Annotated in this window: 52 protein-coding genes (2 of these 52 only partly in view); 24 read left to right on the top strand and 28 right to left on the bottom strand. The window is 67.7% G+C overall.

The features are described from left to right. On the top strand, positions 1-188 hold the final stretch of the coding sequence (locus tag ACXJKJ_RS02115; protein WP_162247721.1) for an ATP-binding protein. It extends 2,773 nt beyond the left edge of the window; 188 of the gene's 2,961 nt are visible here — the last part of the coding sequence; the start codon falls outside the window, past its left edge; it ends in the stop codon at positions 186-188. 281 nt (positions 189-469) lie between these two features. Beyond that, positions 470-1,900 carry a pectate lyase family protein gene (locus tag ACXJKJ_RS02110; protein ID WP_457388875.1) on the top strand — a complete coding sequence of 477 codons (1,431 nt, stop codon included), beginning with the start codon at positions 470-472 and terminating at the stop codon, positions 1,898-1,900. 53 nt (positions 1,901-1,953) lie between these two features. Here the strand turns inward: ACXJKJ_RS02110 and ACXJKJ_RS02105 are convergent, their stop codons facing one another. Both ACXJKJ_RS02105 and ACXJKJ_RS02100 read right to left on the bottom strand, forming a co-directional pair. Then, the gene (locus tag ACXJKJ_RS02105) at positions 1,954-2,298 is read right to left on the bottom strand and encodes a hypothetical protein (protein WP_457388873.1); all 345 of its coding nucleotides are present in this window, start codon (positions 2,296-2,298) and stop codon (positions 1,954-1,956) included. Then, complete coding sequence (locus ACXJKJ_RS02100; RefSeq protein ID WP_457388872.1) at positions 2,273-5,833, bottom strand: hypothetical protein; 3,561 nt, start codon at positions 5,831-5,833, stop codon at positions 2,273-2,275. The genes ACXJKJ_RS02105 and ACXJKJ_RS02100 overlap by 26 nt, the downstream gene beginning before the upstream one ends. Positions 5,834-6,039: 206 nt before the next feature. Here ACXJKJ_RS02100 and ACXJKJ_RS02095 point away from each other — a divergent pair, with 206 nt between their 5' ends. Then, positions 6,040-6,321, top strand: coding sequence for a hypothetical protein (locus tag ACXJKJ_RS02095; RefSeq protein WP_457324899.1), 282 nt, complete (start codon positions 6,040-6,042; stop codon positions 6,319-6,321). Between the two features lie 136 nt (positions 6,322-6,457). Here the strand turns inward: ACXJKJ_RS02095 and recQ are convergent, their stop codons facing one another. Further along, a complete protein-coding gene (gene recQ, locus ACXJKJ_RS02090) occupies positions 6,458-8,347 on the bottom strand; it encodes a DNA helicase RecQ (protein ID WP_457388870.1) in 1,890 nt (629 codons plus the stop codon). Between the two features lie 29 nt (positions 8,348-8,376). Here recQ and ACXJKJ_RS02085 point away from each other — a divergent pair, with 29 nt between their 5' ends. Then, complete coding sequence (locus tag ACXJKJ_RS02085; protein WP_457324901.1) at positions 8,377-8,871, top strand: cupin domain-containing protein; 495 nt, start codon at positions 8,377-8,379, stop codon at positions 8,869-8,871. 253 nt (positions 8,872-9,124) lie between these two features. Here ACXJKJ_RS02085 and ACXJKJ_RS02080 read toward each other — a convergent pair whose 3' ends face one another. Continuing rightward, the gene (locus tag ACXJKJ_RS02080) at positions 9,125-9,343 is read right to left on the bottom strand and encodes a SlyX family protein (RefSeq protein ID WP_457326125.1); all 219 of its coding nucleotides are present in this window, start codon (positions 9,341-9,343) and stop codon (positions 9,125-9,127) included. A 313-nt stretch (positions 9,344-9,656) separates the two neighbouring features. On the opposite strand from ACXJKJ_RS02080, the gene ACXJKJ_RS02075 reads away from it, so the two are divergent. Beyond that, positions 9,657-11,138, top strand: coding sequence for a 3-keto-disaccharide hydrolase (locus ACXJKJ_RS02075; protein ID WP_457388868.1), 1,482 nt, complete (start codon positions 9,657-9,659; stop codon positions 11,136-11,138). 319 nt (positions 11,139-11,457) lie between these two features. Here ACXJKJ_RS02075 and pbpC read toward each other — a convergent pair whose 3' ends face one another. Further along, positions 11,458-13,785 (bottom strand): penicillin-binding protein 1C, encoded by a 2,328-nt coding sequence (gene pbpC, locus ACXJKJ_RS02070; protein WP_457389017.1) that lies wholly within the window; start codon positions 13,783-13,785, stop codon positions 11,458-11,460. Between the two features lie 143 nt (positions 13,786-13,928). Between pbpC and ACXJKJ_RS02065 the strand changes: the two genes are divergently transcribed. From ACXJKJ_RS02065 to ACXJKJ_RS02050, 4 genes are all read left to right on the top strand, one after another. Beyond that, positions 13,929-15,485, top strand: a complete 1,557-nt coding sequence (locus tag ACXJKJ_RS02065; protein WP_457388866.1) for a DUF4331 domain-containing protein — start codon at positions 13,929-13,931, stop codon at positions 15,483-15,485. Positions 15,486-15,505: 20 nt separating this feature from the next. Beyond that, complete coding sequence (locus tag ACXJKJ_RS02060) at positions 15,506-16,045, top strand: PEP-CTERM sorting domain-containing protein (protein ID WP_457388864.1); 540 nt, start codon at positions 15,506-15,508, stop codon at positions 16,043-16,045. Between the two features lie 119 nt (positions 16,046-16,164). Next, positions 16,165-16,452 carry a type II toxin-antitoxin system Phd/YefM family antitoxin gene (locus tag ACXJKJ_RS02055; RefSeq protein WP_056192548.1) on the top strand — a complete coding sequence of 96 codons (288 nt, stop codon included), beginning with the start codon at positions 16,165-16,167 and terminating at the stop codon, positions 16,450-16,452. Next, on the top strand, positions 16,449-16,868 hold the full coding sequence (locus ACXJKJ_RS02050) for a type II toxin-antitoxin system VapC family toxin (protein WP_056191384.1): 420 nt from the start codon (positions 16,449-16,451) through the stop codon (positions 16,866-16,868). Before ACXJKJ_RS02055 ends, ACXJKJ_RS02050 begins: the two co-directional genes overlap by 4 nt. Before the next feature lie 28 nt (positions 16,869-16,896). Here the strand turns inward: ACXJKJ_RS02050 and ACXJKJ_RS02045 are convergent, their stop codons facing one another. Further along, on the bottom strand, positions 16,897-17,277 hold the full coding sequence (locus tag ACXJKJ_RS02045; RefSeq protein WP_056191382.1) for a YfeK family protein: 381 nt from the start codon (positions 17,275-17,277) through the stop codon (positions 16,897-16,899). Positions 17,278-17,341: 64 nt separating this feature from the next. Here ACXJKJ_RS02045 and ACXJKJ_RS02040 point away from each other — a divergent pair, with 64 nt between their 5' ends. After that, on the top strand, positions 17,342-18,454 hold the full coding sequence (locus tag ACXJKJ_RS02040) for an aromatic ring-hydroxylating oxygenase subunit alpha (RefSeq protein ID WP_457388862.1): 1,113 nt from the start codon (positions 17,342-17,344) through the stop codon (positions 18,452-18,454). 43 nt (positions 18,455-18,497) lie between these two features. On the opposite strand, the gene ACXJKJ_RS02035 is transcribed toward ACXJKJ_RS02040, so the two are convergent. The 4 genes from ACXJKJ_RS02035 to ACXJKJ_RS02020 all read right to left on the bottom strand — a co-directional run bounded on the left by ACXJKJ_RS02035 (position 18,498) and on the right by ACXJKJ_RS02020 (position 24,742). Next, complete coding sequence (locus tag ACXJKJ_RS02035) at positions 18,498-18,884, bottom strand: type II toxin-antitoxin system VapC family toxin (RefSeq protein ID WP_457354894.1); 387 nt, start codon at positions 18,882-18,884, stop codon at positions 18,498-18,500. Then, on the bottom strand, positions 18,881-19,126 hold the full coding sequence (locus tag ACXJKJ_RS02030) for a type II toxin-antitoxin system Phd/YefM family antitoxin (protein ID WP_457354896.1): 246 nt from the start codon (positions 19,124-19,126) through the stop codon (positions 18,881-18,883). Before ACXJKJ_RS02030 ends, ACXJKJ_RS02035 begins: the two co-directional genes overlap by 4 nt. A gap of 217 nt (positions 19,127-19,343) precedes the next feature. Then, complete coding sequence (locus ACXJKJ_RS02025) at positions 19,344-19,673, bottom strand: hypothetical protein (RefSeq protein WP_457354898.1); 330 nt, start codon at positions 19,671-19,673, stop codon at positions 19,344-19,346. Continuing rightward, a complete protein-coding gene (locus tag ACXJKJ_RS02020) occupies positions 19,670-24,742 on the bottom strand; it encodes an alpha-2-macroglobulin family protein (RefSeq protein WP_457388860.1) in 5,073 nt (1,690 codons plus the stop codon). The genes ACXJKJ_RS02025 and ACXJKJ_RS02020 overlap by 4 nt, the downstream gene beginning before the upstream one ends. Before the next feature lie 227 nt (positions 24,743-24,969). Between ACXJKJ_RS02020 and ACXJKJ_RS02015 the strand changes: the two genes are divergently transcribed. The 3 genes from ACXJKJ_RS02015 (at position 24,970) to ACXJKJ_RS02005 (ending at position 27,733) form a co-directional block, all read left to right on the top strand. Beyond that, the gene (locus ACXJKJ_RS02015; protein ID WP_457321818.1) at positions 24,970-25,869 is read left to right on the top strand and encodes a PEP-CTERM sorting domain-containing protein; all 900 of its coding nucleotides are present in this window, start codon (positions 24,970-24,972) and stop codon (positions 25,867-25,869) included. 212 nt (positions 25,870-26,081) lie between these two features. Beyond that, a complete protein-coding gene (locus ACXJKJ_RS02010) occupies positions 26,082-26,423 on the top strand; it encodes a helix-turn-helix domain-containing protein (protein WP_056191376.1) in 342 nt (113 codons plus the stop codon). Beyond that, entirely contained in the window at positions 26,423-27,733 is a 1,311-nt protein-coding gene (locus ACXJKJ_RS02005; protein WP_457388858.1) for a type II toxin-antitoxin system HipA family toxin, read from the top strand. Before ACXJKJ_RS02010 ends, ACXJKJ_RS02005 begins: the two co-directional genes overlap by 1 nt. A 55-nt stretch (positions 27,734-27,788) precedes the next feature. Here ACXJKJ_RS02005 and ACXJKJ_RS02000 read toward each other — a convergent pair whose 3' ends face one another. The 3 genes from ACXJKJ_RS02000 to ACXJKJ_RS01990 form a co-directional block, all read right to left on the bottom strand. After that, on the bottom strand, positions 27,789-28,430 hold the full coding sequence (locus ACXJKJ_RS02000) for a head GIN domain-containing protein (protein ID WP_457388856.1): 642 nt from the start codon (positions 28,428-28,430) through the stop codon (positions 27,789-27,791). A 248-nt stretch (positions 28,431-28,678) separates the two neighbouring features. Next, positions 28,679-29,422, bottom strand: coding sequence for a LytR/AlgR family response regulator transcription factor (locus tag ACXJKJ_RS01995; protein WP_057297707.1), 744 nt, complete (start codon positions 29,420-29,422; stop codon positions 28,679-28,681). Beyond that, a complete protein-coding gene (locus ACXJKJ_RS01990) occupies positions 29,419-30,522 on the bottom strand; it encodes a sensor histidine kinase (protein WP_457388853.1) in 1,104 nt (367 codons plus the stop codon). Before ACXJKJ_RS01990 ends, ACXJKJ_RS01995 begins: the two co-directional genes overlap by 4 nt. A 156-nt stretch (positions 30,523-30,678) precedes the next feature. On the opposite strand from ACXJKJ_RS01990, the gene ssb reads away from it, so the two are divergent. Continuing rightward, on the top strand, positions 30,679-31,245 hold the full coding sequence (gene ssb / locus ACXJKJ_RS01985; protein WP_457388852.1) for a single-stranded DNA-binding protein: 567 nt from the start codon (positions 30,679-30,681) through the stop codon (positions 31,243-31,245). A gap of 126 nt (positions 31,246-31,371) precedes the next feature. Next, positions 31,372-32,118 (top strand): hypothetical protein, encoded by a 747-nt coding sequence (locus tag ACXJKJ_RS01980; RefSeq protein ID WP_457388850.1) that lies wholly within the window; start codon positions 31,372-31,374, stop codon positions 32,116-32,118. A 49-nt stretch (positions 32,119-32,167) separates the two neighbouring features. Here ACXJKJ_RS01980 and ACXJKJ_RS01975 read toward each other — a convergent pair whose 3' ends face one another. Beyond that, positions 32,168-32,680: a YcxB family protein gene (locus tag ACXJKJ_RS01975; RefSeq protein WP_457388848.1), complete on the bottom strand. Its 513-nt coding sequence runs from the start codon at positions 32,678-32,680 to the stop codon at positions 32,168-32,170. Between the two features lie 156 nt (positions 32,681-32,836). Between ACXJKJ_RS01975 and ACXJKJ_RS01970 the strand changes: the two genes are divergently transcribed. Further along, positions 32,837-34,723: a putative Ig domain-containing protein gene (locus ACXJKJ_RS01970; protein ID WP_457388846.1), complete on the top strand. Its 1,887-nt coding sequence runs from the start codon at positions 32,837-32,839 to the stop codon at positions 34,721-34,723. Positions 34,724-35,011: 288 nt separating this feature from the next. Here ACXJKJ_RS01970 and ACXJKJ_RS01965 read toward each other — a convergent pair whose 3' ends face one another. After that, complete coding sequence (locus ACXJKJ_RS01965; RefSeq protein WP_457388844.1) at positions 35,012-35,524, bottom strand: YcxB family protein; 513 nt, start codon at positions 35,522-35,524, stop codon at positions 35,012-35,014. A 7-nt stretch (positions 35,525-35,531) separates the two neighbouring features. After that, the gene (locus tag ACXJKJ_RS01960; protein ID WP_457388842.1) at positions 35,532-36,782 is read right to left on the bottom strand and encodes a cation:proton antiporter; all 1,251 of its coding nucleotides are present in this window, start codon (positions 36,780-36,782) and stop codon (positions 35,532-35,534) included. 191 nt (positions 36,783-36,973) lie between these two features. Between ACXJKJ_RS01960 and ACXJKJ_RS01955 the strand changes: the two genes are divergently transcribed. Then, positions 36,974-37,744, top strand: a complete 771-nt coding sequence (locus ACXJKJ_RS01955; RefSeq protein ID WP_457388841.1) for a PEP-CTERM sorting domain-containing protein — start codon at positions 36,974-36,976, stop codon at positions 37,742-37,744. A gap of 35 nt (positions 37,745-37,779) precedes the next feature. On the opposite strand, the gene ACXJKJ_RS01950 is transcribed toward ACXJKJ_RS01955, so the two are convergent. Beyond that, positions 37,780-38,097, bottom strand: a complete 318-nt coding sequence (locus ACXJKJ_RS01950) for a helix-turn-helix domain-containing protein (RefSeq protein WP_457388839.1) — start codon at positions 38,095-38,097, stop codon at positions 37,780-37,782. Between the two features lie 156 nt (positions 38,098-38,253). On the opposite strand from ACXJKJ_RS01950, the gene sodC reads away from it, so the two are divergent. After that, positions 38,254-38,790, top strand: coding sequence for a superoxide dismutase family protein (gene sodC, locus ACXJKJ_RS01945; RefSeq protein ID WP_056191350.1), 537 nt, complete (start codon positions 38,254-38,256; stop codon positions 38,788-38,790). A 21-nt stretch (positions 38,791-38,811) separates the two neighbouring features. Here the strand turns inward: sodC and ACXJKJ_RS01940 are convergent, their stop codons facing one another. Then, positions 38,812-39,780, bottom strand: coding sequence for an AraC family transcriptional regulator (locus ACXJKJ_RS01940; protein ID WP_457388837.1), 969 nt, complete (start codon positions 39,778-39,780; stop codon positions 38,812-38,814). A gap of 76 nt (positions 39,781-39,856) precedes the next feature. On the opposite strand from ACXJKJ_RS01940, the gene ACXJKJ_RS01935 reads away from it, so the two are divergent. After that, positions 39,857-41,092, top strand: a complete 1,236-nt coding sequence (locus ACXJKJ_RS01935) for an MFS transporter (RefSeq protein ID WP_457388835.1) — start codon at positions 39,857-39,859, stop codon at positions 41,090-41,092. Continuing rightward, a complete protein-coding gene (locus ACXJKJ_RS01930) occupies positions 41,089-42,099 on the top strand; it encodes an NADP-dependent oxidoreductase (protein ID WP_457388833.1) in 1,011 nt (336 codons plus the stop codon). Before ACXJKJ_RS01935 ends, ACXJKJ_RS01930 begins: the two co-directional genes overlap by 4 nt. Before the next feature lie 21 nt (positions 42,100-42,120). Here the strand turns inward: ACXJKJ_RS01930 and ACXJKJ_RS01925 are convergent, their stop codons facing one another. The 3 genes from ACXJKJ_RS01925 to ACXJKJ_RS01915 all read right to left on the bottom strand — a co-directional run bounded on the left by ACXJKJ_RS01925 (position 42,121) and on the right by ACXJKJ_RS01915 (position 46,303). After that, a complete protein-coding gene (locus tag ACXJKJ_RS01925; RefSeq protein ID WP_457388831.1) occupies positions 42,121-44,712 on the bottom strand; it encodes a cbb3-type cytochrome c oxidase subunit I in 2,592 nt (863 codons plus the stop codon). Next, positions 44,709-45,674 carry a cytochrome c oxidase subunit II gene (gene coxB / locus ACXJKJ_RS01920; RefSeq protein WP_056191341.1) on the bottom strand — a complete coding sequence of 322 codons (966 nt, stop codon included), beginning with the start codon at positions 45,672-45,674 and terminating at the stop codon, positions 44,709-44,711. The genes ACXJKJ_RS01925 and coxB overlap by 4 nt, the downstream gene beginning before the upstream one ends. A gap of 254 nt (positions 45,675-45,928) precedes the next feature. Further along, positions 45,929-46,303 (bottom strand): c-type cytochrome, encoded by a 375-nt coding sequence (locus ACXJKJ_RS01915; RefSeq protein ID WP_056191339.1) that lies wholly within the window; start codon positions 46,301-46,303, stop codon positions 45,929-45,931. Here ACXJKJ_RS01915 and ACXJKJ_RS01910 point away from each other — a divergent pair. Further along, positions 46,302-46,943 carry a c-type cytochrome gene (locus ACXJKJ_RS01910; RefSeq protein ID WP_056191336.1) on the top strand — a complete coding sequence of 214 codons (642 nt, stop codon included), beginning with the start codon at positions 46,302-46,304 and terminating at the stop codon, positions 46,941-46,943. The genes ACXJKJ_RS01915 and ACXJKJ_RS01910 overlap by 2 nt on opposite strands. Here ACXJKJ_RS01910 and ACXJKJ_RS01905 read toward each other — a convergent pair. The 4 genes from ACXJKJ_RS01905 to ACXJKJ_RS01890 all read right to left on the bottom strand — a co-directional run bounded on the left by ACXJKJ_RS01905 (position 46,867) and on the right by ACXJKJ_RS01890 (position 50,819). Then, positions 46,867-47,529 (bottom strand): cytochrome b, encoded by a 663-nt coding sequence (locus ACXJKJ_RS01905; protein ID WP_457388828.1) that lies wholly within the window; start codon positions 47,527-47,529, stop codon positions 46,867-46,869. The genes ACXJKJ_RS01910 and ACXJKJ_RS01905 overlap by 77 nt on opposite strands. Beyond that, positions 47,526-48,284: a cytochrome c oxidase assembly protein gene (locus ACXJKJ_RS01900; protein WP_457388826.1), complete on the bottom strand. Its 759-nt coding sequence runs from the start codon at positions 48,282-48,284 to the stop codon at positions 47,526-47,528. The genes ACXJKJ_RS01905 and ACXJKJ_RS01900 overlap by 4 nt, the downstream gene beginning before the upstream one ends. A 174-nt stretch (positions 48,285-48,458) precedes the next feature. Next, positions 48,459-49,835, bottom strand: coding sequence for a M28 family peptidase (locus ACXJKJ_RS01895; RefSeq protein ID WP_457388825.1), 1,377 nt, complete (start codon positions 49,833-49,835; stop codon positions 48,459-48,461). 3 nt (positions 49,836-49,838) lie between these two features. Further along, complete coding sequence (locus ACXJKJ_RS01890) at positions 49,839-50,819, bottom strand: MBL fold metallo-hydrolase (protein WP_457321470.1); 981 nt, start codon at positions 50,817-50,819, stop codon at positions 49,839-49,841. 88 nt (positions 50,820-50,907) lie between these two features. On the opposite strand from ACXJKJ_RS01890, the gene ACXJKJ_RS01885 reads away from it, so the two are divergent. Next, entirely contained in the window at positions 50,908-51,840 is a 933-nt protein-coding gene (locus tag ACXJKJ_RS01885; protein ID WP_457353555.1) for a LysR family transcriptional regulator, read from the top strand. A 100-nt stretch (positions 51,841-51,940) separates the two neighbouring features. Here the strand turns inward: ACXJKJ_RS01885 and ku are convergent, their stop codons facing one another. Beyond that, positions 51,941-52,870, bottom strand: coding sequence for a non-homologous end joining protein Ku (ku, locus tag ACXJKJ_RS01880; RefSeq protein ID WP_457388823.1), 930 nt, complete (start codon positions 52,868-52,870; stop codon positions 51,941-51,943). Between the two features lie 645 nt (positions 52,871-53,515). Here ku and ACXJKJ_RS01875 point away from each other — a divergent pair. Beyond that, positions 53,516-54,379, top strand: coding sequence for a TolB family protein (locus tag ACXJKJ_RS01875; RefSeq protein ID WP_457388821.1), 864 nt, complete (start codon positions 53,516-53,518; stop codon positions 54,377-54,379). Then, positions 54,376-54,828: a RidA family protein gene (locus ACXJKJ_RS01870; protein ID WP_457388819.1), complete on the top strand. Its 453-nt coding sequence runs from the start codon at positions 54,376-54,378 to the stop codon at positions 54,826-54,828. The genes ACXJKJ_RS01875 and ACXJKJ_RS01870 overlap by 4 nt, the downstream gene beginning before the upstream one ends. Positions 54,829-54,962: 134 nt before the next feature. Here the strand turns inward: ACXJKJ_RS01870 and ACXJKJ_RS01865 are convergent, their stop codons facing one another. Continuing rightward, positions 54,963-55,523 (bottom strand): DUF6036 family nucleotidyltransferase, encoded by a 561-nt coding sequence (locus ACXJKJ_RS01865; protein WP_457388817.1) that lies wholly within the window; start codon positions 55,521-55,523, stop codon positions 54,963-54,965. Then, positions 55,520-55,532 carry the final stretch of a helix-turn-helix transcriptional regulator gene (locus ACXJKJ_RS01860; RefSeq protein ID WP_457388816.1) on the bottom strand. The gene runs 644 nt beyond the window's last position, so the window shows 13 of its 657 coding nt (coding positions 645-657); its start codon lies beyond the right edge, outside the window; the stop codon is at positions 55,520-55,522. The genes ACXJKJ_RS01865 and ACXJKJ_RS01860 overlap by 4 nt, the downstream gene beginning before the upstream one ends.

The following is a 55,532-nucleotide window of genomic DNA, read 5'->3' as shown; positions in this document are numbered from 1 at the left end:
AACGCTATCTCGGCCTGGCCCGCGGCGCTGGCGAGCAGCGCAACTCGGCGCATGAAGCCGCCGTCACGGCGCTGCTGGAAGCCGAGCTGCGGCTGGACGACCGCTGGCAGACCGCACGGGACCGCGCCGGGCGGGAGTTCGAGCGCCTGGGCATGAGCGGCTTCCTGGAGCGGGCCCTCCAGCTCTGAGCGCCGCAAAGTCGCACTCATCGGCTACGTGAAACCACGTATCCATAAAAACAGAACGCTGTTTCATAGTTGCCTCGCGATGCGCGGCGATGCCGCACCGACCTGACGTCGCCGCGCCCCAGCGCGCGGATCGACCGGTAGTGACCTGACGTCGGCACCGGTTTTCTTCTCCCTTGCCCCGACAGCCTTCGTGGCGGCCGCTCCTCGGCCCCGACGACGGCCCGCTGCGCGCATCCGGACGGAAACCGCGCGCCCACACAACGACCGGAGACAAACAACCCATGATCACGAAGAAGCTCACACCCCCGCCCCTGCCCGTCATCCGCACCGCCGGCACGGCCATGTCGCTGCTGCTGGCCGCCACGGCCGCCCACGCGGTGGACTGGCCCTCGGGCTATTCCAAATGCGCCGACGAAGGCGAGACCTGCAAGGTCGGCACCAGCACGCGCGCCGTGTCCTACGGCATCAAGGACAAATGGGTCATCAAGAACCTCAAGGGCGACATCGCCTGCACGACGGCGACCTTCGGCTCCGACCCCAACCCCGGCATCACGAAGAAATGCGCTCTCGGCCCGGTGGCGTCACCGGCCCCGACGCCGGCCCCCACGCCCGCACCGACTCCGGCGCCCACACCGGCTCCCACCCCTGCCCCGACCCCAGCACCTTCCCCCGCTCCGACACCCGCACCCGCCCCGGCCAGCGCCAGCGGCGGCTATGCCGGCACGGTCACCGGCGGCGGCAGCAAGGCGGCCGTGACCGTCAGCACCGCCGCCGCCATGCAGGCGGCCCTCAATGCCTATGACGGCAGCTCCGGCCTGGTGCTGCGCTACACCGGCACGTTCGACTTCGGCACCATCCCCGACGCCTGCACGCAGTGGCAAAAGCCCGCCGGCGCCATCGTCGAGATCAAGAACAAGAACAACGTGACCATCGAAGGCGCCAACGGCTCGGCCGCCAACTTCGGCCTGGCCATCAAGGCCGCGGCGCAGAACATCATCATCCGCAACATGACCATCGGCCTGCTGCCGGGCTCCATCGACGCCATCGGCATCGAAGGCCAGAGCGGCGGCATCCCGGGCTACATCTGGATCGACCACAACACCCTGTTCAGCAGCCTGAAGGAATGCAGCGGCGCCGGCGACCTGGAGTTCGACGGCCTCGTCGACAACAAGGCCGGCGCCCACCACATCACCTACTCGTACAACCACATCCATGACCACCACAAGGTCGGCCTGATCGGCTCCAGCGACAGCGACGCGAGCGACCGCTTCATCACCTTCCATCACAACTACTACAAGGATGTGGGCTCGCGTCTGCCGCTGCAGCGCGCCGGCTATACCCATCTGTACAACAACCTGTACAGCGGCCTGCTGACCTCGGGCGCCAACATCCGCATGGGCGGCTACTCGCTGATCGAGGGCAACTGGTTCGAGAACTCGCAGAACCCGGTGACCTCGCGCGACAGCCCGTCCATCGGCTACTGGCAGCTGCGCGGCAACAACATCACCAGCCCGGCCGACTTCGCAACCTATGGCATCACCTGGGTGGCCAGCGGCTCGTCACCGTCGCGCGATGCGACGGACTGGGCCAGCACCGCGACCTTCCCGCTCGGCATTCCCTACGGCTACACGCTGCAGGCGCCGTCGTGCGTGAAGCAGAAGCTGCCGGCGGCGGCGGGGGCGGGGACGGGGTTGGCGAAGGTCAGCTGCTGATGGCGTGGCCGGTCGGCGCCCCACAAAGCGAGCCGACCGGCCACCCGCTACCGTCATCCCCAGGTCATGCTCCACTCGACTCGGACATGGGGCCTGAGCTGCAGCTCGCAGAACTTGACGCGCTCATCGTTGAACGCCACGCGCAGAACTTCCCTGCCTCCAGCCGATTCGATGTGCCAGGTATGGGCCATCACCGAACTGAACCGCAGCCGCAGCAAATCGCCCTGCCACCATTCGACAGCGAACTCCATGTCATCCGGTGCAACGGTAGCGACGACCCGGTCGTCCCCGCGCAGCGTCGCGAATCTGGCACCGTAGTACCAACCTTCGGCGTGAGTCCACTCGGGCTCCGTCTCGAAGAACACCACATAGTCAAGAAGCTCGAGCCGATCGGTCATCCATTCTCTCCACCCCCATCGCCACCACCGTCGGCGCTCCCGTAAACCGCAGCACCCCCGCATCCAGCACCGCCGCGATCACCCCCAGCATGACGCCCATGCCCATGCCATAACCCGAGCAGGCATGCGGCGAGCGGCCCTGGGGGTCGGCGCAGTCGCCACCGAAGGCGACGTGGTGGCGCAGCGGGTCCTGCTGTGTGGCCGAGCCCAGCCCCACGACGACGACGCGGCCGGCCTCGACATCGACCTGTCCCAGGCGGTGCGCTTCGCGCGCCTTGCGCCAGACCTGGAAGGGCGTGGGGCGCCGGGTCAGCGTCGCGACCATCGTCGGGCGCAGCCGGGCCACGGCCTCGGCGTAGGGGCGCATCTGGGTCTGCGGATCGGGCACGACCTCGTGCCACAGCGGCTGCAGCTCCCACAGCTTGCGCGTCTGCACCCAGGCGGCCAGCACGGTGATCAGGTTGGCATGCGTGGTGGGCGGAAAGCCCAGCATGATGCCGGCCAGCGTGCATGCAGCCAGGTCGGGCGTGGCGTCGGGCAGGGCTCTGGCGGCGGCGACGATCTTCTGCGCCAAAGGCGGTAGAACGGTGCCCGGCTCGGCCAGCCAGGCCTCAATGGCAGCCGTGAAGCGGCGGCCGGCGGCGCGGCCCTCGGCCTGCACCGCCTCGGTCGGGTAGGGGCCGAAGACATGGCGCGAGACCCTGAAAAGGTCGCGCGGGCAACGCGCGGCCGCTCCTTGAGCCGGCGCCTCGGCATGAAACTCGGTGCCCCAGATGTGGCGCCCGTCGGGCTGGCCGAACCAGAGCTGGCAGAGCTTGGCCAGCACGCCCTCGCTCAAGCGCTCGAAGTCCAGCGGCGTGTCGGTGGGCAGGTCCTTGGGTTTCTGCGAAGCCGGAAAAGCGTTCAGCAGCCCATGGGCCTCTTCCTTCAGCTTCGCCAGGCCGGCCTTGGCGACCTGGTAGGCGGTGGCATAGCAATCAGCCTCGCTGAAGGCCTCGATGGCCGCATTGATGATGGGCGCCAGTGCTCGATGACCGCTGCTTTCGTCCTGACCCAGAAAGCCCAGGCCGATGGAGTCGTGCATGCGCTCGCCGTAGCCGCTGACGGAGTAGCGGTCGGGGGCGTTCCTCAGCACCTCGCAGACGCGCTCGGGCGCGCCCACCAGCACGCCATAGGCCGTGTCGACGACGCCACCAGGCTGGGCGCGCACCCAGGCCCAGGCGGCATCGCGGGTGTTGGTGTCTTCCAGCCAGAGTTGCATGGCCGCCTTGTCCTGCAGGTCGGGCACGCGCTCGGGCACCGGCGTGGGAGGCGGCAGCGGCAGAGGCAGCTCGGTCAGGCAAGGCAGGGATTTCAGCGCGGCGATGGAGGGCACGAAAAAGTACGCGCCCCATTGCAGCGTGACGAAGGGCTCGGGGCCGAGGTCGATCTCGTAGGGCTTGCCGGCGTGCTCGAAGGGGAAGAGGCGCGGGCCGCCGCTGCCGTCGACGACGCCCAGCAGCGGGTCGCTCTGCGCCGCATAGCCGCCGCTCGCGTTGCCGCCGGCCACCCAGCGCTGCACCACTTCAAACTGCTCGGCCAGATGGGCGTTGTAGGCCATGAAGACCAGGCCGCGGTCCTCGTCGTCCGGGGCATCGGCATGCACCGGCGCGCCATAGCTCATGCCGCGGCGCAGGATGCGCGGCATGCGGTTCCTGGAGAAGGCCGTGCCGGCCAGGTCGCGCGGGTTGGTGCGGCGGATGTGGGCGTGGAAGGGGCAGGCCGAGCCTTGCGCGTCCTTGGCGAAGTTGAAGTCATTGCTGCTGCCCGAGGCCTCGGGCGCCGCGAGCGACCGGCCGTCCTGCCAGCGGCCCATCAGCTTGGCAAGCACCAGCTCGTGGTCCAGGCCGATCTTCCTGGCCTCCTGGTAGGTGCGCTTGGCAAAGCGACCGGTGTACTGGCGCAGCTTGCGCACCACCAGGAAGCTGCCGCGATCCAGCAGCGCATCGGGCTGCTCGGGCACGGTGTAGCCCTTGTCGCGCTCGGTGGGGAAGCCTTGCAACACCTCGCCGTACTTGACCTTGTCGTCCCAGGCCAGGCCCGTGGGCGGTGCGTCGTCCGGCGTCGGCACGGGCTGGCTGATGCCGTCCTTGAAGCCGAAGTGCTCCTTGTCGGCCGCATTGCTGCGCATGGGCTCGATGGCCATCAGCGCCAGGCCGGTGTTGACGGTCAAGGCCTCGGCCAACTCCTTCAGGCGCTTGTCGTCGGCCGCGGTGAAGTTCTCGCCCGGCTCGGCGGCCGCAAAGCGCAGCTGCACGAGGACATGGGCGTTGGCGGGGTCAATGCGGTCGATCTTGTTGACATGAGGCGCCAGCACCCAGTGCGAAGGGTGGTTGTGGCGCACGTCGCCCAGCAGGCCGGCGCGCGCGGCCATGCCTTCCTTGAAGGCCTGCGGGAAGCGTTCCAGGCGCGAAGCCGGGACGCCCAGCGCCCTCAGGCCTGACAGGGTCAGCGCCACCTGGCGCCAGACGGCGAGCTGGGCGCCGTCTTCGTTGTCGCGCTGCACCGGCGCCGTGCTGAGCCAGGCGACAGCCTGGGCCGGCTGGGCCACGCGCAGCAGCACCAGGCCGCCGCGGTTGCCGGGCGGTTTGCTCAGCAGGCAGCACTGCAGGTCGCCCGGCAGCAGCGACAGCTCGCGCGCCTTGATCTCGGGCTCGGGCAGCGGCTGCTCGAACCAGGCCAGCATCTCGTGATGGCGCTGGCGCAGCTGGCCGCCGGCGGTCTTGCCGCCATCCTTGGGAAACTGTTCAACCGTGCCCAGCTCGCGCAGCTCGAACAGCACGTCGTGGGTGGCGCGCAGCAGGCAGTCGCGGTCGGGTGCCCCGGTGCCGAAGTAGCGCTGCAGCGTGTACAGGCCCGCCAGCGGCAGCAGGCCGCGCGCCGCCATCGCGAAGCGCTCCTTGTCGCCAGCGGGCAGCGGCGGCGTCTCGCCGGAGGCCGGCGCGCGCAGGCGGTTGAATTCCAGCTCGTTGGCACGGCCGCGCTGGGCAGCCTCCAACCGGGCGAGGTATTCGCCATCGCCGACGCTGCGGCCGGAGGCGATGAACAGGAAGTCGGCCGAGATCTCGTGATCGCGCACCCAGCGCCCATAGGTCTCGAAGCTGCAGTCGCGCGACAGCGTGTAGGCCTCGGTGTGGCAGAGCATCAGATCCAGCGTGGAGCCGAGCTGGTCCCAGATCACCCGCATATAGGGCTCCCAGCCGCCGTCGAAGCAGACGTTGAGCAGCAGCCGGTCGGGCGCTCCGTCCTTGCCGTCGACGATGCTCCAGCGGAAGGAATGGACGATGCGCCAACGGGCGACGATGTCGGTATAGGGCGAGGCCGGCGCGCTGGACTCGCGCGAGCCCAGGCGCAGGCCGTTGAGCGTCTTCAGCACCCTGCGCAGGCGGTCCACATAGGTGACGACCTCGAGCGCGTCGACAAAGCCGCGCTTGATGTCAGCCAGCAGGTTGAGGTCGGTGATGCCGCCGAGCTGAACGTCGTTGCCCCGTGCCATGACTCTTCTCCCTAGCTTTTAGGGGAGAAGTATCCCGGCACCGCATGACGCCGGGGACAGGGTCGGCCCTCAGGTTTAAGGAGGGATTCCGTTGATCCCTGCCGGACGCATTTCATCCGCGAAAAGCCGCAACCTATCGCAAACCCTTAGATCGGATGACCCCTCAAGAACACACTGGCGGCACACCAGAGAGAAAGAAGTCCGCCATGAACCGCATCAGCACCACCACCGCCGCCGCCCGCACCCGCCTGCAAGCCGTCAGCGCCGCCATCCTCGTCGCCCTGGTCGCCCTGACCGGCGCTACCTGGATGACGCTCACCGTGCCGGCCGAAGCGCCCGAAGTCGTCAAGCTGGACCGCGTGGTCATCAGTGGCGTGAGCACCCCGGAGCCGACGATTGCCCAGCTGCCCCGCGTCGTCATCGAAGGCCGCCGCACGCCGGATGCGACGCAAGTCGCCAGCGCCGACCTGACGGCCGCCGTCCGCTAAGCGGGCCGAGCGCCGGGCCGCTCCCTAGCCGGCCCGCACTGGCGATGTGCGTGTGGCTCAACGCCATACGCATCGCCGTCCCCTCGGGGACCGGCCAGACTGGCCTGCGTTCAGCAAGGCGAGACTGGACGAGGGGCTAACGCCCCAAGACGCGAAGGATCTCCCGGCCGTAGGCTTCGAGCTTCTTCGCCCCCACGCCGCTGATCTCCCCCAGTTCGGCCAGGTCCCCCGGCAGGACGCGGGCCATCTCCGCCAGCGTCGTGTTCTGGAAGATCACATAGGCCGGCAGGCCATGCTCCTTGGCCACCTCGGAGCGCCAGGCCTTCAGCGCCTCGAAGCGCTCATGACCTTCGGCATCCAGGCCCAGCGCCGGATCTGCCTTGGGCTTGGCACCGCCCCGCGACGTCTTTGACTTGCCGCGCGGCTTCTTCTCCTCGGCCTCGCGCAGGCGCAACTCCACCTCGCCCTTGAGCACCGCCCGTGCGCTGTCCTGCAAGGCCAGGGTATTGAACTCGCCCTCGGCGGCCACATGGCCCAGCGAGATCAGCTGGCGCAGCACAGCCCGCCACTGCTGCTCGGACAGGTCGGCGCCGCAGGCCCAGGTGGACAGCTTGTCGTGGCCGTATTGCCGAGTCTTGTCAGTCTCCTTGCCCCGCAGCACGTCGATCAGGTGGCCGGCGCCGAAACGCTCGCCGCGCTGGTGGAAGCGGTAGATGCAGCTCAGCAGCTTGCGTGCCGCCTCGGTGCCGTCCCAGGTCTGCGGCGGGTTCAAGCAGTTGTCGCAGTTGCCACAGGGCGTTGACGCTTCGCCGAAGTAGCCCAGCAGCCGCACGCGCCGGCAGTCAGTCGCCTCGGCCAGCGCCAGCAACGCATCCAGCTTGCCGCGCTGGCCCTGCTTGAAGACCTCGTCGGCCGGGCTGTCGTCGATCATGCGGCGCTGGTTGACGACGTCAGCCAGGCCATAGGTCATCCAGGCCTCGGCCGGCGCGCCATCGCGGCCGGCGCGACCGGTCTCCTGGTAGTAGCTCTCGATGTTCTTGGGCAGGTCCAGGTGGGCGACGAAGCGSACGTCGGGYTTGTCGATGCCCATGCCGAAGGCGATGGTGGCSMMCATGACGATGCCGTCCTCGCGCAGGAAACGGTCCTGGTGGCGGCGGCGCACGTCGGCGTCCAGGCCGGCGTGGTAGGGCAGGGCCTTGATGCCTTCGCTCTCCAGCCACACGGCCGTCTCGTCGACCTTCTTGCGGCTCTGGCAGTAGACGATGCCGGCCTCGCCCTCGTGCTCGTCGTTGATGAAGCGCAGCAGCTGGTCGCGCGGCGAGGTCGTCTTTTCGGCGATCAGGTAGCGGATGTTGGGCCGGTCGAAGCTGCTGATGAAGACGCGTGCGTCCTGCAGTTGCAGCCGCTGGATGATGTCGGCCCGCGTCAGGTCATCGGCGGTGGCCGTCAGCGCGATGCGCGGCACATCGGGGAAGCGCTCGTGCAGCAGACTGAGCTGCAGATACTCGGAGCGGAAGTCATGCCCCCACTGGCTGACGCAATGCGCCTCGTCGATGGCGAACATCGACAGCAGGCCGCGTTCGTGCAGCGAGGCCAGCTGGGCCAGGAAGCGCGGCGTCGTCAGCCGCTCGGGCGCGGCGTAGAGCAACGTCAGCCGCCCGCTCATCATCTCGCGCTCGATGCGGCTGGCCTCCTCGCCGGTCTGGCTGGAGTTCAGGAAGGCGGCGTGCACGCCGGCCTCCTCCAGCGCACCGACCTGGTCGTGCATCAGCGCGATCAGCGGGCTGACGACGATGGCCACGCCCTGTTGGCGGGTGTGGCGCACGATGGCGGGCACCTGGTAGCACAGGCTTTTGCCACCACCGGTGGGCATCAGCACCAGCGCGTCGCCGCCGGCGGCCACCTGCTGGACGATGTCGGCCTGCTGGCCGCGGAAGGCGGTGTAGCCGAATACTGCTGACAGGACCTGGTGAGCTGCGGATTGCAGGTCGTCGGAGGCTTGGGGAAGATGCAGGGGCGGATTCATTCAGCCGCCATTGTCCCAGGAGCTTCCAGATGCCCCCGTCCGATAAAGCCGCCGAATTGCGCGAGCGCCTGATCCGCAATTTCAATGACGCGCCGCGCGAGCGCTTTGTGCGCCCGCCGCGCTACGACACCGAGACCACGTCGCTATCCAAAGGCACCGCCGCCCAGCAGTTGGGCGCCAGCTTCGACATCCTGGCGCCCGGTCAGATGGGCTGCCCTTACCACTTCCACTACGCCGAGGAGGAGATGTTCATCGTGCTGCAGGGCGAGGGCACGCTGCGCGTCGCCGGCGAGCTGGTGCCCATCCGCGCCGGCGACACCATCAACATCCCGGCGGGGCCCGAGTACCCGCATCACATCATCAACACCTCGGACGCGCCGCTGCACTACATCAGCATCAGCACGCAGAAGGAGCCGGAGATCTGTGTCTACCCGGATTCGGGCAAGGTGGGTGCTTTCGCGCCGGGCCTGCGCCTGCTTCAAAAGCAGGACGCCGGGCTGGACTACTGGGTTGATGAGCCCTAGGAGCCTGTCGGGCTTTGGGTCGGGTGCGCGTTGGGCCTGCAAGGGGGCTCAGCCTAGGCGCAAAGCGGAGCTGGGCCGGGTGCCCAGCGAGCATTTGCAACGACGGATCAGCCCCCTTGCAGGCCCAACCCGAAGGGCCGGGGCGATTCGGCGTTGCCGACTCGTTGTGGGGGCCGATCCCACGCCTCGTCGGCGCCTTGCCTCGCCCCGCAACTCACCCCGGCGCGCACCCGACCCAAAGCCCGACAGACTCCTAGTAATGCGGCGGCAGCTCGTCGCGCGGACCGCGCATGCCGTCCGGCTCTGCCGCCGTGGCCCGGTTGCGCAGCTCGACCAGCTCACGCACCAGCCGGTCGATCTGCTCCTGCTGGCGCACGACGACCTGGTTGAGCTGCTCGACCGTGTCTTCGGCGAAGCTGGCCTTGATCTCGAGGTCGGTGATGCGTTGTTCGAGGGCTTGCAAGGTGTCCATGCCGGTATGGTGGCGCATTTCGGCGGGGTTGCGGGCCGAGTTGGGCGACGTACGCGCGCGGTGGAGCGGCTGGTTTGCGGCGGCGGAAATCGGCACAGCCTGAGCAAGCCTTCGGAAAGCGGCCGCTCAACGTTTGAACTTATCGGTAGTCACAATTGGCGACGCCCGCTTTCGCCTGTCCGTGCGATGGAAGGGCTAGGCGCCATCGTCTTCCTCACAAGACAGGTACTCAGCTACTTGGCCAACGCCTTCCACTTCAAATCCAACTTTCTGGGCCACCCTCCCGGGGCCCGCGCTTTCGGGGATGGGAAGAATGAACCTGATGTCGAGGCTGGTCTGCGCCAGCATGTGTTTGTTTGCCGGCACTGCCTTGGCCGCCGGCAACGCGGCGAACACCGCAACATGGAAGCTCATCTTCAACGGCAAGGATCTCAGCGGCTGGTCGGCGCACTACGCATCCAAGGTCAGCGCCGATACGCCGGCCGCGTCCAGCATCTTCGAAGTGAAGAATGGCGAGATCCACGCGTATCCCACGCACGTGGCGGGCACGCCCCAGCCGTTCGCGTACATCATCACCGACGCTGACTTCAAGGACTATGTGATCAGCCTCGAATACAAATGGGGCAATAAGAAGTTTCCGCCGCGGCTTCACGAAGTGCGCGATGCGGGCCTGCTGTATCACGTGTATCGCGTGCGGCCGTCAGACTGGCCGGCGAGTGCCGAAGCCCAAATCCAGGAAGGCGACACCGGAGATTCGTGGGCGATATCGACGCAAGCCTCGAGCTTCGTCGATCCGAAGACCGGCCGTTATGCACTGCCCGAAAACGGCGGTGTCCCCATCACGGGCGGCGAGAACGAGGGCTACCACCGTACGCGCCACGGGCGTGTCAACGAGCGTCCGGGCTGGAACACGCTCGAAGTCATCGTGCGCGGCGATCGCGCCACACACGTCGTCAACGGCGTCGTGAACATGCGCGTCAGCGAACTCAAGTCCTGGGATGCCGGCACGAGCAGCTGGGTCAAACTCGACCACGGCAAGATCGTGCTTCAAGCTGAAGGCGCCGAGGTTTTCTATCGCAACATCAAGGTTCGGGCGCTCACGGAGACCGACGACATGCTGCCTGCGCCTGCACTCAGCGAGGTATGGTTCCCGGTTCCACCCAAGGTGACGCCGGGCGCGGCGCCAGGTGCCGCACCGTCGGACGCCATCGTGCTGTTCGACGGCAAGAGCCTCGACGCATGGAAAAGCGCGAACACCGGGGCAGCCGCGGGCTGGAAAATTGACAACGGCGAATTGGTGGTCGGCCCGGGCACCGGCGACATCCAGACCCAACAGTCCTTTGGTGACGTTCAACTGCACCTGGAGTGGCGCGCGCCCAAACTTCCCGCCGACAAAGTGAGTCAGGATCGCGCCAACAGCGGCGTATTCCTGCAGGATGTCTACGAGGTTCAGATTCTCGACAACTTCGAGAACCCGACCTACGTGAACGGCATGGTGGGGTCGATCTACAAGCAGTTCCCGCCGCTCGTCAATGCCACTTGGCCAGCCGAGAACTGGAACACTTACGACATCATCTACGCCGCGCCGCGCTTCGCGGCTGACGGTTCGCTCATTTCACCGGCGCGACTTACGGTGTTGTTGAATGGCGTGCTGGTGCAGAACAACTCCGCGCTCAAGGGCGGCACCACCTACATCGGTACGCCCAGCTATCGAGCACATGCCGAAATGCCGCTGCGCCTGCAGGATCATGGGCATCTGGTCCGGTACCGCAACATCTGGGTGCGCAAGCTTTGATGGGGACGTTGCTGGTTTCCTGACAAGAGGGAGACCGGTTCGAAGTGCCCTGTTCTGCCCGGTACTGCCGTCCTCGGGCTGCTCACCGAAGTGGTGAACGGCGCAAAGTGCGCAAGGTGTTGAGGCATCGAGACTTTCAATGAGTTGCGAGCGGTCAACTGCCGGATCTAGGTTCAATGACCGTTGCCGCTGGTATCGGCCATTAGGTCGCGAGATCTGGGTGACAGCAGCCAGTCTGAAGCACGCGCCTGTTTACGCTCGCTGACGCCCGCGATCCAGCGCGGCGGCCGCCATGCTGCCTATGTGCCTAAACACCGCGCTATGGCGCCATCTGAAACTCGACCCGCGCCCAGTGCCCCAGCCCATCCATGACAGTGAGCCGGTGCGCGCCCGCGCGCTCCACGTGCAGCGTCTGTGCCGCGCCAGCCGTCGTGCTGGCCGCCATCCATTGACCATCAAGCAGCCACGTCAGCCCCTGCTGCGCGCCGATCGCCTGCAGCTTCAGCACGACCTCGCGCTGGCCCGGCGCCGGGCGCAGCACCGTGCCCGGCTCCAGGCCCACGACGCGCAGCCGGTTGGCTGCCAGCTGCTGGCTGGCGCAGCCCGGTCGCCAGGCCAGGCGCTCCAGCGGGTGGCGCTGCTCGGCATCGAGGAAAGGCCCGAGCAGCGCAGGCCAGCGCACAGCCTCAAAACGCTCGGCCTCGGGCGCGCAACCGGGTTGCACGCGCTGGCCCGCCGCCACCCAGACAGGCTCTGCCAGCGGCCCCGGTCGCAGCCGGTCGGGCAACGTCGGCGGCACGGCGCCGTCCAGCGTCCAGGCGATGCGACGCTGCAGGCACAGCGCGGGCTCGGTGGCGGCTTCGGCCAGGCCCATCGGCCAGCAGATGGGCACGGCCGCCACGCTGTCGGGCCGGCGGCGCGGCGCGAGCTGCTGGCGGGCCTCGTCGGGGCCCAGCGCCGCCGCCAGGTCGCGCAGCAACGGTGCCGCCGAGTTGGCGCCAAAGTGGCCGGGGTTGGGTGTGCCGTCGGGCCGGCCTATCCACACGCCGAAGGTGTAGCGGTCCGTCACACCCAGGGCCCAGGCGTCGCGAAAGCCAAAGCTCGTGCCCGTCTTCCACGCCACGCGCTGGCCGCTTTCGCGGAAGGGCGAGCCGGGCCGGCCGCCGTTCTCCAGGATCTCGCGCACGATGTAGGCGGCGCCCTCGCTCATCAGCCGCGCCTCCTTCAGCGGCTCGTCGGGCATCAACCGCGGCCGGGCCGCGATGCCGCCGCGCGCCAGCGCTGTGTAGGCGCCGACCAGTTCCTCCAGCGTCGTGCTGCCGCCGCCGAGGATGAGGCTGAGGTTGGGCGCCGCATTGGCCGGCATGCGCAGCCTCAGGCCCGCATGGCGCAGTCGGCCGGCGAAGCGCTCGGGGCCGAGGCGGTCGAGCAGGTCCACGGCCGGCACATTCAGTGAGCGCTGCAGCGCCTCGCTGACGCTGACGGGGCCCGAGAAATCGGCCTGGAAGTTGCCCGGCGCATAGCCGCCGAAGTTCTGCGGCGCGTCGATGAGCAGGCTTTCGGAATGGATCAGCCCTTCGTCCAGCGCCATGCCGTACAGAAACGGCTTGAGCGTCGAGCCCGGCGAGCGCTTCGCGCGCACCATATCCACGTGCGCCCCGCGGCGCGCGTCTGTGAAGTCGGCCGAGCCGACATAGCCGCGCACTTCCAGCGTGCGGTTGTCGACGACGAGGGCCGCGAGCGACACGGCATCGGGCAGGCTGTTGAGCCGGTCCGTCAGCAACTGCTCCAGCCGCGCCTGCAGGCCGGCGTCCAGCGTGGTCTGGATCGTCGCTGCCGTCTGACCGTGGCGTTTGGCATCCTGGCGCAAGCGCTCGGCCGCCAAGGGTGCCAGCCAGCGCGCGCGCAGCGGTGGCGCAAAGACGCGCTCCTGCTTGGCTTCGGCCACGTCGGCCGCGCTCCAGATGCCCAGCGTCTGCATGCGCGTCAGCACCTTGTCGCGCGCCGTCTGCGCAGCGGCGACGGCGCGGTCCGGTCGCAGCCGTGTCGGTGACTGCGGCAAGGCAACCAGCAGCGCAGCCTCGGCCTTGGACAGGTCCGCCGCGCCCTTGCCCAGGTAGGCCCGGCTGGCCGTCTCCACGCCCTCCAGCGGCCCGCCCATGGGCGCGAGGTTCAGGTACAGCGTCAGGATCTCCTGCTTGCTGCAGTGCAGCTCCAGCTGCAGCGCACGGGCGATCTGGCGCAGCTTGGCGGGAATGGTCCGGCCCGCCGCGCGCTCGTCCACGAGGCGTGCGACCTGCATGGTCAGCGTCGACCCGCCCGACACGATGCGCCCATGCCGCGCCCACTGCCAGGCCGCGCGCACCAGGGCCACCGGGTTCACGCCAGGATGCCAGCGAAACCAGCGGTCCTCGTAGTGCAACAGCGCCTCGGTGTAGTTGGGCGACACGGCTTCTGGCGTCGTCGGGTGGCGCTGCGCGCCGTCGTCACCGGGCCAGGCGCGCAGCGGCGTGCCGTCGGCGGCCAGCACGGTCAGCGTCGGCGAGTCGCTGGCAGGCGTGGGCAGCGGGCAGGCGAGGTCCAGCACCAGCACGACGGCGAGCAGGCCGGCAAGCGTGAGTTCTATGTGTCGGCGGGTGATGCGCATCGGCATGCCGAAGACGATAGCCGAACCTACCCCCTAGCTTGCATTGCATCCAGCCCGCCCGCGCTGCGTAAAGACAAGGCCGCAGCGCTGGTTGTGTCCATCTGTTTGCGGTTCCACCCACGACCCGTCCAACAGGAGATGCCATGAAACTGCCCACCCGCGCGCCGACCCTAGCGCTCATCACCGCCAGCGTTCTCGCCGGCCTGGCCGCTTTGCCGGCCCATGCCTCCAGCCACCGCGAGGCGCCGTCGATTGGCGGCATGCCGCGCGTCGATGGCACCGACTTCTACCTGTTCAACAGCTACGAAGGCGTGGCCGCCAACGGCAGCGGCGGCCGTGCCGGCTATGTGACGCTGATCGCCAACTACCTGCCGCTGCAGGATGCTTATGGCGGCCCCAACTACTTCAAGCTGGACCCGAACGCGATCTACGAGATCCACGTCGACAACAACGGCGATGCGAAGGAAGACATCACCTTCCAGTTCAAGTTCATGAACACGCTCAAGGGCATCACCCTGCCCATCGGCAACCAGGTCGTGCCCATTCCGCTGACCCAGGCCGGCACGGTGAGCGCGCCCAATGCCGCAGCCCTCAACGTCAACGAGAAGTTCGCCCTGACCCTGATCCGCGGCGACCGCCGCACCGGCACGGCCAGCCCGGTAGCCAACCCGGCCGGCGGCACCTGGTTCGACAAGCCGGTGGACAACATCGGCACCAAGACGATTGCAGACTACCCGGCCTATGCCGCCCAGCACATCTACAGCGTCAGCCTGCCCGGCTGCGGCTTCCCGGCCAAGGTCTTTGTCGGCCAGCGCCAGGAGGCCTTCGCGGTCAATCTCGGCCCCATCTTCGACCTCGTCAATGCCGACGTTGGCGTCATCACCAACCGCAGCCTGATCAACGCGGCGGCGGTCAATTCCATCCAGGACAAGAACGTCACATCGCTCGCGCTGGAGGTGCACAAGAGCTGCCTCACGCAGGGCAACGAGACCGTCATCGGCGGCTGGACGACGGCCAGCGTGCGCCAGAGCCAGATCGTCAACGCCGCACCGCCCAGCGGCTACGACGCGGCCGTGAAGACCGGCGGCGCCTGGGTGCAGGTCTCGCGCCTGGGCAACCCGCTGGTCAACGAGGTCGTCATCGGCCTGGCCGACAAGGACAAGTTCAACGCCTCGGTGCCCACGGGCGACGGCCAGTTCGCCACCTATGTCACCAACCCGACGCTGCCGGCCCTGCTGTCGGCCGTGCTGCCCATCGGCAACGCCGCCCCCACCAACCTGCCGCGCCTGGACCTGGTGACCACCTTCCTGACCGGCATCCCCGGCGTGAACCAGCCGGCCAATGTGGTGGGCTCGGAGATGCTGCGGCTGAACACGGCCATCACGCCGCGGCCGTTTGCGATGCAGAACCGCCTGGGCATCGTCGGCACACTGCGCGATGGTGAGAACCCGCCCGACCTGGCTGGCTTCCCCAATGGCCGCCGGCCCAAGGACGACATCGTCGACGTATCGCTGGCCGCCGTCATGGGTGGCCTGTGCTGGCTGAACAACGGCGGCGCGCTGTTCGGCCCGGCCTGCACCCGCGCCGTGGTGCCGCTGGGTGCCACCTCACTGGAGCTTCACGACGCTGTCGACCAGGCCGTGGTGCCGCTGCTGCCCGGCTTCCCGTACCTCAACACGCCCAAGCCGGGCGCGAAGTGAACCCTTCCAGGAGCAAAGCCATGAATCGATTCCTCGGCGCCGTGGCCCTCGCGGCCGCGATGTGCAGCGGTGGGGCGGCACACGCCGGCCTCGTCACCTTCGACAACCCCGGTGTGATCGACATCGACAACAACACCGGCATCGCCACCTACGGCGAGGCGGGCTTCGTCATCAGCGGGCCAGCCACCAGCTTCCTGCCGCTGGACGGCGCGATGGTGGGCGGCTTCGACACGACGCCCTTCATGCTCAGCCTGCTCGGCGGCGGTGGCTTCGGGCTGCAGTCGCTGGACGTGGCGGCCTACGACCTGGGCTTCGGTCCAGGCACTCTCGCTTTGGTCGGCCTGCTGGGCGGCACGCAGGTGGCCTCGCTCAGCGTCGACCTGGCCAACCCGGGCAGCGTGGTGTTCGACAGCAGCTGGGCCAACCTGACGTCGGTCAGCTTCTCTGCCAGCGGCGGCTTTGCGCTCGACAACATCAGCTCGGTGCCAGAGCCGGGCAGCTTTGCGTTGGCGGGCGCCGGGCTGCTGTTGATCAGGGTGGCTCGCCGGCGGCGGCGCTGATCGGCGCGGCAAGGGCTGGGGCCGGCCGCGTTGTCTGGACGAGCCGGCGCAAACGCACGGCTTGAACTTTCTCGTTGACCCATATATTCTGGTCAACCTGACCAGAAATGGAGCGCAACGTGAACCCAGCGAAACCCGAAAGGCCGGCCAACCCGAGGCACTGGGTATTGCAGGACGCCAAAGCCCGCTTCAGCGAGCTGGTGCGGCGCGTCCACAGCGAGGGGCCGCAACACGTCACCGTGCACGGCCGGGACGAGGTGGTGGTCATCACCCTGCAAGACTTCCGCCGCCTGCAGGGTGAGCGCACCGGGCGCGACCTCATCGAGGTCATGCAGGCCTCGCCGTGGCGCGATGTCGATCTCGACGTGAGCCGCTCGCCCATGCCCGTGAGGGATGTGGAGCTGTGACCGGTTACCTGCTGGACACCAACGTCATCTCCGAGCTACGCAAGCCCCGGCCCGAGCTTCGCGTGCTGGAGTTCGTGGCCGCGCAGGCGCTGGAGAACCTCTACATCAGCACGGTGACGCTGGCGGAAATCCGCTTCGGCATCGAACGAGTCCCCGATGCCGGCCGCCGTGCCGAACTGAGCGCCTGGCTCACGCACAAGGTGAGGCCGATGTTCGAGCACCGCGTGCTGCCCGTATCGGAAGACGTGATGCTGGTGTGGCGCCTGCTTGTGGACGCCGGGCGCAAGGCCGGGCACACCTTCTCCCAACCCGACCTGATCATTGCCGCCACCGCAGCCCACCACGGGCTCACCGTGGTGACGCGGGACGTTTCGGAGTTCGAACACGCCAAGGTCCCGGTGCTGAACCCCTGGTGATAGCGGTCGAATCTCGCCGGACGACGAGCTAGCGAGCGCTGGACGCCGCCCGCGCCGCACGCACCTGCTGAAGTTCGGCCTTCAGCCACTGCGCGCTCTCCACCGGCGCCTTGCCGGCACAGCGCACCAGATACGGCTTGCCGCTCATGCTGCTGGTGGCCGCGCCGCGTTCGATGAACTGCTCGGCCGTCTGCACCATGTCCTTGCCTTCGAGGACCTCCAGCTTCTTCAGCAGATGCGCCCTAGCCTCGGCGCCGGCATACCAGCTGCCGTTGCGGTTGAACTCGCAGCCGGAGGCCTGCAGCCGCGTCAGCAGCGCGTCGACCTCGGCGCGAGCGACGGGTGGCAGCGGTGCGGCGTGGGCCAGGCCGGCGGCCAGCGAAAGCAGAAGGGTGAAGGCAGTGCGCATGAGCCGGATGCTACGAGGACAAACACGTGTCCGACCATAGCGGCCGCGAGGGTAAAACTGCCTCATGAACGACACCTCGCAACGCTGGCAGGTCCACCCCGAAGTCGCACGCGCCGAGACGCTGGACAAGGCCTTCTACCTCGACCCCGCCGCGCAGCGCCTGCAGTACGAGCGTGTGCTCGCGCGCAGTTGGCAGTGGCTCGCTGATCTGCATGGCGTGCAGGCGCCGGGCAGCCTGCAGCCCGAGACGCTGCTGCCGGGCAGCCTGGACGAACCCCTGCTGCTGTCGCGTGACGCGGCCGGTGCGCTGCGCTGCCTCAGCAATGTCTGCACCCACCGCGGCAACCTGCTCGTGCAGCAGCCTTGCCAGGACGCGGCGCAGATCCGCTGCGGCTATCACTCGCGTCGCTTCGAGCTGGACGGCCGCATGACCTTCATGCCCGAGTTCCAGCAGGCGCTGGACTTCCCCCGCCCCTGCGACAACCTGCCGCAGCTGCCGCTGCAGGACTGGGGCGGCCAGGGCTTTGTCGCGCTGGAGGAACCGCTCGCCAGCTTCGACGCCTTCTTCGGCCCGGCCATGCAGCGCCTGCACTGGCTGCCGCTACAGGACTTTCGCCTGGACGCCAGCCGCAGCCGCGACTACGAGTTCGACGCGCACTGGGCCCTCTACGTCGAGAACTACCTCGAAGGCCTGCATATCCCCTTCGTGCACCCGGGCCTGACGCAGACGCTGGACCTGAGCCAGTACCGCTACGAGCTGCACGAATGGAGCAACCTTCAGCTCGCGGTGGCGCGGGCCGATGAGACTGCCTTCGAACTGCCAGCGGAGGCGGCGGAGTACGGCCAGCGCATCGCCGCCTACTACTGGTGGGTGTTCCCCAACCTGATGCTGAACTTCTACCCCTGGGGGCTGTCGCTGAACCAGGTCACGCCAATCAACACGACAGGCCCGGCGCGAACGCGCGTGCGCTTTCGCAGCTACGTCTGGAAGCCCGAGCTGCTGGGCAGCGGCGCCGGCGGCGCGCTCGATCAGGTCGAGATGGAAGACGAGGCCGTCGTCATGACCGTGCAGCAGGGGCTGCGCTCACGCTTCTATCAACGCGGGCGCTATTCGCCGACGAGGGAGCAGGGGGTGCATCACTTTCATCGGTTGATTGGGCGGGCGATGGGGGCTTGAGGCGATCACCTGGCCGCATCGAAAGCCACGAATCCCGCCTGCGTCAGACGAGGATGACCGTATCCGTGTAGCGCGCCAACGTGGCGTCATGTGTCAACAGCCGCAGCGGCTCGGTCAACGCTTGGGCGGCCAGCAGCCGATCAAACGGGTCCGCATGATGGGCCGGCAATTCGCCCACCGCCGCCGCATGCTCACCCGATACGGCCAGCAGCTGAAAGCCGGATTCCTCGAAGTAGGCCAGCGCTTGGGCTCCCGAGACCGGCATGTCACCGCGCCCCAGCGAGTGCTTGATCGAAATCTCCCACACCGACGCAGCGCTGACCCAAGCCGTATTGCCCGGCGCCAGGATGAGTTCGCGTGCCCTGGCCGGCAGGCGCGGGCTGTCCGCGATGGCCCACAGCGCGATGTGGGTGTCCAGCAGCAGGTTCACAAGCCGGACACGCCGAACAGTTTTGCCACCTCGTCGTTGTGGGCGTCGATGTCGTCGGGCACCTCGATCAACCCCTTGGCGACGCCGATGCGCGCGGCCGGCGGACGAGCTGACATCGCCACCAGCCTGGCCGCAGGCCTGCCGTTGCGCGCAATGACGATCTCCTGCTCCGCGCCGCTTTCCACGGCCTCCACCAGCCGGGAAAGGCTGGACTTGGCTTCGAGCATGTTGACGGCGTTCATGGGTGCAGCTTGGTTGGCTAAGTCTGGCTAATCTAGGCTAGTAGCTGAGTGGCGTCAAGCTCGGTAGCTTGGGGTAAGCCACGCGAGCCCCACGCATGCTTGGCGGTCAGAACCGTTGGGGTTCACTGCGTTCACCCCGACCTACCGCGCTTGGCTGCAGCTTCTGTCGGGATTCACTGCGTTCATCCCATTAACCTACCGGGCTCAATCGCCACCATCATGGATCCGCCTGGTTTGAGCCGTCGGGCGCGACAGCTTCATTTGCCGTTTTGTCAGGCAATGGCGCACCGGGCTCCGCTGCACTGGGCGGCCGCGGATTCGAGTCGTGAAAACCATAGGCTGAGATCCACCACACACCCACGACAAATACAAGAAGGACGAAAAGTACCACCGGCCAATGCAAGATCAAAAACAGCAAGCCATCCAGATCCACAGGAGATGACGTTCCCGCCCGGCAAGTCCGCGGAAACGCCGCCGAAAACGTAAAAACACTTGCCGGAATGGTGACGGCAACAAACCAAGAGGCCAGACGAAGCTTCGCGTTCATTTCTTGTCCACCACCGTGATCTCCCCTTCGGCCTTTCCAATCCCTCTCACCTCCGGCCGATACATATCCTCCGCAAACGTCGCCGGCACCACGTACTTGCCCGGAGTCACGGCTCGCACGAGGTAGAAGACATCCAGCGTCTGCCCCAGGGACGCGGCGGCGACGAAGCGGTCGTCGCGGTACTCCATGTGGACGATACGTTCGTTGGCGTTGGCCTGGGCGATGTTGACCCCCTCCACCGTGAACTCGCCGGCCTTGGGGCCTTGGCTGAGGTTGAGGTTCTCGATCTCGAAGCCCGCTGGGATGCGGTCCACGATCAGGCCGTCCTTGATGGACTGCGGCGCCTTCACGCGCAGGCGCACGACGAACATCTCGCCGGTGGTGAACTGCCGTGCCGTCACCGGCTTGCCGTCAGTCGTGAACATCGCGCGCTCGACCGAGATGCGGTCGCTGGTCGGCGCCAGTGGCTTGGTCGGGTAGCCCTGGGCGGTCACGTCGAGGTACAGCGGCGCCGCGCCCTCGTTCTTCAGCGCGATGCCCGACTTGAGCTTGGCGAGCTCGAAGCTCTGCTGGCCCACGCCGCTGCCGGTCCAGGCGTCGGCCTTGGTGCCCACACTCAACGCAGTCTTCCAGCCATCGTCCTTGCCTGCGCCGTTGGTGGCGGCCTGCACGGCGAGGAAGAGGGCCAGGCGCTCCTGCGTCGAGTAGTAGTTGCGGCGGCTGAAGTCGTCGGACAGGTCGAACAACAGGTTCTCGCGCTTCTCGTGCGTGACCTTGTGGCGCAGCAGCAGCGCATAGGCCAGGGCCCGGTCGCGCACGCGTGAGCCGTAGTCGCCCAGCCACTGGCTCCACCAGTAGTTGTTGGGGTCGTCGGGCTGGTAGCCGTAGCCGCGCTGCATCGCATCGTCCAGCGCGACCTTGGCACGGCCCTCGTCGCCCATCAGCTTCAGCGCGAGGCTCAGTTGCACCAGCGGCAGCGGCGACAGCGCATGGCTGCGGTACTGATCGTGCAGCGTGCGCAGCGTGGCCAGCGGCGCCTTCTGCTCGCGGGCCAGGATGTAGCCGGCGTGCGCGGCCTCGGCGAAGCGCTGGTGGGCGATGCGCATCGTCTCGGCGTCGCGCCAGTCGGCAATGCGGCCCTTGTCGTCGCGCTTGGGCTCCTTGGCCGGCGTGGTCTGCTGGGCCGGGGCGCGCTGGAACTGCTCCAGCAGGTTGTCCAGCGAGCGCTTGAGCATGGCCTCGGGCACGGCGAAACCGGCATCGCGCGAGTCCTGCAGGAAGCCGGTCACGTAAGCCGACAGCCAGCCCTCGTAGGGACTGCTGGACGCCCACAGCCCATAGCCGCCCTTGGGCTGCTGCATGCTGGCCAGGCGAGCGAAGGCGCTGTCCAACCGTTTCGCGCGTTCTTCTCGAGGGACTGGCGTCATGCTCCAGCGCTTTGCCGCCTCGTCGTCGATGAAGACGAGCGGGTAGGCGCTGGACGTCGTCTGCTCCAGGCAGCCATAGGGATACATCAAGAGGCCCTTGACCTGGTCCTTGATGTCGATGGGCGGCGTGTTGGACACACTCAGCGCCACACTGGCCGTGCCGGCCCAGAAGGCGTCGAGCAGTGCCTTGTCCAGCGTCTGCGTGGCGCCGGGCTCCAAGCGGATGCGCCGGCTCTCGCGCACCAGTGGCGTGATGGGCTGCACCTGCAGCGCCTCCTCGCGCGTGATGCTCAGCGGCCCCGCCGTCACCTTGACCTCGATGGGCGCCAGCCCCGAGGCATCCAGGGCCTCGGCCTGGAAACGCAGGATCTGGCGCTGCTTGTCGGCCAGCTTCAGGCTCTCGGCACCGCCGGTGATCTTCAAGGGCCCGCTGGAAGTGACTGACACCTTCACGTCCTGCGCCGCACCACTGAGGTTGGTCACATCTAGAGCGATGGTCGCCTTGTCCCCCGGCGACACAAAGCGCGGCATGTTCAGCTCGGCCACCAGCGGCGCGGCGACAACCGTCTCCGCCTGGGCCGACGCATAGCTGTCCGCACTCGACACCATCGCCATCACGCGCAGCGTGCCGTTGAAGTCCGGCAGCTTCAGGTTGATGGTCGCCTCGCCCTTGGCATCGAGCTGCACCGGTCCGCTGAACAGGTCCACCAGCAGCACCTTGCGCGGCATGGACTGCGAGTCGCGCTTGCCGGCGTCGCCGCCGAAACGCTGCTTGGCCACATTGCCTTCCATCTTCTCGATGAGGCGGCCATAGAGGTCCAGCATGTCGGCGCCGTAGCGATGCTTGCCGAAGAAGAAGTCCTGCGGATCGGGTGTCTTGTAGTTGGTGATGTTCAGGATGCCGACGTCCACCGCCGAGACGGTGACGATGGCGGGTTTGCTGGCCAGGGCCGGCACCTTGACGCTGACGGGCAGCGACACCGACGGCTGCGTCTTGGCCGGCACGGTCAGTGCCAGCTTGGGCTTGCGGTCCTCGCGGTTCAGCGGCAGGTGCACCAGGCCCAGCGCGCGGGCCGGCGTCACCTTGTCGCCCTGGCTGCCGGGGCGGAAGGCGGCCACCGTGATGTAGAGGTCGTGGCGGGCCCAGCTCGCGTCGACGGGAATCTCGATGTCCGTGCCGCTGGCCTTCACGCCGATGCGCTTGGTCCACAACACGCGGTCGCCTTCGACGGTGACGATGGCCTCGCCGTCATGCGGTGGCTTGATGGCCAGCTTGGCCACGTCGCCCGGCTTGAAGGGCGCACCCTGCAGCTTGAGTTGCACGCGGTCGGGCCGGTTGCCGATGTCGTCGGCGTCCTGGGCGCCATAGCCGGCGTAGAAGCCATAACGCATCGTCAGGCCGGTGTCGGGGTCCTTCACCTCCAGGCGGTAGCGGCCCCAGCGCACGGGCAGTGCGATCTTGGTGCGCTCCTTCAAGGCCAGGCTGCGCGCCTCGACCAGCTCCTCGTTGACGTTGAAGCCCGAGTTCCAGCCACGGCCGTCGTCATAACGCCAATACCACTGGCGCTCCTCGTAGATGAGCTTGAGCTGCACTTCCTTACTCGGCTTGAAGTTGCCGCTCGAGTCGACGCGCGCCAGCTCGAACTCGGCCAGGCCGTTCTCGGCCGACACATTGCGGTCGAACAGCGGCCGCGCGCCGACCAGCACGGGCGCCGGCCACCACGTGCGCTCGATGGCGCGCACGACCGGCCGGCCGCCGGACTCCAGCAGGCTGAAGGCCGCGTGAACGCGCATCGGCGACTTGCGCTCACCGAATGCCGTCGCGATCTTCATGCTGGCCTTGCCTTCGGCGTCCAGCTCCTGCTCTTCCAGGTCCTGCCGGTTCTTGGCCTTGTCGTCGGCCAGGTCGCCAAAGATGAAGCCGGGCAGCTTGGCCGGCAGCGGCATCAGGAGGCGCTCGGAATAGGCGCTGCCCTGCAGCCGGTTGCCGCCGGCGGGTGCGCCGTAGAGGTAGTCGCCCTGGGCCTGCACCGTGATGCCGCCGTCACCGTTGAGGGTGCCCTCGGGCGCGGTCAGCGTGAGCTTCATGCGCTCGGGCAGGAACTCCTCGACCTTGAAGGCCCATTGCGCGTCGGGGGTCTTTGCACCGGGGTCGACGCGGGCCTGGATGGTCCAGCCACCGGTGGGCGCGTCAGCCGGCAAGGTGATGCCTTGCTGGTAGTAGCCAGTGCCCGTCTTGCCTGGCTGCACGAGTTGCTCGACGAGCTTGCTGCCGTCGGGCTTCTTGACGGTCAGCGTGATCGGCAAGGGCTTGGGCAGCGGCTTGCCGTCGGCATCACGCGCCAGCACGGACACCTGGAAGTTCTCGCCCGGCCGATACAGGTCGCGGCCGGCGTAAACGAACAGCTTGTTGCTGCGCGAGGGGTGGCCGGTGGCGTCGAACTCGCTCAGGTCCAAGGCCGCGTCGCGCAGCGACAGGATGGACATCTCCTTGCCTTTGCGCGCCAGCACGGCGCGTGCCTTGTCGCTGCGGCCGGTGAACACGGCGTGGCCGTCGCCATCGGTCTGCGCCTGGGCCAGCGCCTTGCCGTTCTCATCGACCAGGCTGAGCTCCACCCCTGACAGCGCTCCGCCGCTCTTCAGGGACGTGGCGAACACATCCATCTGCTCGGCATGCCGGCGCAGGTGCAGGCCGACGTCGGTGACGTAGTAATGCGTGACCTGGTAGTCCCAGCCGAAGCGGCCGGGCTGGTTCATGATGGCCACGTAGATGCCGGGCTCCTGCAGCTCCTTGATGCCTTCCACGGGCAGGAAGCTGACGTTGCGCCGGTTCGGCCGTGCATCGGTCGTGAAGCGGCCGAGGTAGACGCTGTCGCTCATGGCGCGCAGCTCGTCCAGCACCCAGCCGCCCACGGTGCCCTTGAGCCGCCGCTGGTTGTCGTTGTAGCCGTCGTAGTAGTAACCGCCCTCGCCGTCCTCTTCGCCAGAGTTCACCTGGCGCTCGCGCCGGCCGCTGACCTGCTCCAGGAAGGCCGGCAGCGAGGCCGGCTTGATGCGCAGGAACTGCACGTCCACTTCGGGCGTGTTGATGGTCACGACCGGCAAGCCGCCGTTCTGGCCGGCCGGCAGCACCAGGCCGCGGCTGGCGAAGTAGTAGCTGTCGGGCATGGTCTCGCTGACAGCCTCGCACTTCTGCGCGGTCGCGAGCTTGGCGCCGGTTTTCGCCCCCAGCTGGGCGTTGAACGCGAAGCGAAAGCTGCGGTCCGGCGTCACGAAGGGCAGGTAGAGCACGCGGGGGTTGTCGCCCAGCACCCAGCGGGCGGCCAGCGGCTTGAAGCTGGCGTCCGGCGCCGGCTCCTTCTTGCCGTCGGTGGTGGTTGGCGCGGCGCCTTCCTGCGCGCTGACGAGGGCGCCGAAGTCCTGCTTGCTGTCCAGCGGCTGCGTGAAGCTCAGCGCGATGGCCGGCGAGCCGTCGAAGAGTCGGGCCTTGCAGTCCAGCAGCGCAAAGGCCGCCTGCTCGCCACCGATCTCGGCGCTGCTGGGCAGGGCCGGTTGCCCGAGCTTTTGCGACGCCCACCAGCCGCCGCCCACCACCGCCACCACACCCACCAGGGCCGTGACGGCCTTCTTCCACGCAACCATCGAATTCCTCCCCGCAATTTGGCGAGGAGTTTAGGTAGCGATCAGCGGCTGTCCACGGAAGGTTTCTTCTCGCCGCGGGCGCTGATCGAACCCTTGGTGCCGCGGTTCGTCATCAATAGGTAGCTCGCCGTCCTAGGGGGATCGGCGCCACATCGATTGACCCTCCCCAAGCGCAGGCGTAGAAAAGCCTCGGCCCGCAGTTCGCCGGGCGGTCAAGGAGTGGCTTCATGAAATTCCGGCATCTTCTGGTGGGCCTGACCGCCCTCGGCTGCGCCTTCGCAGCATCCGCAGGCTCGACCATCGCCAGGACGTCGGCCAGCGCGCTTGGCACGCAATTCGACCCGCCCGTGGACGATTTCGACAGCGGCACGTTCAGCGCCTCGTCATCAGCCGCCGGCAACGGCGCTGGCGGCACGGCTGATGCGTCGGTGGCCCTGGGTGTCATCAAGCTCTACGCCTCCAGCTTCGCCGGCGCCGGCAACCACCTGGGCACCGCCTTTGCCGAAGGCGCGTACGGGGAGGACATCACAATCAGCTCGGCCGGTCTCAACGGTACGCAGGCGCGCGTCACCATGGGTGTCACGCTGCAAGGCATGATCGACCCGACCGGGGGCGGCTATTCCTCGGTGAACTTCTCTTTGAACGGAGCCGGTTTCCTCGGCAGCTGGGGCGCCCACTCGAACCCTGCATTCCCGGGCGGGTTCCCAGTCGACTTCGTCAGCGCCGTGGCTGGCGGCCCGCTGTACTACTCGGGCATCCACAACATCAAAATCACCATCACGCTGGGCACGCCCTTCACCTTCACGGAGCGGCTGACGGTGTCTGCGGGCAAGATCGACTGCTTGAGCGACCCACAATGCAGCACCAGCGAAGCAGCCTCGGTCACTGCCGATTTCGGCCACTCTTCGTACTGGAACGGCATCTCGGCGATCTCGCTGCTCGACCCCAACACCGGCCTGTACGTGCCTGCGGACATGTCGCTGTTCACGATCACGTCGCCCTCGGGGCTGAACTGGGCCCAGTCCTTTGCTCCGGTGCCGGAGCCGTCCTCGCTGTGGCTGATGTCCCTGGGCGGGCTGCTGGCCGCCTGGCGATACCGCTCGCTCGCCCGATCCCACCCGCGGTAGGCGCGTTTCCCCGCCGGATAGGAGCTTGGTGCTGTGCTTGATGCCCGGCTCTTGCATATCCTGGCAAGCAGCTTGACACGGTAGGCGCTGCCGCGCGGCGCTTGGTCGTGCGCAACGCTTGAGCGCTTGAACGGCACCAACCCACCATGCTGGACAAAATATGGTGAAAATGTTCATAATGGTGGACATTTTCGAACCGGATTACCTGTCCGATGCCCAGCAAACCGCCGGTCGTTTTCCCCCAGGAGCAGCGTCTTCTTGCTGCTCTTGGTGAGCGGCTGCGCCTGGCGCGGCTGCGCCGCAAGCTCAGCTCCATGACCGTTGCGCTCCGGGCCGGGATCTCGCGCTCCTCCCTTTACAACGTGGAGGCTGGCGATCCCGGCGCGACACTTGGGACCTATCTGAGGGTGCTCGCCGTACTGGGCCTCGAGAAGGACATCGAGTCGCTCGCGGCCGACGACCAGGTGGGCCGCAAGCTTCAGGACCTGGCGTTGGAGCCCAAGCCCGCTCGAAAGCGCGGCGCCATGCCAGCGTCCTCGCCGAGAGGATCTTGATGAGCGGCTCGAACCTGGAGGTCTGGCTCGACTGTGATCTTGAAGACGCGCGGCGTGTAGGCACGCTGTCTCACGATCGCGGCCAGGTCCGTTTCGTCTACGAGCGGGACTGGCTGAAGGACCCGATGGCATTTTCGGTCGATCCCGATTTGTCCCTCGGCGACCAGCCCTACTTTCCGAAGCCAGAGCTGGGCAACTTCGGCATCTTCCTGGACTCGTCCCCGGACCGCTGGGGCCAAACGCTCATGAAGCGACGAGAAGCTCTGCAGGCGAAGGACGAAGGCCGAACGCCCCGGAACCTTTATGCCTGGGATTTCCTGATCGGCGTTCAGGACTTCACGCGTCAAGGCGGGCTGCGATTCCGCCTGGAGGGCGCCGAGGAATTCCTCGGCGCCGAAAAGATGGCCGCACCCCCCGTGACCAACCTGCGCGAGCTCGAGGCCGTGGCCACGTTGCTAACGAGCAAGCGCATCGACGATCTTGACGCGCTGCGTCGGTGGCTGGCCGTGCTGGTGGCGCCAGGCGCTTCATTGGGCGGGGCCAGGCCGAAAGCGAACTTCGCCGAGCAGGACGGCTCGCTCTGGATCGGGAAATTCCCATCGCGTGACGATGACCGGGACATAGGCGCCTGGGAGGCCGCTGTCCACACCATGGCCAAGAGGGCCGGCGTCAGTGTTCCAGCCGCCCGCGCGGTCAGGTTGAACAGCGAGTTCCACACCTTCTGCGTCCAGCGATTCGATCGCGAGAATGGCAAGCGGCAGTTCTATGCGTCCGCCATGACGCTGCTCCGGCGGGAACAGAGTGAGGGCGCGAGCTACCTTGAGCTCGCCCAATTCCTGAGTGCCGGTGGAGACCCTGCATACGTCGCCAGCGACCTCAAGCAGCTGTTCCGTCGAGTGGCTTTCAATGTCGCCGTCGGCAATCGAGACGATCACCTGCGCAATCACGGGTTCCTGCTCGGCAAAGATGGCTGGCGGCTGTCTCCTGCCTTCGATGTCAACCCGAACGTCGACAAAGCGGAGCATGTGCTCAACATCGACGATGTCGACAACCGCCCGAGCATGAGCACGGTGCGGTCGACAGCTGCGTTTTATCGACTCACAGACGCCGAGGCAGGCGCCATCGTCGAAGAGGTGGCGGCCGTGGTCGACCAGTGGCGCGACGTCGCCCGTGGAGCGGGCATTTCCGGCGCGGACATCGAGGTCACGGCCGGCGCCTTCTCGGCTCACCGGCAGTACAGGGCAGATGCACTGAATGCCACGTCGCAACCGATGGCCGCGGCCAAGTCTCGGCGGTCAATGATCCGGTAGCAAAACTCACTGGCTGGCATGGTGTTCGCGGCACCGAGCCTGCTTGTCGAAATACCTAGTTCCGCCGTTCGCCGCGTGCGCTGATCGAGCCCATGCCCGACACCGAGCGCTGCACCGACGGGTTGCCGAAGTAGTCCACCGAGCCGATGCCCGAGATATTGGCCGCCAGCTCGTCGGTCACCCACAGCAGCACATTGCCGATGCCGCTGACGCTGACACGGGCGCGCTGGGCCTGCAGGCGGTCGGCGACCACCTTGCCCTTGCCGGAGATCTGCAGCGCCAGGTCCTCAACGCGCCCGCCGAGCTGGCCGTCACCGGCACCCGAGATGACAAAGGTGAGCTGCTTGGCCTGCAGCTGGTCCAGCCGCACCAGGCCTGCGCCGCTGATGAAGAGCTTGAGCTGGTCGGCGCGCAGGGGCAAGGGCGCGTGCACGTCGCTGGCGCCGGACAGCGACAGCCCCTTCAGCTGACGCATCTCCACCTGCACGAACAGCTTTTGGCTGTGCCAGAACTTCCAGCCGCCGGTCGGGCGAATGATGAGCTGGCGGTCGGCCAGCTCGACCTCGACGCTCTTCTGCACCTCGGCGTCGCCGGCGATGAAACACTGGTCGCGCTCGCCCTGCACGAGGATGACGCGCGCCGCGCCGGCCAGCTCCAGGCGATCGAAGGCGCCGGGGGCGTAGATGCGGCCGGGCATTGCTGGGGTGGCCGGCGTCGCTGGTGTCGCTGGTGTCGGAGGAGTGGCCGGCGTCGCTGGTGTCGCCGGCGTCGGAGGAGTGGCTGGTGTCGCTGGCGTGGCGGGAGTGGCTGGCGTTGCTGGTGTCGCCGGCGTGGCGGGAGTGGGGGGCGTCGCTGGCGTGGGGTGCGGGTGAGGCTGGGCCTGCGCCAGGCCGAGGGCTGCCAGCAGCAACGCCGGCAGGAGGCGCCTCTTCAAGGTGTTGGTCTTCATAGCGACTGCTCCCTCAACATCTTGGACACCTCACGGTTGGCCGTGATGCGCGTGCCGTCACGCAGCTGCACGACGAGCTGGGAGTTCTCGTCCGGGGTCATGCTCTCGACGAAATCCAGGTTGACGATGCAGCCGCGCTGCACGCGCAGGAACTTCGCCGGGTCCAGCCGCGTCTCAAAATCGGCAATCGGCAGCCGCACCAGGAAGCTGCGGCCCTTGCTGGTGATGGCGGTGTACTTGTTGTCGGAGCGCAGGCACTCGATGGCGTCCACCTGCAGCGGGAAGATCTTGCCCTGGTCGCGCACCAAGAGGCGCGTCAGCGGCGCGTCGGCCGGTGCGCCCAGCGCCTGGGCCACGTCGGCAGGGCTGGGCGAGGCGTCGCGCAGCACATGGCTGATCGCCTCGTCGAAGCGCTCGCGCGAGAAGGGCTTGAGCAGGTAGTCCACCGCATGCAGCTCGAAGGCCGTCAGCGCGTGCTGGTCATAGGCGGTGGTGAAGATGATGCGCGGCTGGTGGGCCTCGCCTTGCAGGGCCTGCACCACTTGCAAACCCGTCAGGCCCGGCATCTGGATGTCCGTCAGCACCAGCGCGGGCTTGAGCGCGCGGATCTGCGCCAGTGCATCGTCGCCGTCCTCGCAGACAGCCACCAGCTGCAGGCCCGGCGTGGCCTTGACCCAGTCGGCCAGGGCTTCGGCAGCCAGGTGTTCGTCTTCGGCGATGAGAACGGTGGTCGTGTTCATGTCTGAGGAATGAAGAGGTCGACGCGAAATCCTGCGCCGGGAGCGGTGTGGATGCGCAGGCGCGCCTGGCCGTCGTAGTCCAGGGCGAAGCGCTTCTTCAGCGCCGCCAGGCCCACGCCGCGGCGCTGGCCGGGTTGGGGCTCCAGGGCCTCGGGCTCGCAGCCGGGGCCGTCATCGGCCACGGCCAGGTCCAGGCCATGGTTGAGCGCATTGCGGCGCGCGGTGATGGTCACCTTGCCGCCGCCCTTGCGGGTGGCCACGGCGTGCAGGATGGAGTTCTCGACCAGGGGCTGCAGGGTGAGCGGCGGCAGCTCGTCGGCCATCACGCGCTCCTCCAGGTCCCAGTCCACGCGCAGCCGCGAGCCCAGGCGCAGGGCTTCCAGGGCCAGGTAGTCACGCAGGAAATCGATCTCGTCGGACAGCATCACGCGGTCCTCGGCGCCGCGCTTGGTGTCCAGCACATAGCGCAGCATGGCGGCGAACTTCAGCAGCGAGGCCTCGGCGGCGGCCGGGTCCTTGCGGGTCAGGGCGATCAGCGAGTTCAGCGTGTTGAACAGGAAATGCGGGTTCAGCTTGCCGCTGATGGCCGACAGCTCGGCCTTGGCCAGGGCGCTTTCAGCCTGGGCGGCGTGCACGGCCGCCGAGCGCGCCGCGCGCGACTGCAGCACGGCGGTGAAGGCGGTGGCTATTGCTGCGTAGACCACGAAGCCCCACACCGAGCGCCACAGCAGGCCGGCCAGCAGCACGGCGCCGGCGTGGTCGGTGCCGAACAGGGCGGCGTTGACGGCGAACTCGCCCGCCTGCCACAGCGCCGAGAAGGACAGCGCCGCCATCGCATGCGCCAGGGCGGTCGCGGCCGCGCCGGCATCGGTGCCGTGCAGGCGGCGGGCCACCGGCCAGACGGCGACGCCCAGCAGCATCGGCGCCCACAGCATGGTGGTGGCCTGGTAGACGGCCAGCCAGAACGGGTCCAGGCCGCGGTCGAACTCGCTGCCCGCCAGCACGAACAGGCACCAGGCCAGCGCGCAAGTCCCGGCGTACGCCAGCCACAGCCGCACATTCGGGCGGCGGTTGCTGGAGCGAGGGTCGGGGGAGTTCATGGCTTCATCTTAGGGAGCCCCATCGGGCGGGCGGCGAGTGGAGAGACGAAGTGCGGGCCCCGGGGTGCGGGATGCGGTCTACGTGGAGTTGCTGACGGGGTTCGGCGAGCCCCTCGGCATAATTCGCCCCTTCCCCATCGAATTCGGACGAGCGTCATGGCCAGCGTCAACAAAGTCATCATCATCGGCAACGTCGGCAAAGACCCCGAGGTTCGCTACAACCCGAGCGGCGGCGCCTGGGTCACCCTCAGCCTGGCGACCACCCGCAACTGGAAGAACCGCGAGAGCGGCGAGCGCCAGGAAGAGACGGAATGGCACCGCGTCGTCTTCAACGACCGCCTGGCCGAGATCGTCGGCGAGTACGTCAAGAAGGGCCGCCCCCTCTATGTCGAAGGCCGCCTGAAGACCCGCAAGTGGCAGGACAAGGAAGGCCGCGACACCTACACGACCGAGATCATTGCCCAGGAAATGCAACTTCTGGGCGGCCGTGATGGCGCCGGCGGTGGTGATGAAGGCGGCGGTGGTGGCGCCAGCTACGGCCGCGGTGCGGGTGGCGGCGAAGGTGGCGGTGGCGGCTACAGCCGTGGCGGTGGAGACGAGGGCGGTGCCMGCCCGGCAGCGCGCCCGGCTGCGGCCCAGCGCCCGCCCGCTCCGCGCGCGCCGGCTGCGGCGCCCAAGGCGGCGACGGGGTTTGACGATATGGATGACGATATTCCGTTCTGAAGCCGATCATTTTAAGCTTGTGAAATAAAGGCCCGCAGCTAGTCGCTACGGGCCTTTTTACTTGTTTGCGGAATATTTTCTACTCACGTCTAACGCAGCGCAACACGGCGCCCCTGGGAGGAGCTGATGGAAGTTCAGAATATTTTGACATTAGCGAGAGATGCATCTTGGGGTTTGGTCGGCGCGATTGCGGCGGTCATAGGCCTCATGCTGACATGGCTTTATCGACAAAACAGGCCAGTACGAGAGCTTGCCTTTGGAATCGTTTCATCTAGACGCCTTTTATCGGTACATGAGGCGTTGTCAAATAGAGTGACCATGTTTCTCGATGGGCAACCTGTTGATAACGTTCATTCGATACTGTTCGCATTAAAGAATTCCGGCAATCAACCAATTCGACCAAATGAGTTTCATCGCTCTCTAGAAATTACTTTTTCAGCAGGGGAGATAATTTCTGTGGAGGGATGGGGTCACCCCAAGCAGGTCGAATGCATTGTTTCTCTCAATAGCGAGCAATCCATCGTTTTGGAGTCTTGTCTTGTAAATCCGGGCGAGGAGTTGCTAATTCATGTGCTCTTTAGCGCCCCCAAAGTTGATTATCAACTGCACTATCGCATTGAGGGGATAACTAACCTCCATTGCCTGAATCGATCCCAGCCCCTTCCTCCATATTGGCAGTCGGGTGCGCCATTAATGCTGGTCATAACGGCGGTGATGTTTTTCAGCACCTATATGCAGTCCCGTCAACCAGATGTTCTCTGGTACTTGGTCGGCATTTCTGTGATCGCGCTAGCCGCCAGCCTCTATCAACGTGGACGTGACCTAATTTCGGCGCGGCGGCGAATCTCGAGCGAGGCCGCCAAGTATGGCTAAGTGCAGAAAGCTGCCTCAGACCGGTTGGCGCGCGCGGCGCTGCCGGGCCTCAAGACAGCTTGCGCGGCGTATTGGCAGGCCCCACCTGGCGCACCAGCATTGCCCTGAATTCACCTTGAGCTTCCACCGAGCCAAAGCATCGCTTGGGGATCAAGTTGAACAACACGTCCGATTGGTAGAGAACAAAAACCACCTTGGTCTCTCTCCACCGGTAGACGTTCCCCCAAGGCAGAAGCCCTTCACCATTCACGGTTCTGAACTGCAGGCCGGCTTCGCCAATCTCGACCGATGCCGGCTGGTGAAGTGAGCGCTGCTGCGCATACAGACGCCGCACCTTCCATGGCAGATAAAGCCAATACCAGGCGGGGACGTAGCAGATCGCCAGCACGCCCAGCCCGTCAGACCAAGAGCCTTCCCCTCGCCACCACGAACCCAACATGAAGACCAATGCGGCCAGGGCAAGGACGACGACCAAGATGCCGAGCACTGCAAATGCAGGGCGAGGCTTGAAGCCGGCGCGAATCGCTGACAAATAGTCGTCGGAGCTCAGCTGGATCTGCATGGCGAGCTCAGGCGGCTCTGGCGTTCTCCACCCGCCGCCGGTAGCGCAACGCAAGCGTGATCAGCAAGCAATTGGGGGCCGTGAAGAATGCCATCAGCGCCTTCGGCATCCACCCCGAATGCTGCGCCAGGGCGCTTCTAGAATCGCCGCGCCCGCATGCGGGACGACATCAAAAGCACGGGGAGGACGGATATGAGGGCCACGGGTCTTTGCGCAGCCTTGGTTTGCGCTGCAATTTCCATCGGCTGTGGCGGTGGGGGCGGCAGCAGCACGCCGACGCCGCCAGCACCGACGCTGTCCTACGCCGCACCCCAGGCCTACGTGCAGGACCAGGCGACATCGACGCTGGCGCCGACCACATCAGGCACCGTGACGTCGTTCAGCGTCGCACCCGCGCTGCCGGCCGGCCTTGCGTTGAACACCACCACGGGCGCCATCTCGGGCACGCCTACCGCCGGCACCGCTCCCGCCGACTTCACCGTCACGGCGACGGGGCCCGGCGGCTCGGCCAATGCAAAGATCCGCCTGGCTGTCCAGCCTGCCGCCAAGGTCACTCGCATGACGGTGGCGGGCACCTCGGTCGCTCCGCTGGTGACGCTCGACGGCGCGGCGCTCGGCCTCACTGGCACCGTCTACGCCAAGGCGAGCGACAAGGACGGCGTGATCGGCTCGACCGTCGCAGTCACCGCCAGCGGTGGCAGCTATGTCCTGGAGTTTTCGACCGCCGGCTCCGCCACGGCAGGCGTCCATGCCGGGCAGGCGGTGGTGAGCCTCTGCCAGGATGCGGCCTGCGCTGCGCCGCAGGCGACATCGACGCTGTTCGTGAACTACAGCGTCAACGTCCTTGCCGCAGGTGGCGCCTGGCCGGGCAATCACCTGACGGCGCTCTCGCCCGTCGCGGGCGCACCGGAATGGGCCACGTTCCAGGGCAACGCCGCCCACACCGGCTACGTGCCGGTCACGCTCGACGCCAACAAGTTCGACACCCGCTGGCAAATCACGGTGCCGTCCTTCATCTATTTCAACGGCCGCTTCAACCTCGGCACGGTCACCACGGCAGGCGGCAACTTCTACATCGCCGGAGACAACGCCGTTTCGGCTCGGCGTGAGCATGACGGTGCCGGCGTCTGGAGCTACAGCTTCGGCGAGCTGCCCTACCCTTCCACCAATCCGCCGGCCGTCAGCAACGGGGTCGTCTATGTCGCGGCCGGTCAGCAATCGTCGACCTATATGTTCGGCCTGGACGCCAGCAACGGCACCGTGCTGTTCAAGTCCCGCATGTCATCTCAGTGGGAGCACTATCTCGCTCCCACCGTGGGGCCCTCAGGCGTGTACACCAACGCGGGAACCTACGGCGGGCTGTATGCATTCAGCACGCAGGGCACCGAGTTGTACTTTGCCGGAGCCGCACAGCAATCTGCGTGGACCCCAGCCGTCGACGCCAACGCGGTGTATGCCTATACCGGCAACTCCCTGCAGGTGTTCGACCCTGTTTCCGGCGCGCTCAAGATGAGCATCGCCGATCCGTCCTTCACGAACTACATCTACGAAATCGGCGGCTCCCCCGTCCTCGGCGGCGCCAACTCCGTGTTCGCCGCGGCCTATGCCAACAGCTTTCTGAATGGCGGAGGGATCGGCAATTCACTCCTGCACTTCAACCTCCAGTCGCGGACCGTCGACTGGTCCATCAGGGGCGTCTACCCCTCGACGCCGGCCTATGACGCGGGCGTCGTCTACGCGGCCAACAACAACCCCTTGCGACTCGAGGCCCGCTCGGAAGCCGACGGCTCGCTGCTCTGGTCCTGGACGCCCCAGGCGTCTGGCGATACGGAATTCGTCAGCGAGGTCCTGCTCACGAAGAACACCGTGATCATCAGTACCAACACCTCGACCTACGTCATCGATCGCTCGGCACACCGAACGATCTGGAGCTATCCAGCATCGGGCAATCTCGCGCTGTCACCGAACGGCATTCTGTACATCGTGTCGCAAGCCGGCTGGTCCGGCTCGACGGCAACGATCACGGCCATCAACGTTCAATAAGTCAGCCAAATCCGGGCGAGAGCGCAGTGCACCTGCGTGCGGCGGCCCGGGGCGCAGGGCACGGCCAGGGCCGCCGACAGCAGGCCGGCCATCATCGAATAGAGCGCATGGGAGTTCCTTGCAAGGGCTGCAGCCTGCGCAGTTTGCAAAGCGCATCCATGAGCGGCATCGGCAGGCGACAAACTGCACCTGGCAACGAACAAGTCGGCGATGGGCCGGATAGCCCGCTGCCTGGCGCATGTCCGCCTCGGCACCCGCAGCCCGGTTGGCGCGCGGCGCTGCCGGGCCTCAAGACAGCTTGCGCGGCGTATTCGCAGGTCCCACCTGGCGCACCAGCATTGCCCTGAAATCACCTTGAGCTTCCATCGAGTCGAAGTACCGCTTGGGGATCAAACTGAACAACAGATCAGACTGGTAGAGAACAAAAACCACCTTGGTTTCTCGCCATCGGTAGACGTTCTCCCAGGGCATCAAGCCTTCGCCATTCACCGTCCGGAACTGCAGGCCGGCTTCGCCAATCTCGACCGATGCCGGCTGGTGAAGTGATCGCTGCTGCGCATACAGGCGCCGCACCTTCCACGGCAGATAAAACCAATACCAGGCGGGGAAGTAGCAGATCGCCAGCACGCCCAGCACATCAGACCAGGAGCCTTCCCCTCGCCACCACGAACCCAGCATGAAGACCAACGCGGCCAGGGCAAGGACGACGATCAAGATGCCGAGCGCTGCAAATGCAGGGCGAGGCTTGAAGCCGGCGCGAATCGCTGACAGATAGTCGTCGGAGCTCAGCTGGATCTGCATGGCGAGCTCAGGCGGCTCTGGCGTTATCGACCCGCCGATACCGCAACGCCAGCGTGATCAACGGGCTGGTCATGGCCGTCGTGGCCAGGGCCATGATGAGCAGGATGGTGAACATGTCGGGCCCGATGAGGCCGACATCCAGGCCGACCTTCATGACGATGAGCTCCATCAGGCCGCGGGCGTTCATCAGCGCGCCGGTGGCCATGCTCTCGGCGCCGTTGAGGCCGGCCACGCGCGCGCCCAGCCAGCCGCCCACCAGCTTACCGACCGTCGCCACGCCCACCACCAGCAGCATGGCGCCCAGGGCGCCGCCGGCAAAGGCCGAGCGCGTCGTCGACAGGCCGGCCAGCGCGAAGAACAGCGGCATCAACAGCACGATGGACAGCGGCTCGATGCGCTGCATCAGCGACTGCAGCAGGCGGTCGTCGCGCGGCAGCGTGGCGCCGAACAGGAAGGCGCCGAACACCGCGTGCAGGTGCAGCCATTCGGTCGCGGCGGCACAGCCCAGCAAGCCCAGCATCAGCGCCGCCAGCACGCCCAGCGAGGGCTCGCCATCGGGCGCCCGGGCGGCCAGCAGGCGGGCATAGACCGGTCGCACGACGAAATAGAGGACGGCGAGGATGGCCAGCGTGCCGGCGGCGATCCGGGCCAGGCCGGCATAGCCTTCACCCACTCCCGCAAGGGCGACGACAAAGGCCAGCAGCACCCAGGCGAACACGTCGACGACCGCGGCGCCGGCCAGGGCCAACTGGCCGAAGCGCGTCTGCGTCATGCCGCGGTCCTTGAGGATGCGGGCCATGACGGGGAAGGCGGTGATGGACACGGCGGCCGTCATGAACAGCGCAAAGGGCCAGAAGCCCACGCCCGCCGGCGCCAAGCCCGGGTAAACCGAGTAGAGGGCTGGCGTGATGGCCAAGGCCAGGACAGCCGGCGCGATGACGCTGAGCAGGCCGACGCTGCCGGCTGACCGCAGCTGTGAGCGCAGGCCGCCCGGCGCGCGGATCTCCAGGCCGACGACGAACATGAAGAGCACCAGGCCCAGCGTGGCCAGCGCATTCAGGCCACCCAGCAGGGGCTTGGCGAACAGCTGGGCATGCAGCTCCGGAGCGTAGAAGCCCATGACTGCCGGGCCGAGAACGAGGCCGGCCGCCATCTCGCCCACCACCTGGGGCTGGCCCAGATGGCGCAGCAACCAGCCGCAGCCGCGGGCCACGCCGAGGATGACGATGAGTTGCAGGAGCAGGGTGGTGGTGGTCATCGGATCGTTGAACGGCGCCTGAACGGCACGCGGGGCGGCGAATTTTAGGTGGCCACCCCGCAGCGCTCATTCGGCCCGCCAACAGGGGTGCGACGACCCTTGCCCGGCTCGACTGTGGGTCATCCGTGGRTGGAGCGCCGTCGGACGGGCGCGCAACATCGGCGGCTCCAACCCACGATCAGGAGAGCCCCATGACCTCTGCGACAAGCCAGCGTAGTCCCCTTGCCACGCTGCTGGCGCCAGCCTTGGCGCTGGTGCTGTCGGCCCCCGCGTCTGCCACGGTCTGCCCGACCGCGACGTTCGACCAGATCCTGGCGCTCGGCAACTGCACCATCGCAGGCTCCAACTTCGATTTCACCCAGCGGCAGCTGCCCTCGCACCCGGTCTGGAACAACGGGCCGTTTGCCGGCAACACGAAGCTGGCGCCGGACGCTGCGGCGGTCGTCTTCACGCCCGACAGCAGCCCCGGCAGCATCGGCTTCACGCTGGCGATGGACTTCGGCGTCGTGGGCCAGGCCTCCCGCTTCGACCCGTTTGCCCAGACGGTCAAGACCGGCAACTACATCGATGCGACGCTGGCCTACTTCAGCATCACCAACGCGGCTGGGATGGGCCTCAGCGGCTACTCGGTGACGATGGGCAACGTGGTGGTCACGCAGACCAGCTTCGACGCCATCGTCTACGCCAATCTGAACAGCGCCACCGCGGCGGTCAACAACGCCGGGTTCACGCGGCTCACCGAGGCCATCGACTATGGCGCCGTGCTGCCGGGCACCTTGATCTACGCCGCCAACCTCAAGGCCTACGAGTACTCGCCCGACGCCGCCCATGTGGCTGGCTTCGGCACCGTCAGCTTCGAATTCGCCCAACAGGCATTGGCGGTGCCGGAGCCCGAGACGGCCCTGTTGTGGTTGGCCGGGCTGGCGGGCATCGCCTGCATCGCGCGTCGTCGCACGGGCTGAAATCGCACGCGCCTGGCGTTGACCTCAGGCCGCTTTCAGCCTGCCCGCGCCGCACTGGGCGCATGCCCGATCACCCGCTTGAACGCCCGGCTGAATGACGCCTCGGACTCGTAAGCCAGCCTGTCCGCCGCCGTCACCACGCGCATGCTGTCCTGGGCGATCCAGCGTCGCGCCTGAAACATCTTGATCTTGGCGACGTAGCGGGCCGGGCTCTCGCCCACGGTGCGCGTGAAGGCGTCGGCAAAGCTGGAGCGCGAGGCGCCCATGACGTCGGCCAGCTCGAGCAGGCTCCGGTCGCGCTCGGGCTCGGCGGGGATGGCAGCGACGACCGTGCCGATCTTGGGGCAACGCAATTTGCGCCCCGATGACGGGCACCTCGCGCCCCCGCCTGTAGGCGCATCGGCCAGGCCTCGCCTGCCCGCACATCCCTTGTCCGCTTTGTGCCCGGCAGCCCGTCTGTCAGGGCAGGGCTGAACGAGGTGTCCGGCCCGCTGTCAGGGAGACCCACCATGCGCTTCTTCTCCATCGCCACGCTGCTGGCCCTTCCCGTCGCCGCGGTCCAGGCCGCTGCCATCACCGTGCCCATGCACCTGATCGACAGCCGGGGCGCGGTGCAGGCGATCGGCGAAGTGGTGGTGACCGAATCGGCTTACGGCCTGGTCTTCACGCCGGTGCTGAACGGCCTGCCGCCGGGCAGCCATGGCTTTCATGTGCACGAGAACCCGAGTTGCGCAGCGGGCCTGCGCGACGGCCAGCCGGTGGCGGGCCTGGCGGCAGGTGCCCACCTGGACCCGCTGGGCAGCGGGCGCCACGGCACGCCCTGGGGCGACGGCCACCTGGGCGACCTGCCCGCGCTGGTGGTGGAAGCCGACGAGCGCGCCAGCCATGCCGTGCTGGCGCCACGGCTCAAGCTCGACGACCTGCGTGCACGCTCGCTGATGATCCACATCGGCGGCGACAACCACGCCGACCACCCGATGCCGCTGGGCGGCGGCGGGGGTCGCATGGCCTGCGGCGTGACGCCGTCGGGCGCGCGGGAGCAATGAGGGCGGCGCCGGGCCGGTGCTTCAGGGCGACGGCCCCCGCGCCGCACTCGGCGCATGCCCGATCACCCGCTTGAACGCCCGGCTGAACGACGCCTCCGATTCATAGCCCAGCCGGTCCGCCGCCGTCGCCACGCGCATGCCGTCCTGCGCGATCCAGCGGCGGGCCTGGAACATCTTGATCTTGGCGACGTAGCGGGCCGGGCTTTCGCCCATGGTGCGCGTGAAGGCGTCGGCGAAGCTGGAGCGTGAGGCGCCCATGACGTCGGCCAGCTCGGGCAGGCTCCAGTCGCGTTCGGGCTCGGCGTGGATGGCGGCGACGACCTTGCCGATCTTGGGGCAACGCACCGCGGCGATCCAGCCGGTCGCGTCGCTGCAGCCGCATTCCACCCAGGCGCGGATGATGCTGGCGGCCAGCGCGTCGGCCAGGCGGGCCAGGATGCCGCAGGCGCCGATGCGGTCCAGCGCCACCTCGCGCTCCATCGCGTCCAGCAGCACGGGCACGGTCGCGTCCTTCTGCGCCAGGTCGCCGGCCAGCATGACGGGCGGCATCATCGCGATGAGGGGGTGCAGCGGGTCGAGGTTGAAGCGCAGCGCGCCGCAGAACATCACGTCGGTGGCGTCGTCCACCACCGCGGCGGCCGTCCCGGGTGCGGCGCCGACCAAATAGATGTTCTCCGACACGGCGACGCGCGACAGCGAGTCGATATCCACCGCCGGCACGTCGGGCGCGCTGGCCAGCACGTGAAAGCTGCCGTGCGGCAGCAGCACCGCGTCGCCGGCATTCAGCCGCACCCAGTCGGTGGCTGCGGTGCGCAGCCAGCAGCCGCCGTGTCCAACGAAGTGAAAGCGCGCCGAGCGCTGCGCCGGGAAGGCCACGGCCCAGGGCGCGCGCAGGATGCAGCGGCCGTACTCGACGCCGTCCAGGCGCAGGCCCAGCAGGATCTCGGTCAGGGTGTCGCGGCCCTCGGGTCTGGACGAAAAGTTAAGCATCTCGGCTTTCCTGGCATTCAATCGCCGGCAGCCTATTCCTAGCATTCAGACCTCGCTGACAAAGGGTCTTGCCGCCGTGACTTCCTCTTCCTGCACTGCCTGCCCCACCGACCCCGGTGGCCACGCCATCGCCGCGCCCGCCCCGGCCCACACCACCGCCCGCTGGCCGGCCGTCGCCTCGCTGACGATGGGCGTCTTCGGCCTCGTCATGGCCGAGTTCCTGCCGGCCAGCCTGCTGACGGCCATGGCCACCGACCTCGGCATCAGCGACGGCGCAGCCGGCCAGGCCGTCACCGCCACGGCCCTGGTCGGCGCCGTCGCCGCGCCCGCCCTGCCGCTGCTGACGCGCCGGCTGGACCGCCGCGTCGTCATGCTGGCCCTGAGCGCGCTGCTGGTGCTGTCCAACCTCCTGGCTGCCACTGCCGGCAGCCTGGCAGCGCTGCTGGTCGCGCGGGTGATGCTCGGTGTCGCACTGGGTGGCTTCTGGTCGATGTCGGCGGCGCTGGCGATGCGCCTGGTGCCCGAAAACCTGTTCGCCCGCGCCATGTCGGTCATCCTGACCGGCGTGTCGGTCGCCACCGTCTGTGCCGCGCCCATCGGCGCGTGGATGGGCGACGTGTGGGGCTGGCGCAGCGCCTTCATCGCGGCCGGCGTGGTCAGCCTCGTCACGCTGGCCGTGCAGGCGGCCACGCTGCCGGCCCTGCCGCCGCGCGACAAGCCGGATCTGCGTGTGCTGGCCGAGCTGCTGCGCCGCCCGCCGGTGCGCGTGGCGCTGCTGGCGGTGCTGCTCGTTATCTCCGGTCACTTTGCCGGCTTCACCTACATCCGCCCGCTGATGGAGCAGGTCACGCACCTGTCGGTCGGCGCCATCTCGGGCGTGCTGCTGGGCTATGGCATCGGCGGCTTCTTCGGCAACTTTGCCGGTGGCTGGCTGGCCGGGCGCAGCGAGCGCCATGCGATCGTCGCCGGCGGCGTGCTCATCGCGGTGCTGGCGGCGAGCCTGCTGGTGGCCGGCAGCTCGCCCGTCGTCACGGCCGTGGCCGTCACGCTGTGGGGCTTTGCCTTCGGCGCCTTTCCGGTGGGCTTTCAGACCTGGATCGTGCGCGCCGCGCCCGACCAGGCCGAGGGCGCCGGCGGCCTGCTGGTGGCAGCCTTCCAGATCGCCATAGCCAGCGGCGCCAGCGGCGGCGGCCTGCTGGTGGACCGCATCGGCGCGCTGGGCGGCCCGGCCTTCGCTGTCGTTGCGTTGACGCTGGGCACGCTGCTGACGCTGCGCCATGGTCCGCGCGCCGTCGCCCGAGGTGCGCAATGAACCGCCGCCTCACTCTCGCCGCCTACCCGCAAGGCTTGCCCGGGCCGGAGCACTTCCACCTCGATACCCAGCCCGTGCCCGAGCCCGCCGAGGGCCAGGTGCTGCTGCAAACGCTCTATCTGTCCGTCGACCCCTACATGCGCAATCTGATGGCGCCGGTCGGGCCCGGCTATGCACCGCCGGTGCCGCTGGGCGGCGTCATGGTGGGCGGCACAGTCAGCCGCGTCGTCGCGTCACGCCATGCGAGGTTCAAGCAAGGCGAGCTGGTGCTGGCCAACGCGGGCTGGCAGGAATACGCCGTGAGCGACGGCAGCGACCTGCTGGCTCTGGGCGACGTGACGCAACCGTCGCACGCACTGGGTGGCCTGGGCATGCCGGGCTTCACGGCCTATGTCGGGCTGCTGGACATCGGCCAGCCCAAGCCGGGCGAGACCGTCGTCGTCGCCGCGGCCACGGGTGCGGTCGGCGCTGTCGTCGGCCAGTTGGCCAAGTTGAAGGGCGCCCGCGTCGTCGGCATTGCCGGCGGCGCCGACAAATGCCGCCACGCCGTCGAGGTGCTGGGCTTCGATGCCTGCCTGGACCGCCACGCCCCCAACCTCGCCGCGCGGCTGGCCGAMGCCTGCCCGCAAGGCATCGACGTCTATTTCGAGAACGTCGGCGGTGAAGTATTTGACGCCGTGCTGCCGCTGCTCAACCTGCACGCCCGCGTGCCAGTCTGCGGCTTCATCTCGCACTACAACGATGCCGCGCCGCCCACCGGCCCCGACCGCCTGCCTGGCCTCGTCGCCACGCTGCTGGCCAAGCGCATCCGCATGCAGGGTTTCATCATCCTGGATCACTACGGCGAGCGCTTCGACGCCTTCCGCCGCGAGATGGGCGCCTGGCTGCTTGAGGGCCGCATCACGCTGCGCGAGGACATCGTCGACGGCCTGGAGCAGGCGCCCGCCGCGCTGGCTCGGCTGCTGCAGGGCGGCAACTTCGGCAAGACCGTGGTGAAGGTGGCGTGAGAGGGTGATTCACACGCCGCCTCACGGCAGCAGCCGCGGCAGCAGCAGGCCGGCGGCACCCTCCAGCGCGGCGTAGATGAACAGCAGGCGCAACGCCTCCAGCGTCTTGTTGGCCGGGCGCGGTGCCAGGCCGCGCATCCAGCGCAGTGCGTAGAAAAACGCGGCCAGCACCACCGCCGCCACGACGCTGCCATGCCAGGCCAGCATCGCGTAGACCGTTGCGCCCTGGCCGCTGGCATCGCCGCGCAGCCCGGCGCGCCACCAGTCGAGCACGTCCACGGCCAGCGCGGCGGCCAGGCAAGCCGCGCTCAGGCCCATCAGCACGGCGCTGGCGCCGCTGCCACGCTTGAGCAGGGCCATCAGCGGCCGGGCGGCGTAGGCCAGGCCCGCCGACGCACCCAGCAGCAACAGGCCGGGAACCAGCGCGCCGCGCGGTGCCTTGTGCAGCCACCAGTCGGGGTGTGCGGCGTACAGGTAGAGGTAGCCGAACATCGCCATCAGGAAGATCATCCCGAGCACGATGTCGAGCAGCACCGCGGCCCACCAGCCGTGCGCCTGCGGGCCGGCCACATAGGTCGGCAGCAGAATGCCGGCGCCAGCGTCGACCTGGCTCTGCTGCGGCGGCAGGTGCCGGTCGTTGCTCCACACCCAGCGCATCAGGCAGAACACGGTCAGCACGCCGCACACGGCGCTCAGCGTCATGGCCTTCACGGTCAGCAGCAGGAAGAAGCCGGCCGTGGACAGCGCCGACAGCAGCGGCCACCACGAAGGCCCCGGCATGATCTGCACGTACTGCGGCTCGGCGCGCGCGGGGCTGGTGACGAGGGTCTCGCGCTGGCCGGTGGCGGTGTTGGGCAGGAAGTAGCGCCCGGCTTCCACATCCCTGGCCAGTTGGGGGTCGGTCCATAACGGCTCCAGGTCGTTGACCACCGGGATGGAGCGCACGCCGTAGTTGCCCGCCGACAGCCATTCCAGCGTGCCCCCATGGAAGGCATTGCGGGCATTGCCGCCGCTGCCGCCACGGGCGTAGCAACGGACCGCATCGATGAGGAACAGCAGCGCGCCCGCGGCCATGACGAAGGCGCCCACGGTGGAGATGAGGTTGGGCAGATCCCAGGCCCGGTCGGGCAGATAGGTGTTGACGCGCCGCGGCATGCCCATCAATCCAGTCAGGTGCATGGGCAGGAAGCAGACGTGAACGCCGACGAAGCTGAGCCAGAACACCCAACGCCCGAGCCGCTCCGACAGCTGCCGGCCGTTGATCATCGGCGTCCAGTAATACAAGCCGGCGAACAACGGGAACAGCATGCCGCCGATCAGCACGTAGTGGAAATGCGCGACGACGAAGTAGGTGTCGTGCGCCTGGCCGTCGAAGGCGACCATGCCCACCATGACGCCGCTGAGGCCCCCCATCACAAAGATGAGGATGCCGCCGACGAGGAACAGCGACGGCACGTTGCGCTGCACACGCCCGGAGGCGAGCGTGCAGATCCATGCGAACACCTGGGCGCCCGCGGGCACGGCCACCGCCATCGACGCCGCAGAAAAATAACCCGCCGCCAGCTCCGGCATGCCGACCGTGAACATGTGGTGGGCCCACACGCCGAAGCTGATGAAGCCGGTGGCGATCATGGCCAGCACGACGAGTTCGTGGCCCACCAGCTTCTTCTGCGCGACGGTGACGATCATGGTCGACACCATCGCCGAGGCGGGGATGAAGATGATGTAGACGTCCGGGTGGCCGAAGAACCAGAACAGGTGCTGGTACAGCAGCGGGTCGCCGCCGCGCGTGGCATCGAACAGCGGCCAGTTGAAGGCGCGCTCCAGCTCCAGCAGGAAGGTGACCATGATCATGGCCGGGAAGGCCAGGATGATCATGACGCCGAAGATCAGGATGGCCCAGGCGTAGACCGGCATTTTCGAGAGCGTCATGCCCGGGGCACGCGTGCGCAGCACGCCGACGATCAGTTCGATGGCGCCGGCGATCGCGCTGATCTCGATGAAGCCGATGCCCAGCAGCCAGAAGTCGGCGTTGATGCCCTTGGCGTAGACCCCCGAGCTCAGCGGCGGGTACATGAACCAGCCGCCCGACGGCGCCAGGCTGAACAGGACCGAGCCGAAGAAGACCACGCCGCCAATGGCATAGGCCCAGTACGAATAGGCCGACAGACGCGGAAAGGGCAGGTCGCGCGCGGCCAGCATCTGCGGCAGCAGCAGCACCGCAATGGCTTCGACGGCGGGCACGGCGAACAGGAACATCATCACCGAGCCGTGCATCGTGAACAGCTGGTTGTAGGTCTCCTGCGGCACGACGCTGGCCAGCGGCGCGGCCAGCTGCACGCGCATCACCAGCGACAGGATGCCCGCGGCGATGAAGAAGCCGAAGGCCGTGGCGATGAACAGGAAGCCGATGAAGTTGTTGTTGACGGCGCTGAACGCGCGCCAGCCGGTGGGCGTTTCCCAGGTCTTCTCCAGCGCCTCGAACTCGCCCGCGGGCCGACCGCCCTGCGTCGGGAAGCGCGCGTAAAGCCGCGTGTCGAAACCCGTCTCGGACGGCTCGGTCGCCGCATCGCCGAGTGCGCCTTCCACGCCGGGGCTGGCGGGCTGCGTCACTTCAACGACTCCATGTAGCTGGCCAGTGCGTTCAGCTCGGCCGCCTTCAACGAGCGGTAGGCGGGCATGCGGTTGTTCGGCTTGATCGACTGGCTGTCGCCGATCCAGCCAATCAGCGTGGCGCGCGTGTTCGGCAGGATGCCGGCGCCCAGGGACTGGCGCGCGCCGACGAAGGTCAGGTCAGGCCCGGACACGCCTTGTGCCGAGGTGCCGGCGACGCGGTGGCAGGCCGCGCAGCCAACCTCGTTGAAAAGTTGCTTGCCGCGCAGCGCCTCGACGCTGACATTGGTCTCAGGGGCCGGCTTCAGGCGTGCATCGAGCCACCGCTGCCAGTCCGCCGCCTCATGCGCGACGACGACGAAGCCCATCAGCGCATGCGCGCCGCCGCAGAACTCGGCGCATTGCCCGCCGTAGACGCCCGCCTTGTCGGCCTGCAGCTTGAGCCGGTTGGTGCGGCCCGGGATCATGTCCATCTTGCCGCCCAGCTTGGGCACCCAGAAGCTGTGGATGACGTCCTCCGAGACCATGTCGACAACGACCGGGCGGCCGACCGGGATGTGCAGTTCGTTGGCGTCAGCCAGGATCGCGCGGCCCGCCGCATCGAGGTAGGACACGCGCCACCAGTAGATGTTGCCGGACACGCGCATGCGCAGCTCGTCGCCCTTGATGGTGGACATGCCGGCGACCAGCGTGAGGCCCCAGGCCAGCAGCAGCAGCAGCACGCCGGCCGGGATGATCAGGCCGAACCACTTGACGACGCGCTCGCCGCCGAGCCGGGCGCGGAGCTCGTCACTGCCGTACAGCGCCACCCACATCGCCGCGCAGACGCCCAGAAAGATCAATGTGACGAGCGCGATCAGCACCCAGGCCAGCGTGGTGACCGAGTTGGAGAACGGCCCGTGCGGATCGAGCACCGGCGGCGGCCAGCCGCTCAGGGCCTCAGCGAGGTTAGGGCCTGTCATCCTATGAATCTCCCCCGCGCCGGGGCTGCAAGGGGTGCAGCGCTAGGCGCGAGCCGACGGTCGGGGCCCTTCCCCGACCTAGGTTCGCAACGACGCGGGGCGCCCCTTGCAGCCCCGGCCCTTCGGGTGGCGCCCCACAGAGCCTGCACTCGTCGTTGCAAATCCTCGCCGGGGCCCCACCCCGGCTGCGGTTTGCGCCTAGATTGCAGGCTCTGTGGGGTGCCACGCGGGGGGGATTCATAGGATGACAGGCCCTATAGCGTGAGGAGGTAGGCGGTGACATCGCGAGCTTCCTGGTCGGACATGGGAATGGCCGGCATGGCCGTGCCGGGCACCATCGCGGGTGCATTGCGAACGAACTGCATCAACACGCCGGGCTGGTTCGGCAATTGCCCTGCGATCAGGCTCTGGCGCCCGAAGTTCTCCAGCGACGGCCCCAGCCCGCCGCGCGGCCATTTCACGCCGGGGAAGGTGTGGCAGGCCACGCAGCCCTTGTCGGCGACGAGCTGCCGGCCGCGTGCGGCGTTCGCGTCGCCCAGCGTTGGCGTGCGGTCGGGCGGGCCATCGCAGGCGGCGAGGCAGGCACAGACGAGCACGATGCTTGCCAGGGACGATGATTCACCCGCCATGCGCCACCTGCACCTTCTCATCCTCATGCTGCTGGCCGCCGCCTGCACCGACCGCATGGCGCCCAGCGACGACCGCTGGGGCCGCGGTGGCGAACTCATCGCGATGAGCGGTGGCGAAGGCGGCGCCCGCTACGCCTGCGTGAGCTGCCACGGCGCGCGCGGCGAAGGCAATGGCTTTGACGCCCCGCGCCTGGCCGGCCTGCCGGTGGGCTACCTGCAAAAGCAGATGGAAGACTACGCGGCGGGCCTGCGCGCGCACGAGGTCATGCGCGACGTGGCCCGCTTTCTGGACAGCGATGAACGCGTGCGGGTGGCCAACTACTACGCCGGCCTGCCGCCACGGGCCTTGCCGCCTGCCACCGGGCAAGCCGTTGCTGCGGCCACTCCGGCGCTGTACACCGCCGCCTGCCAGCAGTGCCACGGCGCCGAAGGTGTCGGTAGCGCGAAGGGGCCCCCGCTGAACGCCCAGCCGGCCTTCTACCTCGCCCAGCAGTTGCAGGACTGGCAGGTGTCCAAGCGGCGCAACGACGGCAACCACGAAATGCTCAACGTGGCGCAACGGCTCAAGCCCGAGGAGGTTCATCAGCTGAGCCTTTATCTGGCGCTGATCCCGCTACACCCGGCGCCTGCGGCCCGTTGAGGTCGAACATCGAGGGCAGCACGCGGTCGCGCTTGATCACGTAATGCAGCACGGCCGCCCCGGCGTGGCCGGGAATGGCCAGCGCCGTGATCCAGACGATCCAGGCATGCGCCGTCGCGGCCCACTCCATCAGGCGCTGCTGCAGGCCCTCGGACAACTGGTCGAAAGGCAGGTTGGGGAAGGGGATGACGCCGGCGATCGACAGTGGCAGGTCGCTGGGCAGCGTGGACCACATGACCCAGCCGCTGATCGGCAGCGCGAAGAAGCTGAAATAGAACCAGACCTCCAGCACATGGCTGGCTCTGCCCGAGAACGACGCTTCATCGACGTTGTCGGGCGTGCCGATCTGGCTGCGCCACAGGAAGCGCAGCGTGCCTAGCAGCATGATCGCGAGTCCCACCTCCGTGTGCGTCTGATAGCCGATGTACTTGTCGCCGCCCGCCGGCTGCCAGCCGAGGTACCAGCCGTAGCCGAGCTGGAAGATCATCAGCGCCGCCATCGCCCAGTGAAAGGCCACGCCGATCGGCGAGTACAGGCCCCGGCGGTGGTGGCCCTCGGCCCATTCGATGGCGGCAACGAGATTCATGCCGCCTCGGCACGCAGGCCGCGCGCACGTTCAGCGCGCATCCAGCGCCAGCCTATCCACATGGCGGCCGCCAGGTAGGCCATGCTGCCTGGCGCCCACATCACGATGCCGGCGAGCTGCTGGTCCTGCAGCGGCGAGACGCCCCAGCTCAGCGCCGATGCGAAGTGCGGCGCATACAGCGGCCGCGCGGCGAACGTGATCAGCGCGCCCAGCAGCCCCATCAACACCGTCGTGGCGAGGATGGCGCCCGTTGCAGCGACCGCGCCGGAGCGCCGCACCGCGACCCAGAAGGCGACCGCGCTGGCCAGCAGCGTGAACTGCATCAGTGCGTACAGGGCCACCGACGACAGGGCCGCCGCGTAAGGCGCGGGCGCGTGCCAGGTCCAGAACGTGACGGCGGCGACGGCGGTGCTGGTCCACAGCGGTGTCGGCAGGCGGCGCAGCCAGCGTTCCAGCCCGATGGCCAGCAACGGTGCGATCGCCAGCACCAGGGCCATGTGATGGACCACCCGAACGGCGAAGAACGCCGAGCTCAGCGCACACAGCGGCGACACGTAGAGCAGGGCCGCCAACGCCCAGGCGCAGCGCAGGCAGCGCAGCTGTCTCGGCGTTGCAGCCTGCGCCGCTGACGGCCGCCACAGTGCCAGCGCCAGCAGCACGAGGCCCGTGCCGAGCACCGGGTCGAGGTTCCATCGGCTCAGCCAGGCGTCCGGGCCGGGCGCCTCGCCGCAATAGGGAATCCAACGGCCGTCCATGGTCGTCTTCCGCGTCTAGTTCAACGCTGCACGGGCACACGACTTGCCCGCGTTCGTGGCCGCCCCACGAGAGGGGGCCGGTCCGGGAGCGCAAGGCTTTGCGGCAACTTTTGCCGTAGCCCGTTCAGCCCTTGAGCGCCGTTTCAATCGCCGAGATGGCGAGCTTGCGCATATCTACGGCGCGTTCGCTGCCAGCCAGGCAAACGTCGTGTAGGCGGCGACGTTCTGGTTCAAGGACGCGGGGTCGATCTTGTCCAAGGTGTCATTGGCGCTGTGATGATGATCGAAGAGGTCCGTGGCATCCTGTGCGAGCTGGATCCACGGCACGCCACGCTTGGCCAGGAAGCCCAGATCCGGTCCCGGTGCGCCAGCGGCACCGTCGAGCGTGATGCCCAGCGGAGCCAGCGCGCGTGACAGCCGTGCCGTGAGCTCAGCGTCCAGCGGCGGATGACGCAACGCGTAGATTGGCCCTGCGCCCCAATCGCTTTCGATCGCCAGATAGTGCCGCGACAGATCGCCCGCATCGCGCGCCGCATAGGCGCGTGCACCATCGAAGCCGTTCTCCTCGTTGGCGAACAAGACCACGCGGATCGTGCGGCGGGGTGCTTGGGGCAGCTGCTTGATCAACGCCCCGGCTGCCATCGTCAGAGCTACGCCGAACCCATCGTCGACTGCGCCCGTGCCGAGATCCCAGGAGTCGAGATGCGCAGACATCATCACGATCTCCCGCTTGGCGCCTCGCCCAGTGATCTCGCCGATCACGTTGTACGAGATGCTGTCGGCCTGCGTTTGCGTCGCGATGTTCAGGCGCAGCCGTACCGAGGGATACCGCTGCCCAAGCCGTTCAAGGAGATCCGCATCCGGGCCCGAGATGGCGGCGGCCGGGATCGCGTTCCCGGGAGCGTAGTTCACGCTGCCGGTGTGCGGCAGCCGGTTGTCGTCGGTTCCCAAGGATCTGATCAGAAGCGCCACGGCGCCCTTGGTGGCGGCCAACGAGGCGGCACTGCTGCGCATCTGCAGGACCCGCGCGTATCCCGACCCATCGCGGTCGCGTTCCATGCGCCGGGTGAGCAGGACGATCCTGCCGCGCACCGATTCGGCCGGCGCCGACTGCAACGCTTCGAAGTCTTGGAATCGCACGATCTCGGCATCGAGCGGGCCGTTGGTTCCCACGCTGTTGCCCAGCGCGGTCACGGCAAGGCGCTGCGTGATCGGCGCAGTGACATCTGCGCTCTCGGACAGCCGGCGCCAAGCCGTGAACTTGACGGGCTCCGTGTAGACCTTGTCGTAGCCCAGCGCATGGAACTTCGCCACGGCCCACGCCACCGCGCGGGCGTCGGCCTCCGACCCGGCGGGGCGCGCGCCAACCTCCGTGGTCAGCGATTCGACAATCTTGAACGCCCCGCTGTCCGCCAGCGCGCGTTCCCTCAGGAGCCCGGCGGTCGCTTCGTCGGCTGCGGAGGCCGGCAACGTTTCAGCGCCCGTGAAAGGGCATGCCAGACACGCGGCCAGCAGCAGTGCCGCGGAGTGATTCAGCAACCGCTGGGCCATGGTTCACTTCGCCTCGTAGTGGTCGTTCACGTAGGTCATGGGGATCCACCGGTAGCCTGGGCCATCGGGGCGCAGATGGCCGACGCCGGGGAACGAGATGTGGTCGGCCGCGACCCAATACCGGCCCTTGACCGCGTCGGCGAACGCCTTCTTGCGCGTTGCTGCGGCGGCCTTGGGATCGACGTCGAAGACGATGGTCACGCCCGGGTTGGGCATCTGAACTTCCGCCACGTGGACCAGGTCGCCCCAGAACACCAGCTTCTCGCCCTTGCTCTCGAGCGCGTAGAACGTGTGGCCCGGTGTGTGGCCCGGAGCGGGGATGGAACGGATGCCGGCGAACAGCTCGGTCGCGCCGGAGAACGTCTTCACCTTGCCGGCATCGACATAGGGCTGCACCTTGGCCGAAGCCTCGTCGAAGTACTTCTTCGCCGCCTCCGGCGCCCGCGCGCGGTTGTCGGGGCTCAGCCAGTGCGCGACTTCCTTCTGCTCGATGTGGACCGTGGCGTTGGGAAACACGATGCGCTGGCCATCCATCAAGCCACCGGTGTGGTCGGTGTGGATGTGCGTGATCAGGATGTCGGTGATCTGCGCCGGCGTGACGCCCACCGCCTTGAGACTGGCCTCGAGCTTGTTCAACGTCGGGCCGTAAAGCTCGCCGGTGCCGGCGTCCATCAGGATCAGGCGGTCACCCGCCCGGATCAGGTAGGCGTTGACCGAGGCATCGACCTCGGTCGTCTGATACGTGTCCGCCAGGCGCGACGCGACCTCGCCGGGCTTGGCGTTGGTCAGCAGGTTCAGCGTCGGGATCGGCAGCGTGCCGTCGGAGAGCGCCGCGACCTCGAAGTCGCCGAGCTTGAAGTGGTAGTAGCCGGCTTGATAGCGGCTCACCTTGGTCGCAGGCGCCTCGGCCGCGGACGAGACCGGGGCGACCAAGCTGGTGGCGACAGCGGCGGCCAGGAAGGCCGCAAGGAAGGTGCGTTTCATCGTGAGGCTCCTGTTAAGCGATGAAAGGCACTATATTTATCGCCATCTTGTTTATAAAGATCGATATAGCTATTTCACAATCAACGATATGGAAACAATGATCGACAACCTGGCCGAGCTGACGATCTTCGACAAGGTCGCCAGTGCCGGCAGCCTCACGGGGGCCGCGAACGCGCTGGGCCTGTCGCTGGCAGTGGTCAGCAAACGCCTGGCCGCCCTCGAGGCGCGCATGGGCGTTCGCCTGCTCAACCGGACCACGCGGCGGCAGTCCATGACGCAGGAAGGCGAACGCTTCCACCTGCATTGCGTGCGCATCCTTGCGGAGGTGCAGCAGGCCGAGGTGGTGATGCAGCACAGCCGCACCGACATCAACGGGCACCTGCGGGTGACGGCACCGCGCATGCTGGGCACGCGCTATCTCGCCCCCCTGGCGGCGCAGTTCCAGGCCATGCATCCGGCGTTGCGGATCGAGATCGTCTTGAGCGACGACGTCGTGGATCTCGTGGAACAAGGCATTGACCTGGCGCTGCGCTTCGGGGTGCTCAACGACTCGACGATGACGGCACGCCACATCGCCGACAGCGAGCTCGTCCTGTGCGCCGCGCCGGACTATTTGCTGCGCTTCGGCTCTCCCGACACGCCTGCTGCGCTCTCAGCGCACAACTGCATCCTCTACGGCACGCGAAGCACGCGGCACTGGCTCTTCCAGCATGAAGGCAAACCGGTCTCGGCCGAGGTGAACGCGACCTTCCTGTGCAATGACGGCAACGCGGCCAAAGCACTCGCGCTCGCCGGCGGCGGGATCTTTCTCAAGTCAATATGGGATGTGGGCTCGGAGCTGAGGGATGGAACGCTGGTGCGCGTGCTGGGCCGATACGGCATCCCCAGCGCACCGCTGCATGTCGTGTACCCGCATGCATTGCATCTGGCCCCGCGCGTACGCCACTTTGCCGACTACGCGCTCAAGAGCCTTCGCGGCGAATGGGAGCTGCTGACCGATCAGGCCTCCGCCAGCTCTTGACTTGCCGTCAGCGGACCAGAGCAGAACTCGGCGACGTCTTCGGCGGCGCAGTCGAACCACCGGCGAAAGGTGTTCCCGCAGGACGTCGGTGCGCCTGAATTCACGCGGCCTTCCTGCCGCGGTTTGCCGCGCCACGCTTGGCCGCGGGCTTGGCTGCCGCCTTCTTCGCCGGCGCCTTATCGGCCGGTGCCTTCGCCGCCTTCTCGGCCTTGCGCGCCTTGCCGCCCAAGCTCTGCTTCAGCAGCTCGGTCAGGTCGACGACATTGCTGCTGCTCGTGTCCGGCGCCTCTTCGAAGGGCTGCACGGTCGCCGTCTTGCCGGCCTTGGCCTTGCGCTTGACCAGCTCATGGATGGCGCTCGTGAAGTCGTCCTTGAACTTCTCGGGCTTCCAGGCCGCAGTCATCTGGCTGATGAGCTGCTGGGCCATCTTCAACTCGGCCGGCTTGACGCCCGCGGCACCGGTGGCTCCCACCTTAGGCAGGTCCAGCGCATCGGGCGAGCGGATCTCCTCGGCCCAGCGCAGCACGCCCAGCATCAACGCCGGGCCGGCCGGGATCAGCGCCGCGAGGTGCTCCTTGTTGTGCAGCACGAAGCGCGCGATGCCGATGACACCGGCTTTCTCCAGCGCTTCGCGCAGCAGCGCATAGACGCGGTCGGCCCGGCCATCCGGCGCGAGGTAGTAAGGCTTCTCGATGTAGACAAAGGACACGTCCGCCGCCTTGACGAAGTTCTCGATCTGGATGGTCTGCGTGCGCTTGGGGTAGGCGGCCTTGATCTCGTCGTCGGACAGCACCACGTACTCGTCGCCCTCAAGCTTGACGCCCTTGACGATGTGTTCCTTGTCGATCTCCTTGCCGGTGCGCTTGTTGATGCGCTTGTAGCCCACCGGGTCCATGCTGCGCTTGTCCAGCCAGTCGAAATCGATCTCCTGCTCCTGCGTGGCGCTGTGCAAGGACACGGGCACGTGCACAAGGCCAAAGGAGATGGCGCCCTTCCAGATGGCGCGGGGATTGGCGCTGGGGCCTGCCATGTCTTTGCCTCGGTGCTTGCCTCAGTGGCCAAACCGCGCGTACGCGGTGGGCAAGGCATAGGCCGAAGAGGCCGCCGCCTTGGGCCTGGGCACCTCATCGGGTCTTGGCGGTGGCGGCACCTCCTTGCGACAGGCGGTCAGGCCAGCCACGGCGACCAGAACGGCCGCGGTCAATTGCTGGAATCTCTGTCGGGGCGGCATTTCGGAATCGGTCAACGTGCTCCCAACACTATGGGCGACCCGCTGCGGCCGCGCCGTCGGCGGCCGGACTGTCCGGTTGTAGGTCTGCGCCGACCAGGGCCTGTTAACGCTACGGCAATGGGTCGCGAAGGCTCGCTGCCAGGGGCCAATCAAGGCGCAGCACGCCGCCCGCACTGATGTGCGGGCAAGCGGTGCAACGCCGAGTGGCCCCTGGCGACGGGCCTTCCCGAAGGGTTGAGGCCAGAAAGGCCGCGCGCGGCGTTGCAAGTGCTCGCCGGGTGGCCAACCCGGCTCCGCTTTGCGCCTTGCTCGCGGCCTTTCTGGCCTCAACGCGACCCATTGCCGTAGTGTTAGCAGGCCCTCGTCCCCGGAATCCGCGATGCGAAAGGTCAGGCCGGGCTTGCGGGCGCAAGACTGCGGCCGACCTGACATCGAAAGACCGCCATGAAGGCCCTGCTGGCCCTCGCCATCGCCGCCACCGCGGCAAGCGCCCCCTCGCGATGGACGCCCGAGCGCGTCTCGACCGACCAGTACGAGTCCTCGCCGAGCTTCGCCCCCGACGGCCGCACGATGATCTTCATGCGCGCCAATCCGCAGTTCTCGGCCTACCGCCTCATGCAGTCGAGCTGCGGCCCGCGGGGCTGGAGCGAGGCCGTGCCGCTGGCCATTGCGGCGCCGCTGCCGGCCAGCGAGGCTGACCCCTTCATCACGGCCGATGGCCGCCAGCTCTGGTTCGTGTCCAACCGGCCCTTCCCCGGCAAGCGCGGCGACGACCTGGACATCTGGGTCGCCGACAGCGACGGCCGCGGCGGCTGGGGCGCGCCACGCCGCCTGCCCGAACCCATCAACTCAGCGCAGTCAGAGCTGCTGCCGCGCCGCCTGCCCGACGGCCGTCTCTTCTTCGGCTCCGACCGCCCCGGCGGCCTGGGCGGCAATGACGTCTACGTGGCCACGCCCCGAGCCGACGGCGGCTGGCGTGTCGCCAACCTGGGGGCGCCGCTGAACACGCCCAGCAACGATTACGAGGTAGAGATGTCACGCGACGGCAGCCAGGCCGTCGTCGTGTCCGACCGCGAGGGCCGCTCCCATCTCTACCGCTTCGCCCGCAGCGGCGACGGCTGGCGGCCCCTGGGCCGGGTGCCAGCGCGCGATGACGTCTTCCAGGTCGGCCCGCTGCTGTCGCCCAAAGCCGACCGGCTGCTGTTTGCCCAGGCCGACGGCGAGCGCTCGGGCGAGCTCTTCGTCATCGACCTCCAAGCCGGCGCCGACCCTTCCTGGCCACCGGCCTGCCCCGGGAGCAAGCCATGAATCTCACCCGCCGCACCCTGGCCCTGGGCCTGGCGACAACGACATCCACCGCAGGAGCCGCCATGGCCAAGACCCGCGCCATCAATGCCGCCGAAGCGCCCGCCCCGTCGGGTGGCTATGCCCAGGCCCTGGAACTGCGGGCGCCGTCGCGCCTGCTCTTCATCAGCGGCCAGATCCCGGTCGATCGTGCCGGTGCCGTGCCCAAGGATTTCGCCGGGCAATGCCGCCTCGTCTGGGCCCACATCGACGCGCAGCTGCGCGCGGCCGGCATGACGCTGGACCACCTCGTCAAGGTCACGACCTATCTCGGTGACCGCAAACACGCCCTGGAGAACTCCGCCATCCGCCGCGAGGTGCTGGGCGCGCGCAGCCCGGCGTTGACCGTGCTGATCGCCGGCATCTACGACAGCGACTGGCTGCTGGAGATCGAGGCCATCGCGGCCGACTGACCAGCAGCACGCGCCGGCCATGGCGGTGCAGGCGCAGGCGCTCGGCCGCCGACAGGAGAATTGGCTGCCCTTCCTCGAAGCCGCGCGGGCGCTAAGTGGCCGATCCGCGAGGGGCTGGTCAGCCTGGACGAGAACTAACTCTCTGATATTTCGTGCCCCGCATCCCGTAGCGCCTTGACCCAGCGACGGATGGTTGCGCGCAGGCTTCGCTGCTGCTGATCATCAAGCGGCATTTGTTGGACCAGATTCAGGGCTTGGTTCGGTCGCAGATAGCGGTGCTCAAGCATGGCCATGCAGAACTCGCGATCCTTGTCCCGGCCTGCTATCGCCTTTGACATGAATAGGTCTGGCAGGTCCAGGCAGTAGCCGACCCGGCCGTTGGTGTTGCCGTTCTGAACTCGATGCACACGGAGAAACCAGCCCTCCGGCAGGATCGCGGTGTCGGGGCCAACGCCTTGCGCGTAGTAGCCGTTCCGCTCGTGGAACTGCGACCCTTCACCGATGGCGCCATCGATTTTGTCGGCCAGTTCGGGCGCTTGGAGTGGGTAGATGTCCGCTTCAGCCGAGGCAGTGAAGACCGGGTCAGGGTTGGGGATGGCACCAAGGATGGACTGGCTTCCTACGATGACGAATTCGTACTGATCGGTCACGTCCGCGCTTGCGCGGATGATGTGTTCCAGTTCCTCGCGAGTCATGGCGTCTGC

This window comes from Roseateles sp. P5_E1, assembly GCF_054049335.1.
The sequence above is the reverse complement of the archived record's forward strand: the minus strand, read 5'-3'. Positions and strand labels throughout refer to the sequence as shown.

Coding starts and splice junctions, on each gene's coding strand:
- ACXJKJ_RS01875 (WP_457388821.1), top strand. CDS start 53,516: ATGAAGGCCCTGCTGGCCCTCGCCATCGCCGCCACCGCGGCAAGCGCC.
- ACXJKJ_RS02065 (WP_457388866.1), top strand. CDS start 13,929: ATGAAACTGCCCACCCGCGCGCCGACCCTAGCGCTCATCACCGCCAGC.
- pbpC (WP_457389017.1), bottom strand. CDS start 13,785: ATGCGCATCACCCGCCGACACATAGAACTCACGCTTGCCGGCCTGCTC.
- ACXJKJ_RS02095 (WP_457324899.1), top strand. CDS start 6,040: ATGAACCGCATCAGCACCACCACCGCCGCCGCCCGCACCCGCCTGCAA.
- ACXJKJ_RS02010 (WP_056191376.1), top strand. CDS start 26,082: ATGCCCAGCAAACCGCCGGTCGTTTTCCCCCAGGAGCAGCGTCTTCTT.
- ACXJKJ_RS01975 (WP_457388848.1), bottom strand. CDS start 32,680: ATGCAGATCCAGCTGAGCTCCGACGACTATTTGTCAGCGATTCGCGCC.
- ACXJKJ_RS01965 (WP_457388844.1), bottom strand. CDS start 35,524: ATGCAGATCCAGCTGAGCTCCGACGACTATCTGTCAGCGATTCGCGCC.
- ACXJKJ_RS01940 (WP_457388837.1), bottom strand. CDS start 39,780: ATGCTTAACTTTTCGTCCAGACCCGAGGGCCGCGACACCCTGACCGAG.
- ACXJKJ_RS01865 (WP_457388817.1), bottom strand. CDS start 55,523: ATGACTCGCGAGGAACTGGAACACATCATCCGCGCAAGCGCGGACGTG.
- ACXJKJ_RS02040 (WP_457388862.1), top strand. CDS start 17,342: ATGAACGACACCTCGCAACGCTGGCAGGTCCACCCCGAAGTCGCACGC.
- ACXJKJ_RS02085 (WP_457324901.1), top strand. CDS start 8,377: ATGCCCCCGTCCGATAAAGCCGCCGAATTGCGCGAGCGCCTGATCCGC.
- ACXJKJ_RS02000 (WP_457388856.1), bottom strand. CDS start 28,430: ATGCCCGGCCGCATCTACGCCCCCGGCGCCTTCGATCGCCTGGAGCTG.
- ACXJKJ_RS01910 (WP_056191336.1), top strand. CDS start 46,302: ATGCGCCACCTGCACCTTCTCATCCTCATGCTGCTGGCCGCCGCCTGC.
- ACXJKJ_RS01870 (WP_457388819.1), top strand. CDS start 54,376: ATGAATCTCACCCGCCGCACCCTGGCCCTGGGCCTGGCGACAACGACA.
- ACXJKJ_RS02030 (WP_457354896.1), bottom strand. CDS start 19,126: ATGAACGCCGTCAACATGCTCGAAGCCAAGTCCAGCCTTTCCCGGCTG.
- ACXJKJ_RS02015 (WP_457321818.1), top strand. CDS start 24,970: ATGAAATTCCGGCATCTTCTGGTGGGCCTGACCGCCCTCGGCTGCGCC.
- ACXJKJ_RS02110 (WP_457388875.1), top strand. CDS start 470: ATGATCACGAAGAAGCTCACACCCCCGCCCCTGCCCGTCATCCGCACC.
- ACXJKJ_RS02105 (WP_457388873.1), bottom strand. CDS start 2,298: ATGACCGATCGGCTCGAGCTTCTTGACTATGTGGTGTTCTTCGAGACG.
- ACXJKJ_RS01905 (WP_457388828.1), bottom strand. CDS start 47,529: ATGAATCTCGTTGCCGCCATCGAATGGGCCGAGGGCCACCACCGCCGG.
- ACXJKJ_RS02060 (WP_457388864.1), top strand. CDS start 15,506: ATGAATCGATTCCTCGGCGCCGTGGCCCTCGCGGCCGCGATGTGCAGC.
- ACXJKJ_RS01955 (WP_457388841.1), top strand. CDS start 36,974: ATGACCTCTGCGACAAGCCAGCGTAGTCCCCTTGCCACGCTGCTGGCG.
- ACXJKJ_RS01970 (WP_457388846.1), top strand. CDS start 32,837: ATGCGGGACGACATCAAAAGCACGGGGAGGACGGATATGAGGGCCACG.
- ACXJKJ_RS01980 (WP_457388850.1), top strand. CDS start 31,372: ATGGAAGTTCAGAATATTTTGACATTAGCGAGAGATGCATCTTGGGGT.
- ACXJKJ_RS01900 (WP_457388826.1), bottom strand. CDS start 48,284: ATGGACGGCCGTTGGATTCCCTATTGCGGCGAGGCGCCCGGCCCGGAC.
- ACXJKJ_RS02080 (WP_457326125.1), bottom strand. CDS start 9,343: ATGGACACCTTGCAAGCCCTCGAACAACGCATCACCGACCTCGAGATC.
- ACXJKJ_RS01995 (WP_057297707.1), bottom strand. CDS start 29,422: ATGAACACGACCACCGTTCTCATCGCCGAAGACGAACACCTGGCTGCC.
- ACXJKJ_RS02075 (WP_457388868.1), top strand. CDS start 9,657: ATGAACCTGATGTCGAGGCTGGTCTGCGCCAGCATGTGTTTGTTTGCC.
- ACXJKJ_RS01915 (WP_056191339.1), bottom strand. CDS start 46,303: ATGGCGGGTGAATCATCGTCCCTGGCAAGCATCGTGCTCGTCTGTGCC.
- ACXJKJ_RS01895 (WP_457388825.1), bottom strand. CDS start 49,835: ATGGCCCAGCGGTTGCTGAATCACTCCGCGGCACTGCTGCTGGCCGCG.
- ACXJKJ_RS02045 (WP_056191382.1), bottom strand. CDS start 17,277: ATGCGCACTGCCTTCACCCTTCTGCTTTCGCTGGCCGCCGGCCTGGCC.
- ACXJKJ_RS02025 (WP_457354898.1), bottom strand. CDS start 19,673: ATGAACGCGAAGCTTCGTCTGGCCTCTTGGTTTGTTGCCGTCACCATT.
- ACXJKJ_RS02100 (WP_457388872.1), bottom strand. CDS start 5,833: ATGGCACGGGGCAACGACGTTCAGCTCGGCGGCATCACCGACCTCAAC.
- ACXJKJ_RS02020 (WP_457388860.1), bottom strand. CDS start 24,742: ATGGTTGCGTGGAAGAAGGCCGTCACGGCCCTGGTGGGTGTGGTGGCG.
- sodC (WP_056191350.1), top strand. CDS start 38,254: ATGCGCTTCTTCTCCATCGCCACGCTGCTGGCCCTTCCCGTCGCCGCG.
- ku (WP_457388823.1), bottom strand. CDS start 52,870: ATGGCAGGCCCCAGCGCCAATCCCCGCGCCATCTGGAAGGGCGCCATC.
- ACXJKJ_RS01885 (WP_457353555.1), top strand. CDS start 50,908: ATGGAAACAATGATCGACAACCTGGCCGAGCTGACGATCTTCGACAAG.
- ACXJKJ_RS01990 (WP_457388853.1), bottom strand. CDS start 30,522: ATGAACTCCCCCGACCCTCGCTCCAGCAACCGCCGCCCGAATGTGCGG.
- coxB (WP_056191341.1), bottom strand. CDS start 45,674: ATGACAGGCCCTAACCTCGCTGAGGCCCTGAGCGGCTGGCCGCCGCCG.
- ACXJKJ_RS01960 (WP_457388842.1), bottom strand. CDS start 36,782: ATGACCACCACCACCCTGCTCCTGCAACTCATCGTCATCCTCGGCGTG.
- ACXJKJ_RS02005 (WP_457388858.1), top strand. CDS start 26,423: ATGAGCGGCTCGAACCTGGAGGTCTGGCTCGACTGTGATCTTGAAGAC.
- ACXJKJ_RS01890 (WP_457321470.1), bottom strand. CDS start 50,819: ATGAAACGCACCTTCCTTGCGGCCTTCCTGGCCGCCGCTGTCGCCACC.